At 38.2% G+C, this 51,193-nt stretch carries 43 protein-coding genes, 1 tRNA gene and 1 pseudogene; 23 read left to right on the top strand and 22 right to left on the bottom strand.

Annotated elements, in window-relative coordinates; translation table 11 throughout:
• The first annotated feature begins 85 nt into the window (after positions 1-85).
• The 8 genes and pseudogenes from CL42_RS06865 (at position 86) to CL42_RS06835 (ending at position 10,956) form a co-directional block, all read left to right on the top strand.
• Positions 86-580, top strand: coding sequence for a DUF2938 family protein (locus CL42_RS06865; protein ID WP_035266514.1), 495 nt, complete (start codon positions 86-88; stop codon positions 578-580).
• A gap of 60 nt (positions 581-640) precedes the next feature.
• Positions 641-873: pseudogene (locus tag CL42_RS17505) on the top strand (DUF6500 family protein).
• A gap of 212 nt (positions 874-1,085) precedes the next feature.
• Positions 1,086-2,468 carry an adenosylhomocysteinase gene (gene ahcY, locus CL42_RS06860; RefSeq protein ID WP_004814998.1) on the top strand — a complete coding sequence of 461 codons (1,383 nt, stop codon included), beginning with the start codon at positions 1,086-1,088 and terminating at the stop codon, positions 2,466-2,468.
• Positions 2,469-2,544: 76 nt separating this feature from the next.
• A complete protein-coding gene (metF, locus tag CL42_RS06855) occupies positions 2,545-3,381 on the top strand; it encodes a methylenetetrahydrofolate reductase [NAD(P)H] (protein WP_035266512.1) in 837 nt (278 codons plus the stop codon).
• A gap of 100 nt (positions 3,382-3,481) precedes the next feature.
• Positions 3,482-4,192 carry a 16S rRNA (uracil(1498)-N(3))-methyltransferase gene (locus CL42_RS06850; RefSeq protein WP_035266510.1) on the top strand — a complete coding sequence of 237 codons (711 nt, stop codon included), beginning with the start codon at positions 3,482-3,484 and terminating at the stop codon, positions 4,190-4,192.
• Positions 4,193-4,360: 168 nt separating this feature from the next.
• Positions 4,361-7,225 carry an EAL domain-containing protein gene (locus tag CL42_RS06845; RefSeq protein ID WP_035266508.1) on the top strand — a complete coding sequence of 955 codons (2,865 nt, stop codon included), beginning with the start codon at positions 4,361-4,363 and terminating at the stop codon, positions 7,223-7,225.
• 133 nt (positions 7,226-7,358) lie between these two features.
• The gene (locus CL42_RS06840; RefSeq protein ID WP_035266506.1) at positions 7,359-9,638 is read left to right on the top strand and encodes an NADP-dependent malic enzyme; all 2,280 of its coding nucleotides are present in this window, start codon (positions 7,359-7,361) and stop codon (positions 9,636-9,638) included.
• A 79-nt stretch (positions 9,639-9,717) separates the two neighbouring features.
• Positions 9,718-10,956, top strand: coding sequence for a multifunctional CCA addition/repair protein (locus CL42_RS06835; protein WP_035266499.1), 1,239 nt, complete (start codon positions 9,718-9,720; stop codon positions 10,954-10,956).
• Between the two features lie 35 nt (positions 10,957-10,991).
• On the opposite strand, the gene CL42_RS06830 is transcribed toward CL42_RS06835, so the two are convergent.
• Positions 10,992-11,618, bottom strand: coding sequence for a LysE family translocator (locus CL42_RS06830; protein WP_035266496.1), 627 nt, complete (start codon positions 11,616-11,618; stop codon positions 10,992-10,994).
• A 166-nt stretch (positions 11,619-11,784) separates the two neighbouring features.
• Between CL42_RS06830 and CL42_RS06825 the strand changes: the two genes are divergently transcribed.
• Positions 11,785-12,240: a GNAT family N-acetyltransferase gene (locus CL42_RS06825; RefSeq protein ID WP_051586553.1), complete on the top strand. Its 456-nt coding sequence runs from the start codon at positions 11,785-11,787 to the stop codon at positions 12,238-12,240.
• 11 nt (positions 12,241-12,251) lie between these two features.
• Here the strand turns inward: CL42_RS06825 and epmA are convergent, their stop codons facing one another.
• From epmA to CL42_RS06790, 7 genes are all read right to left on the bottom strand, one after another.
• A complete protein-coding gene (gene epmA / locus CL42_RS06820; protein WP_035266494.1) occupies positions 12,252-13,232 on the bottom strand; it encodes an EF-P lysine aminoacylase EpmA in 981 nt (326 codons plus the stop codon).
• The gene (locus CL42_RS06815; protein WP_035266492.1) at positions 13,229-14,296 is read right to left on the bottom strand and encodes a 4-phosphoerythronate dehydrogenase; all 1,068 of its coding nucleotides are present in this window, start codon (positions 14,294-14,296) and stop codon (positions 13,229-13,231) included. Before CL42_RS06815 ends, epmA begins: the two co-directional genes overlap by 4 nt.
• Before the next feature lie 110 nt (positions 14,297-14,406).
• Positions 14,407-15,573, bottom strand: a complete 1,167-nt coding sequence (locus CL42_RS06810; RefSeq protein ID WP_035266490.1) for a type III PLP-dependent enzyme — start codon at positions 15,571-15,573, stop codon at positions 14,407-14,409.
• 119 nt (positions 15,574-15,692) lie between these two features.
• Positions 15,693-15,926, bottom strand: coding sequence for a phosphopantetheine-binding protein (locus CL42_RS06805; RefSeq protein WP_228133240.1), 234 nt, complete (start codon positions 15,924-15,926; stop codon positions 15,693-15,695).
• Positions 15,927-15,928: 2 nt separating this feature from the next.
• The gene (locus CL42_RS06800) at positions 15,929-16,573 is read right to left on the bottom strand and encodes an isochorismatase family protein (RefSeq protein ID WP_035266486.1); all 645 of its coding nucleotides are present in this window, start codon (positions 16,571-16,573) and stop codon (positions 15,929-15,931) included.
• Between the two features lie 15 nt (positions 16,574-16,588).
• Positions 16,589-18,253: a (2,3-dihydroxybenzoyl)adenylate synthase gene (locus CL42_RS06795; protein WP_035266483.1), complete on the bottom strand. Its 1,665-nt coding sequence runs from the start codon at positions 18,251-18,253 to the stop codon at positions 16,589-16,591.
• Positions 18,250-19,485 (bottom strand): isochorismate synthase, encoded by a 1,236-nt coding sequence (locus CL42_RS06790; RefSeq protein ID WP_035266481.1) that lies wholly within the window; start codon positions 19,483-19,485, stop codon positions 18,250-18,252. The genes CL42_RS06795 and CL42_RS06790 overlap by 4 nt, the downstream gene beginning before the upstream one ends.
• Before the next feature lie 160 nt (positions 19,486-19,645).
• Here CL42_RS06790 and CL42_RS06785 point away from each other — a divergent pair, with 160 nt between their 5' ends.
• Positions 19,646-20,416: an SDR family oxidoreductase gene (locus tag CL42_RS06785; RefSeq protein ID WP_035266478.1), complete on the top strand. Its 771-nt coding sequence runs from the start codon at positions 19,646-19,648 to the stop codon at positions 20,414-20,416.
• Positions 20,417-20,452: 36 nt separating this feature from the next.
• Here CL42_RS06785 and CL42_RS06780 read toward each other — a convergent pair whose 3' ends face one another.
• Positions 20,453-21,775 (bottom strand): condensation domain-containing protein, encoded by a 1,323-nt coding sequence (locus CL42_RS06780; RefSeq protein WP_035266475.1) that lies wholly within the window; start codon positions 21,773-21,775, stop codon positions 20,453-20,455.
• Between the two features lie 232 nt (positions 21,776-22,007).
• On the opposite strand from CL42_RS06780, the gene CL42_RS06775 reads away from it, so the two are divergent.
• Genes CL42_RS06775 through CL42_RS06750 form a run of 6 tightly spaced genes read left to right on the top strand, consistent with a single transcriptional unit; the run spans position 22,008 to position 26,646 of the window.
• On the top strand, positions 22,008-22,817 hold the full coding sequence (locus CL42_RS06775; protein ID WP_035266467.1) for a siderophore-interacting protein: 810 nt from the start codon (positions 22,008-22,010) through the stop codon (positions 22,815-22,817).
• A gap of 37 nt (positions 22,818-22,854) precedes the next feature.
• Entirely contained in the window at positions 22,855-23,805 is a 951-nt protein-coding gene (locus CL42_RS06770; protein WP_051586552.1) for an ABC transporter substrate-binding protein, read from the top strand.
• 1 nt (position 23,806) lies between these two features.
• Positions 23,807-24,844, top strand: a complete 1,038-nt coding sequence (locus tag CL42_RS06765) for a FecCD family ABC transporter permease (RefSeq protein WP_051586551.1) — start codon at positions 23,807-23,809, stop codon at positions 24,842-24,844.
• Between the two features lies 1 nt (position 24,845).
• Entirely contained in the window at positions 24,846-25,262 is a 417-nt protein-coding gene (locus CL42_RS17645; RefSeq protein ID WP_035266464.1) for an iron chelate uptake ABC transporter family permease subunit, read from the top strand.
• Complete coding sequence (locus CL42_RS06755; protein WP_035266460.1) at positions 25,214-25,861, top strand: iron chelate uptake ABC transporter family permease subunit; 648 nt, start codon at positions 25,214-25,216, stop codon at positions 25,859-25,861. The genes CL42_RS17645 and CL42_RS06755 overlap by 49 nt, the downstream gene beginning before the upstream one ends.
• Entirely contained in the window at positions 25,858-26,646 is a 789-nt protein-coding gene (locus tag CL42_RS06750; RefSeq protein WP_051586550.1) for an ABC transporter ATP-binding protein, read from the top strand. The genes CL42_RS06755 and CL42_RS06750 overlap by 4 nt, the downstream gene beginning before the upstream one ends.
• 89 nt (positions 26,647-26,735) lie before the next feature.
• On the opposite strand, the gene CL42_RS06745 is transcribed toward CL42_RS06750, so the two are convergent.
• From CL42_RS06745 to CL42_RS06715, 7 genes are all read right to left on the bottom strand, one after another.
• Positions 26,736-27,008, bottom strand: a complete 273-nt coding sequence (locus CL42_RS06745) for a hypothetical protein (RefSeq protein WP_155756966.1) — start codon at positions 27,006-27,008, stop codon at positions 26,736-26,738.
• Between the two features lie 102 nt (positions 27,009-27,110).
• On the bottom strand, positions 27,111-28,118 hold the full coding sequence (locus CL42_RS06740) for a fimbrial protein (protein WP_035266523.1): 1,008 nt from the start codon (positions 28,116-28,118) through the stop codon (positions 27,111-27,113).
• On the bottom strand, positions 28,115-30,628 hold the full coding sequence (locus CL42_RS06735) for a fimbria/pilus outer membrane usher protein (RefSeq protein ID WP_051586554.1): 2,514 nt from the start codon (positions 30,626-30,628) through the stop codon (positions 28,115-28,117). Before CL42_RS06735 ends, CL42_RS06740 begins: the two co-directional genes overlap by 4 nt.
• Positions 30,629-30,726: 98 nt before the next feature.
• Positions 30,727-31,464, bottom strand: a complete 738-nt coding sequence (locus CL42_RS06730; protein ID WP_051586549.1) for a fimbria/pilus periplasmic chaperone — start codon at positions 31,462-31,464, stop codon at positions 30,727-30,729.
• A 73-nt stretch (positions 31,465-31,537) separates the two neighbouring features.
• Entirely contained in the window at positions 31,538-32,071 is a 534-nt protein-coding gene (locus tag CL42_RS06725) for a fimbrial protein (protein ID WP_035266450.1), read from the bottom strand.
• A gap of 414 nt (positions 32,072-32,485) precedes the next feature.
• Positions 32,486-32,575: transfer RNA gene (locus CL42_RS06720), tRNA-Ser, on the bottom strand.
• 97 nt (positions 32,576-32,672) lie between these two features.
• Positions 32,673-34,706, bottom strand: coding sequence for an NADPH-dependent 2,4-dienoyl-CoA reductase (locus tag CL42_RS06715; RefSeq protein ID WP_035266448.1), 2,034 nt, complete (start codon positions 34,704-34,706; stop codon positions 32,673-32,675).
• 428 nt (positions 34,707-35,134) lie between these two features.
• Between CL42_RS06715 and argG the strand changes: the two genes are divergently transcribed.
• The 6 genes from argG (at position 35,135) to CL42_RS17250 (ending at position 42,380) form a co-directional block, all read left to right on the top strand.
• Complete coding sequence (argG, locus tag CL42_RS06710) at positions 35,135-36,475, top strand: argininosuccinate synthase (protein ID WP_035266447.1); 1,341 nt, start codon at positions 35,135-35,137, stop codon at positions 36,473-36,475.
• A gap of 229 nt (positions 36,476-36,704) precedes the next feature.
• Positions 36,705-37,739 carry a dihydroorotase gene (gene pyrC / locus CL42_RS06705; RefSeq protein WP_035266516.1) on the top strand — a complete coding sequence of 345 codons (1,035 nt, stop codon included), beginning with the start codon at positions 36,705-36,707 and terminating at the stop codon, positions 37,737-37,739.
• Positions 37,724-38,380 (top strand): ribonuclease T, encoded by a 657-nt coding sequence (gene rnt, locus CL42_RS06700; RefSeq protein WP_035266446.1) that lies wholly within the window; start codon positions 37,724-37,726, stop codon positions 38,378-38,380. Before pyrC ends, rnt begins: the two co-directional genes overlap by 16 nt.
• Before the next feature lie 215 nt (positions 38,381-38,595).
• Positions 38,596-41,103, top strand: coding sequence for a TonB-dependent receptor plug domain-containing protein (locus CL42_RS06695; RefSeq protein WP_035266437.1), 2,508 nt, complete (start codon positions 38,596-38,598; stop codon positions 41,101-41,103).
• 152 nt (positions 41,104-41,255) lie between these two features.
• Positions 41,256-42,197 carry a hypothetical protein gene (locus CL42_RS06690; protein WP_035266435.1) on the top strand — a complete coding sequence of 314 codons (942 nt, stop codon included), beginning with the start codon at positions 41,256-41,258 and terminating at the stop codon, positions 42,195-42,197.
• A gap of 33 nt (positions 42,198-42,230) precedes the next feature.
• Positions 42,231-42,380 carry a hypothetical protein gene (locus CL42_RS17250; protein ID WP_171076764.1) on the top strand — a complete coding sequence of 50 codons (150 nt, stop codon included), beginning with the start codon at positions 42,231-42,233 and terminating at the stop codon, positions 42,378-42,380.
• A gap of 84 nt (positions 42,381-42,464) precedes the next feature.
• On the opposite strand, the gene serC is transcribed toward CL42_RS17250, so the two are convergent.
• From serC to CL42_RS06655, 6 genes are all read right to left on the bottom strand, one after another.
• On the bottom strand, positions 42,465-43,547 hold the full coding sequence (gene serC / locus CL42_RS06685; RefSeq protein WP_035266433.1) for a 3-phosphoserine/phosphohydroxythreonine transaminase: 1,083 nt from the start codon (positions 43,545-43,547) through the stop codon (positions 42,465-42,467).
• Between the two features lie 525 nt (positions 43,548-44,072).
• A complete protein-coding gene (gene gyrA / locus CL42_RS06680; protein WP_035266432.1) occupies positions 44,073-47,048 on the bottom strand; it encodes a DNA gyrase subunit A in 2,976 nt (991 codons plus the stop codon).
• A gap of 304 nt (positions 47,049-47,352) precedes the next feature.
• Positions 47,353-47,961, bottom strand: a complete 609-nt coding sequence (locus CL42_RS06675; RefSeq protein WP_035266431.1) for a hypothetical protein — start codon at positions 47,959-47,961, stop codon at positions 47,353-47,355.
• Positions 47,962-48,193: 232 nt separating this feature from the next.
• Positions 48,194-49,126, bottom strand: a complete 933-nt coding sequence (locus CL42_RS06670) for an FAD-binding protein (protein WP_035266428.1) — start codon at positions 49,124-49,126, stop codon at positions 48,194-48,196.
• A gap of 18 nt (positions 49,127-49,144) precedes the next feature.
• Complete coding sequence (locus CL42_RS06665; protein ID WP_035266425.1) at positions 49,145-49,897, bottom strand: electron transfer flavoprotein subunit beta/FixA family protein; 753 nt, start codon at positions 49,895-49,897, stop codon at positions 49,145-49,147.
• Between the two features lie 452 nt (positions 49,898-50,349).
• On the bottom strand, positions 50,350-50,958 hold the full coding sequence (locus CL42_RS06655; RefSeq protein ID WP_035266421.1) for a LysE family translocator: 609 nt from the start codon (positions 50,956-50,958) through the stop codon (positions 50,350-50,352).
• A gap of 112 nt (positions 50,959-51,070) precedes the next feature.
• Here CL42_RS06655 and CL42_RS06650 point away from each other — a divergent pair.
• Positions 51,071-51,193, top strand: a 123-nt coding sequence (locus CL42_RS06650) for an AsnC family transcriptional regulator (RefSeq protein WP_035266415.1), incomplete at its 3' end; no start/stop codon positions are given.

The following is a 51,193-nucleotide window of genomic DNA, read 5'->3' as shown; positions in this document are numbered from 1 at the left end:
ATATCTATTTCCATTAATGCACCTTGACTTCAAGTTAGCTTTAAGTTGCACACTAGCATGACTTAAATTAGAGAGTCATCCTTTCATGAATATTTTAATTTACATTTTAGCCTTAGGCCTAAGCGCTACTTTAATTATGGATTTTTTAGGTTGGGTAAGAGCGATGATTTTTAAAATCCCCTCATTTAACTATGCTTATTTGGGTAGGTTTTTCTTTTTAGTTAAAAATAAAAAATACGTATACAGAAATATTACCGAAGCCCCTGTACACAAATTTGAATACATTACGGGTTGGGTATTTCATTATATAACCGGTATTTTTTTCGCTTTAATTTATACTTATATCGATAATTCACATACTACTTTGGAAGCTTTTATATCTTCTATTTTATTTGGACTTTCAACTGCTATTATCCCATTTTTGGTGATGCAACCTATTCTTGGATTTGGTTTCTTTGCGAGTAAAACGCCCAATCAATGGATCAGCATAAAAAATAGCTTAGTGGCACACTTAAATTTCGGAATCGGTTTATTTATAGCCCAAATTATTCAATCCTACATTTTCTCAACATTACACTAATGAAAGCTTGATAGATTGAATGATAAAAATTTTAAATTAAATTTCTAATACGTTGCCAAAATGAATAAATCAATCAAAGACAAAATTATTCGAATTTGTGATGAAAAAATCGATCGGAAGGGAGAGTCTGTAGGTTTGTCATTTTATGCTTTCTTTTCAAATAAAATAATGACCCCGATGCACTCATGGAAGTAGCTCATTGGTGGATCATGAAACATAAACTTGACCACTTTGAAAAAGCACAGAAAATAAAATCTCTAATATCATCGGAATCTGAAGTTGACGCGATTTAATTGAAATACTTTGAATCACCAATAACCAACTTAACATTGGAAATTCGCAAGTTTAGAAGTACAATACTCCGCTAGTCGAGGGATGCTGCGACGTTTTACAAGTACAAAATGTAAAAGCGCCAGGCTCGACGATCGGTCAATCTGCTCAGATGGACCAACAACGGCATCCGCGAACATAATGATCAATTTTTGTTTTTTATAAGGAGATCGTGATGAACGCGGTTAATGCTTCATTTACAGATTACAAAGTTGCCGATATTTCACTTGCTGACTACGGCCGTAAAGAAATCAAACTTGCAGAAGCTGAAATGCCAGCCCTTATGGGTCTGCGTAAGCGTTACTCTGCGGCTAAACCACTTGCTGGTGCTAAAATTTTGGGTTGTATCCACATGACAATCCAAACAGCTGTTCTTATCGAAACTTTGGTAGAGCTTGGTGCTGAAGTTCGTTGGACATCTTGCAACATTTTCTCAACTCAAGACCACGCTGCGGCAGCTATTGCAGCTTCTGGTGTTCCAGTATTTGCTTGGAAAGGCGAAACTGAAGAAGAATACATGTGGTGTCTTGAACAACAAATTAATGTAAATGGTACGCCTTGGGATGCCAACATGATTCTGGACGACGGCGGTGACTTAACTGCGCTTGTTCATGAAAAATACCCAGAAGTACTCGCAAAAATCCACGGTATTACTGAAGAAACAACAACAGGTGTTCAACGTCTTCTCGAAATGTGGAAAGACGGTTCATTGAAAGTACCTGCGATCAACGTAAATGACTCAGTAACTAAATCTAAAAATGACAATAAATACGGTTGCCGTCACTCTCTAAACGATGCCATCAAACGTGCAACTGACATGCTGTTATCTGGTCGTCGTGCGCTGGTAATTGGTTACGGTGATGTAGGTAAAGGTTCTGCGCAATCGCTTCGTCAAGAAGGCATGATCGTACGTGTTTCTGAAATCGATCCAATCTGTGCAATGCAAGCATGTATGGACGGTTACGAAGTAGTTTCTCCATACAAAAACGGCGTACAAACAGGTAAAAAAGAAGACGTTAACGCTGATCTTCTTTTAAATACTGACTTAATCGTAACAACGACTGGTAACTACCACGTTTGTGACGCTGCAATGCTTGATACATTAAAAGCAGGTGCAGTAGTTTGTAATATCGGTCACTTTGACACTGAAATCGATACCAACTACTTACGTGGTTATAAGTGGGTTGAAGTTAAACCACAAGTTCACCAAGTATATCGTTCAGAAAATGAAAATGATTACCTCATTCTTCTTTCTGAAGGTCGCTTAGTAAATCTTGGTAATGCAACTGGTCACCCATCTCGCGTGATGGACGGTTCTTTTGCAAACCAAGTTTTAGGTCAAATGCACTTGTTCGCTGAGAAATTTGCTGATCTTCCTGAAGACCAAAAACAAGCAGCGATCCGTGTTGAACTTCTTCCTAAGAAATTAGATGAAGAAGTTGCTGCAGCAATGGTTGCAGGTTTCGGTGGTGTTCTGACTCAATTAACTCAAGAACAAGCGGACTACCTTGGGGTTGCTGTTGAAGGTCCATTCAAATCTGACGCTTATAAATACTAATCTTTGAACAAGCAGGCTGAACAGCCTGCTTTTCTTTGAATTCTATTTTGCTGAAATAAGTACAAAGGATTTGAACATGTCTAAACAGATTCCAATTTCTTTTGAGTTTTTCCCAACCAAAACTGATGCAGGTGCGGAAAAACTTAAAGTTGTTCACCAAGAACTGCAGTTGCTTAATCCAGAGTTTTTCTCTGTGACTTATGGTGCAGGTGGTTCTACACGTGAACGTACACTTTCGACTTTAGCTGATTTTAATGGTAAAGGTACGCCTGTTGCTCCTCACCTCTCTTGTATTGGTGATAGTAAAGAACGTATCGCTGAACTTTTAGATTTATATAAATCTCAAGGGATTGACCGTATTGTTGCACTACGTGGTGACTTACCTTCCGGTCAAGTTGGCTTAGGTGAATTACCGTATGCTCAGGATTTAGTACGCTTTATCCGTGAACATTCGGGTGACCACTTCCAAATTGAAGTTGCAGCTTACCCTGAAATGCACCCACAAGCAGATAGCTTTGATTTAGACATCAAACGCTTTTGTGAGAAAGCCAATGCAGGTGCAAATGCAGCCTTAACTCAATTCTTCTTTAATCCAGATGCGTATTTTTACTTTGTAGAGCGCATTCAAAAAGAAGGTGTGAATATTCCTGTGGCACCGGGCATTATGCCAATTACGAATGCAAGCAATCTCATTCGTTTTGCGGATGGTACTGGTGCCGAAATCCCTCGTTGGATTCGTAAGCAACTTGCGGCTTATGGTGATGACACTGCTTCAATTAAAGCCTTTGGTCATGAAGTGATTGTGAAGCTCTGCGAGCGCTTAATTGCAGGTGGTGCACCAAGTCTGCATTTTTATACGATGAATACAACTGATCCAACTCGTCAACTTGTGAAAGACCTCGGTCTGGCATAAGTCTCCTGACTTCTTTTATCGACAGCTTAGGTTCAATTTATTTGATGTAAGGACTGAAGATAAAAGAAGTTTTTATTTTACCGATTTTAGAGTAATGCACATGCCTCGTTTTTTTATTGAAGCAGACTTAAATGTAAATACAACAGTTGAGCTAACTGAAACTGTATTTCATCATTGGGTCAAAGTTTTACGTGCACAAGTCGGTGAAAAAGCGACCTTGTTTAATGGTCAAGGTGGCGAATATCAAGTTGAGTTAACTGAAGCCAATAAAAAAACAGCCTCGGTTCTAGTTCAAGAATTTAACCCAACCAATCGCTCCCCAAACTTTAATGCCTTACTTGGTCAAGTAATGAGTAAAGGTGACCGCATGGATTATGCTATTCAAAAAGCGGTTGAGTTAGGCGTATCTGAAATTCAACTTCTCACCTCTGAACGTTGCGAAATGCGTTTAAAGTACGACCGCGATCAAAAAAAATTAGATCATTGGCAAGGTGTAGCAATTGCTGCTTGCGAGCAGTGTGGATTGAATATTGTTCCTAAAATATTAGCCCCACTCCCTTTAGCACAATGGTTAAATAGCGAACTCCCTGAAACGAAATTAGTCTTGGCACCCAATAAAGATGAGGTCGATGTGTTAAAAGATGCTTCCTCAAATATAGCACTACTCATTGGTCCAGAAGGTGGATTGAGTGAAGCTGAAATCCAATCTGCAAATCAGCATGGATTTATCAATTGGTGTATTGGTGAACGTGTTTTACGTACAGAAACTGCACCAGTGGTTGCTTTATCGATCTTAAATTACAAATTTTAATAAATATTTTCTCAAAATTCCGTGATTTAACTCACAATAGAATTGATTTTCATCCAATTAGACAGTACTTTAATGAGAAAAGAGTTGTCGCGCTAAATTTATATTTTTTAAGTTCGTACTCAAAAATAATTCAAATAAAGTAGAAAGAAAATTAAGGTATTGCCAGTTATGAGTGAAGTTCAGGGAGAGCATGTTTCCAACTCTGTACTCGATAGCCAGATCAAAAGTGCGACTTCTAATTTGCATTTTTTTTTAGCGTGGGTGCTCTTTGCCTGTATCTATAATCAACTTATTTACTTTTTTTACTTCAAAAGCTTTTCGATCCCTTATACCATTTGGCTCATTATATTCAGCGCCATTCTTTTAATCTGTTTTTGCTTTACCCTCTTTTTTAAAAAATCTAATCAAATTAGTATTTTTAACTTAGACATGTGGGCACAATTGGTTTGCTTAATTACTGGAGCTGGTCTAGCTATCGGTATTTATACCGTATTACAGCTTATCCCCGAACATAATCCAGAAGTCAAAGATATACATATGTTGACTTTAGCTGGGTTAATGTTATCTATTGTTTATACTTTTGCTATTGTATTTCTATCACAGCGTTTACGATACTTTCTTTATGTTTTTTTGCCTTCAGCTTCGGCCATAGTCCTTTCCAATTTCCTTTTTTTAGATAATACTCCTGATGTTTTTAGTTTAATCTTTAATATTTGGTTTGGCGTATTACTTATTTGCGCACTCCTTACCCATAAGATGTACCGCCGTCTTGGAATATTAAATAGTCACAATAAATTCTATTTATCTGAATCTAGAAAACATCTTATGGAGTCATCACTTCTCCAAGAAAAGCTAAAAAATGAGATTGAAAAATCCAAAGAAATTGAAAGCCAATTACAAATGCATAATCAATTACTCGAACAAAAAGTAATTGAACGAACCTACGATATTAATAAGATCAACGATCGACTGCAGCACCATCAAGCTAACCTCGATTTTGCGCATGAAACTGCTGGAATTTCATCTTGGCTATGGAATATTGAGAAAAGAACTATTGAAATTTCAGGCATTAAATATGGTAATCAGGTTTTACATTACCAAAGTGCAACTGATCAAATTAACGAGTTTATTCACCCAGAAGATCAAGAAAATTATCGTAAAGAGCTCCGTAAACATTTAAGAGGAAATACTGAACGTTTTGAAGCACATTATAGAACTAAAGTAAAAGATCAGTGGTTTTGGATTAAAGATATTGGTCGAGTTATTACACGTGATCCTGAAAATAATAAACCTCTTAAAATGGTGGGTATTTTCCAAGACATTGAGAGTGAAAAAAAAGCACAAGAAAAATTGAAATTAGCTTCGAATGTATTTAATCAAGTGGCCCAAGGAGTTTTCGTTTTAGACAATAACTTGTGTTTTTTAGAAGTTAATCCTTATTTTAGTGAATTGGTCAACATCCCACCGCAAGATATTATCTCAAAACACATCTTTGATATTACCAAATCTTCCACATCCCAACTCAGCCAACATCACGCCGATATAACTCAGACTGTGTTACACACTGGACAATATGATGCTGAGGTCACAGAAGAATTTATTTCAGGAAAAATATTAACCTTATGGCTGCATATCAATGCAGTTCGTGATGATAAAAATAGAATTTTAAATTATGTAGGCATCATTTCAGATTTGACTGAACGGAAACAAAATCTTGAAAGAATGGCCTACTTAGAGAATTACGATCTACTTACAGACTTACCTAACCGTGTTTATTTTAATTTACAGTTACACCAGTATCTAATTAGTAAATCTAAAATTCTGAGCCATTTTTCTATTATTCGTCTCAACATTGATCGATTTAGACATTTTAATGAGTTTATCAATCATCAAACTGGAGATGAAGTTCTCAAAGAAGTTTCCCGAAGACTGAAATATACCTGTTCTAAAGCCGTTCTGATTTCATATTTAAATAATGATGACTTTGCTATGATTTACAACTTAAATCATAGTCATTACACGATCCAACAAGTCGTCGATCAGATCCTTGAGGCCTTTGAAATACCCTTTATCATCGATGGGCAAGAACACATGATTCATGTCTCACTGGGTATCGCAATTTACCCCAATCATGGTAGACAAATTGGTAGCTTAAATAGTCACGCGGAAAGCGCTTTAACAGAAGCAAAAAAACTAGGGGGCAGCACAGCCTATTATTATGACAATAAGCCTGAATCCATTTTTGGCAGTGACATTGAGCTCGAAAGAGATTTACGACTTGCTATAAAGAATCAGGACTTAGAAATTTACTATCAACCTAAGATAGAAAGTAAAACGATGCAAGTGAGCGGCTTTGAAGCGTTAATCCGCTGGAATCATCCAAAGTACGGCATCATCATGCCAGATCGTTTTATACCCATTGCTGAAATGACTAGTCTGATCTCAGATATCGGAAAATTTGTTATTTTCCAGACATGTAAGCAACTTAAAATATGGCATGAATTAGGATTTGATAAGTTACAAATTTCTATTAATGTCGTGGCGCAACAGATCCATCGTGGGGAATTTCTCAATTTTATTGATCAAGCCGTGCTCAAATACTCACTCAAACCGGAGTTTATAGAGTTTGAACTTACCGAGTCATCATTGTTAGATAAATCATCTCATGTTTTTGATTTGCTAGACCAAATTAAGGATAAAAATTTCTCAATCGCCTTAGATGACTTTGGGACAGGCTATTCATCACTTGCATATCTTGCAGATTATCCTATTGATACACTCAAGATTGATCGCGCCTTTATTTCAAAGATTGGCACTCGTAAAAATAATGCTATTGTCGATGCAATTATTTCAATGGGTAAAACGATGGGGATGAAATTAGTTGCTGAAGGTGTTGAGGATATCGAGCAAATTGAATATTTAAAAAAACAAGGTTGTGATTATTTCCAAGGTTATTATTTTTCGAGACCATTAAATAGCGCTGATAGCACTCAATTTCTGCAAAATGAATATCAATTCTCAAAAATTAAATAAAGGCTAGACCAAAGTCCTAAATATGTATGAAATTTCGACTTTTAACTGTGATCAATGTGCAACTAGTGGTATATTCGAACCGATATAACCAAAAAACCAGCAAGGCTGGAACATTGTAATAACTGGGATTCAGATGGACGATCAATCTTTAAAACAGCAAGCACTCTATTACCACGAATTTCCAACGCCAGGAAAAATCAGCGTTACTCCGAGTAAGCAACTCGTCAACCAACATGATCTAGCATTAGCATATTCCCCAGGTGTTGCAGTGCCATGTTTGGAAATTGAAAAAGACCCTTCTAAAGCAGCGCTTTATACTGCACGTGGTAACTTAGTCGCAGTCGTCAGTAATGGTACTGCAGTACTCGGTTTGGGTAATATTGGTCCCCTCGCCTCTAAACCAGTGATGGAAGGTAAAGGCGTCCTGTTTAAAAAGTTTGCAGGCGTTGATGTTTTCGATATCGAAATTGCAGAAAATGATCCAGATAAAATCGTAGATATTGTTGCTGCTCTTGAACCGACTTTCGGCGGTATTAACCTCGAGGACATTAAAGCTCCAGAATGTTTCTATATTGAACAGAAACTTCGCGAGCGTATGAATATTCCAGTTTTTCATGATGATCAGCATGGAACATCAATTATTGTAGGTTCAGCGCTTTTAAATGCTTTGCAATTGAACGGCAAAAAAATTGAAGATATCAAGATCGTCGCTTCTGGAGCAGGTGCTGCTGCACTGTCATGTCTAGATCTTCTTTGTGCGCTTGGTGCTAAAAAAGAAAATATCATTGTTGCTGACTCTCGTGGACTCTTAACAAAAAAACGTGAAGGTTTAGACGAGTCTAAAAAACGCTATGTTCAAGATATCGAAGGTTCTCAGCTTGGCGACGTAATTGCTGGTGCAGATATGTTCCTTGGTCTATCAGCTGCGGGTATTTTGACTAAAGAAATGGTCAAAGTCATGGCGAAGGATCCAATTATCTTCGCGCTTGCTAACCCAGATCCTGAAATTCTGCCTGAACATGCACATGAAGTTCGTGATGATGTCATCATGGCGACGGGTCGTTCAGACTATCCGAACCAAGTCAATAATGCGCTTTGCTTCCCATATATCTTCCGTGGTGCACTTGATGTAGGTGCAACAACCATTAACGAAGAAATGAAGATTGCATGTGTACACGCAATTGCTCGTATGGCACATGTAGAAGCTGATGCTGCATCTTATGGTGAAAAATCTGCATCATTTGGACGTGATTACCTAATTCCACGCCCACTAGATCAACGCTTGATTCTTGAAATTGCGCCTGCTGTCGCAAAAGCTGCGATGGATTCTGGTGTAGCGACTCGTCCAATCCAAGATTTCTCCGTGTATCATCAGCGTCTTTCTGAGTTCGTTTACAACTCAGCATTTATGATGAAACCAATTTTTGCTCAAGCGAAAACTGATCCTAAACGTATTGCTTATGCGGAAGGTGAAGATCTTCGTGTTCTTCGTGCTGTTCAAATTGCAGTAGACGAAGGCCTGGCAAAACCGATCTTAGTGGGTCGTACTGCTGTGATCGAAGCGAATATTAAGAAATTAGGTTTACGTTTAGAAAATGGTGTGAATATCACTATCGTTGATCAAGAAACAAATCCTGATTACGAAAAGTTTGCTGATGATTACTATAATCTGATGATGCGTAAAGGGGTAACACCTGAGTATGCACAACGTGAATCACGTCGTCGTTCGACCCTGATTGCAGCGATGTTAGTACGCCACGGCTTAGCAGATGGTATGCTATGCGGTACGTATTCTAGCTACGATATTCATTTAGATTTCGTGAGTAATGTCATCGGTTTAAAAGAAGGTCATAACACTTTCTTTACCTTAAATGCGTTGATGCTCGAAGATCGCAACTTGTTCATTGCAGATACATACATCAATCGTAACCCTACGGCTGAACAGCTTGCTGAAATGACTATATTAGCAGCAGATGAAGTCCGTCGTTTCGGTATTACTCCACGTGTCGCATTGTTGTCGCACTCAAGTTTTGGTTCTGATCAGACTGACCCTAGCGCTCAAAAAATGCGTAAAGTGTATGAAATCCTTTCTGAAATCGCACCTGAACTTGAAGTTGAAGGTGAAATGCATGCAGATGCAGCACTTGATGAAAATATCCGTAGCTTTGCATTCCCGAACTCGCGCTTCAAAGGTTCTGCGAATCTATTGATTATGCCGAATTTAGATGCTGCAAATATTTCATTCAACCTGTTGAAGTCAACTTCAGGAAATAATGTAACAATCGGTCCAATCTTATTAGGTGCGGCTAAGCCAGTTCATATCTTAACACCAACAGCTACTACGCGCCGTGTTGTAAATATGACTGCATTAACTGTTGCAGAAATTCAAGAAGAGGAAAAAAACGCGCTCTAATCCTTTATTTAGGGCACGTTTTGTGACTTGAGAAAACCTCTATTCTGATGCATGATGGTGCTAAGAATAGAGGTTTTTTATGCAAGTTTATTTAGTAGGCGGCGCAGTGCGAGATCAGTTGCTCGGACACCCCTATCACGAAAAAGATTATGTCGTTGTCGGTGCAACACCAGAACAACTTTTAAACCAAGGTTTCCAACCTGTTGGTAAAGATTTTCCTGTATTTCTACATCCCGAAACTAAAGATGAATACGCCCTCGCTCGTACTGAGCGTAAATCTGGGCATGGTTATCATGGCTTTGAATTTTTTACCGATCCCTCGGTAACCCTTGAAGATGATTTAATTCGTCGTGATTTGACAATCAATGCAATGGCCATGAATGAAGATGGTGAGTTGTTCGACCCTTATCATGGTCATCAAGATTTGAATCAACGCATTTTACGTCACGTTTCTGATGCCTTTGCAGAGGATCCACTACGAGTATTGCGTGTTGCCCGTTTTGCAGCTCGCTATCATCAGTATGGTTTTAAAGTAGCTGAAGAAACCATAGCCTTAATGAAAAATTTGGCTGATTCTGGTGAATTGCAAGCACTTACGCCTGAACGTGTTTGGAAAGAAACTTCTCGTGCTTTAATGGAACGTGATGCTGATATTTACTTCGAAGTCCTTCGTCAGTGTGATGCTCTCAAAATCCTCTTTCCAGAAATCGAAGCATTATTTGGTGTACCACAACGTCCTGAATACCATCCTGAAATTGACTGTGGTATTCATACCTTGATGTCATTACAACAAGCTTGTAAAGCAGACTACTCGATGGATGTACGCTTCGCAGTATTAGTGCATGATCTGGGTAAAGCACTCACGCCTAAAGATGAGTTACCTCGCCATATCATGCATGAGGAACGTGGTGTTCAGCCCGTGACTGATTTATGTGAACGTCTTAAAGTTCCGACCCAAACCAAACAATTGGCTATTGCGGTGTGCAAAGAACATCTTAAATGCCATCAGGCGTTTACATTAAAACCAGGAACACTTTGGCGTCTATTACAACGTTTAGATGTATTACGCCGTCCTGAACGTGTTGAGGCTTTTGTACAAGCATGTGAATGTGATGCCAAAGGTCGCTTAGGTCTCGAAGACCGTGAATATCCTCAAGCAAAATATGTATTAGATGCAGTACAGATTGTTCGTTCAATTAAAGCATCTGATTTACCGCCTGAGATCAAAGGCCCTGATATTGGTGAAATGCTGATCCAAAAAAGAATTGAAGCTTTGTCAATGCACCGAGAAAAATATCAATCCATTGTAAATACATAATATTTACCTCCTGAAGCTCAGGAGGTAATCGTATTTTAAAAGAATGATTGTTGAAAATATTTAAAAGAATCAATCATTGGTTTAATGATTGAAGCCACTAATAATAGCGCCATACTGTAATTGAAGATCTTTAGATGCTGTGGCGTACGCACCAAAGTTTGTAATTTTTCTCCGAGTATTCCCCAAGCTCCCGTGCATGGAATACAGACTAACCCAAACACAACACCCAAAATGATATACCAATAAAATTCACTGCCTGCAGCTAAATAAGTCGTCACCGCGCCCATTGCCATAATCCAAGCTTTTGGATTGACCCATTGAAATAATGCAGCTTGCAAAAAAGTAATGGGTTTCGCTTGAGTTTTATCTAATTCAACTGAGCCTGATTTAGCAATCTTAATGGCTAAGTAGATTAGATAAGCAATACCGATTAACTTTAGAATTTCGTAAACAAATTGATTTTGACTCAGTAATGTACCAATTCCTAAACCAACCAAAATCACCATGACCCCAAAACCGATTGCTACACCCAAAATGTGTCCATAAGTCGCGCGGAGTCCAAAGTTCACTCCTGAAGTTGCGACCATCAAATTGTTAGGTCCAGGTGTTATGGATGTCACAATTGTATAAATTACAAAAGATAAAAATATAGAAAAAGACATATAGTCGCCTATGATTATTGTTTTAAATCTTCAAATCGGAAAGATGAATTAAATCCAATATTAAAAGATAAAATATTAAATTTATCTAAACAAAATACATGAAAGATTAAATTATTTAAACATACTTCAATTCATACTTATAAACCATGTTTCAAGAGCCACGACAATGCTGACTAGACCTGTAAATTTAAACCATGATGTTGCAGCGATCGCTGAATTGACTACCCAACTCGGCTATCCAACTCGGACAGAACTTATGAAAGAACGTTTAATTAGGTTGCAAGCCCAGGAGCGTTATACAACCCTAGTATTTATCGATCATGGACAAGTTATCGCATATATTGGTTTTGTTGAAGAAATATCATGGGAATGTGCTGATCCGTATTTTCGCATTCTAGTACTCATTGTAGATCAGGCGCATCGCGATAAAGAGATTGGTCAAAAACTGTTGGCTCACGTTGAACATATAGCCACTCAACAAGGTATTCAAAAAATTGTGGTCAGTAGTGGTAATCGTGCTGAACGATTACCTGCACATCAGTTTTATTTAAATCACGGTTTTAAAGCGTATAGCACAACATTTGTCAAAATATTAACTCCTCAAGATCGTCCTTTATCCTGAAGAGAAAAATCTTATGAGCGATCAGCAGGAAATGTAATCACTTGCTCTAGTTTCATTTTCTCTGTTGCCACCATCAGTAAACGATCGATCCCCAATGCGATACCTGAGCATTCTGGCATTTTAGGCAATGCTGCTAAGAGATTTTCATCTATTGGCATAACATCTAAGCCTAATTTTTCACGTTCAGCATTATCGGCTTCAAAACGGGAACGCAATACATCTGCATCAATCAACTCATCATAAGCATTTGCTAACTCCAAGCCCTTAATATATAGCTCAAAACGTGCTGCAACCAATTCCCCATCTTCATCAACTCGAGTTTTTGCAAGAGATGCAAGTTCTGGTGGAAAATCCGTTAAAAATACAGGCGTATCAAAACCTAAGCTCGGTTCCACCATATGCGAAAATAACAAGTCGATATAACCTAGACGATCATCACCCAGATCTAGATTTAACCCAACACGATTACAACAATCCTTTAATTCCTTTAATGTGGATTTAAGTGGGTTGAGATCTAAGCGATCTATAAATGCATGTTTGTAACTTAAAATCGTAGGTCGCACCTCGCCAAAACGATGTGCCAAAGTGACATTGAGTAAATCTGTAACTTCAAACATTAACTCTTTGAGACTTAAATCAGGTCTATACCATTCAAGCATGGTAAATTCACTGTTATGTTTACGTCCATGTTCATCATCGCGAAAAACTTTACAGATTTGATAAATTGGCCCTACTCCTGCTGCCAACAGTCGTTTCATGGCAAATTCTGGTGAAGTTTGAAGATAGTGCTTTTTCAAATGACCATGCACATGACGGCTTGCCTCAACTGATGCCAAGTGGACATCGGTTACTCCAGCATGAGATAAAATTGGAGTTTCCACTTCCAAAACATCACGTTCTAAAAAAAATTGGCGAATCTGTTGATACATCTTCGCTCTGGCCTTCATGGCTGTAAGATCGCAAGTTGGTAGATAGCTCAGAGAGTCAGTCATGCTTGCGGCCCTCCATGAGCAGCCCATTCACGGCGTAATGGATAGGTTTTACGTAATTGATCAAATGAGGCTTGATCTACTTTCCCATCTATGAGGCATGCTCTTAAGTTCTGATCATCTCTAAAGATATCGTAGATATGGTTTAATTGAGTTTTCAGCGTGTGCTTGAGATCACTATTGTTAAAATATTGTTCACATGTAGGCAATTGGGTTTCGAACTGTTTTGAAGGCTGATGGCCGAAATGCTGACAGAAACCATCATAAATCATCTGGGTACCACGCGCTTTACCCTCAAGACTATAACCCGCAATATGAGGTGTCACCAATTGCACAAGATCCAGTAAATCTTCCGTAATGACTGGTTCATGCTCAAAGACATCTAGTACAACTTTACGACCCGTTGCTCGAATATCTGCAATCAAAGCTTGTTCTTCAATGACGGGCCCACGGGCAGAATTAATTAAAATTGTAGATGGTTTAAGCTTTTTTAAGGTCTCAGCATTAAACATATGTCGGGTTGCATGCATCCCTGAAGTGGTTAATGGCACATGGATAGAAATTGCATCTGCTTTTGAAAAAACTTCATCTAAAGTGACTTGCTGAATATTTTCTCTTTGTACAAAAGGATCAACCCCGATGACGTTCCATCCCAATAGTTTCGCCATATGTGCGAGTCGAGAACCGACATTACCCAGTCCAATAATGGCTAAAGTGAAATCTTGTTCTGCATCTAGCAAATGAGGATTTAGAGCTAATAACGCAGTAATAACATATTCAGAAACAGCTTGGGCATTACATCCTGCAGCATTTGTCCATTGGATATTTTGCTGTTCAATTGCTGGAATATCCAAGTGATCTGTGCCGATCGTTGCACTACCCACAAAGGTTAATGCAGTATTTTGAATGAGCGCAGAATTCACTTTCGTCACAGAACGTACTAATAAGGCTTCAGCATCGACCACATCGTCATGCTTTAAGGTACGACCAGCTTTATTATAAATATCGCCAAATTCTGAAAAGAAATAATCTGTGAATGCGAGATTTTCATCTGCAACGATTTTCATGAGCCTACCCATCAAGATTTTAGCATTATGATAACGCTTCTGTGAAGGTTAGGCTATGTGGCTCGCAGCTTGAGCGACTGACTACCAACCACATAGCACCATTCCTAAAATCAATCTAAATAGAACGTTTTTAAAGGTGGATAACCATTGAATTCGACCGAAGCATAAGAGGTTGTATAAGCTCCAGTACTTAACCAATAGAGTCGATCTCCAATGCTCAAGTTTTTTGGTAACTGATAAGGCACTTTTTCATACATGATATCTGTTGAATCACAGGTCGGTCCTGCAAGCACAACACTTGAATGTTCATGTGCTGAATGCATTTTAGGTGTATATATAGGGTATTTGATCATTTCACCTAAAGTTTCAATTAGTCCATTAAAGACGCCCACATCCGTGTACACCCATCGTTTATCATCATGTGCTGATTTATTGGCGATAAGAACAATCTCTGAAACAATCACACCAGCATTACCCACCAGCGATCTGCCTGGCTCCAAAAATAATATCACCTGATCATCAAAGTGTTCATCAAGATAGCGTTGAATCTCGTGCGCATAACTTTGAATACTGTCAACATCAGCTAAGTAATGTGCTGGGAAACCACCACCCAAATTGATTAATTGTAAGCTGATACCGTATTGTTCTTTCAAAGTATCAAATATTTGCTTCACTACCGTTAAAGCTGAACGCCATACAGTGACATCACGTTGCTGACTACCGACATGGAATGACACGCCAAAGGGTATTAAACCCAATTGTCTAGCTTTCACCATTAAATCAACCGCCATATCTGGATGGCATCCAAATTTACGTGATAGTGGCCAATCTGCTGTACCTCCCGACTCTACCATTGCCCTGACAAAGACTTTAGAGTTCGGTGCGAATTCGGCTATTTGGGCGAGATCTGCTTCCGCATCGGTAACAAATAAACGGATTCCTTTTCGGTAAGCGTATTCAACGTCTGAAGCTTTTTTAATAGTATTACCGTATGAAATACGATCTGGATGAATTCCACATTCAAGCGCTTTGTCTAACTCATAAATTGATGCAACATCAAAACATGAGCCAAGTTGATCAAGTTTATGAATAATTTCACGACCTGGATTTGCTTTCACTGCATAATAAATATGGGCTTTTGGAAAGCTATTTTGCAACTCAATAAATTGAGTTTGCACTTGATCTAAATCAACAACTAAAAAAGGGCTTTGCTTTGTTTCGGCAAAATTTTGGATTTTTTTCCATTGTTGATCAGAATAGTATTTTTTTAATTGCATGTAAGATCCACTCACGTTAGCGAATAATTTAACGAAAATGGCCTTTGGCTATAAGTATTTTGGCTAGGGCCGTTGATTGTGCATGTGTTGATTTTCAAGGTATGCACATTAGTCTTACATTAATCTCTATTCAATTTAAGACGATCACTCCATTCATTCAACGTTGGCTCCTCCACCAAATCTTGAAATTCAATTTGAAAGCCTTTTTCACGTAGCAATCCAACCAGCGTCATAAGACTGACTGAATCAAGTCCTAACATAAATAAATTATCTTCCTGCTGAATTTCATCTACAGGTAAATTCAATTGATGAGCGACCATATTTTTTAGCTCAAGCATGCTTAATTCATTCATGATCATTGCCCCTGACCTAAGTCATTAATCACAGTCTGAGTATCCATGACTTTTGCACAGCGCCCAGTCGCATATTTTAGTGCAAGATCATGTTCTTCTCGGCTAAAATCCGCCAAGGCATCACCAACCATAAATGCTTGAATATCCAGCATAAATGCTTCTGCTGCTGTTAATAAGCAACCAATATGGGCATATACTCCACAAATCACTAATTGATCGCGATTGGCTTGTTTGATTTGCTGCTCAAAATCACTTTTTTTAAATGCGCTATAGCGCCATTTTGTCAGCACGGTGTCTTCATTTTTTGGTTGCAGTGGATCAATAATTTTGGTCAATGCTGGATCAGCTGACAAACCTTTACCCCAAAAATCCGTTAATAGTTGACGATGTTCTGGCGTCTGATCACCAGGTTGTGCGGTGTAATACACTGGAATTCCTAGTGCATGTGCCTGATCAATAATGGCTTTACAATTTCGGATTAATGTGGGAATGGGCGCTTGGGTCTGATCATAAAAATCTAAAAAATACTGCTGAACATCATGTACCAATAAAACCGACCGTGATGCATCTAAAGTCCAATCAACTTTGTTAACTGGAAAATCTTGAGCAGATGGCATGGGGTAACTTGCAATACGTGGGATTGCCATATCTTATTTCCTTCGTTAAATCGTGTCTTCGGTGAGGCGTTTTCTGAGTTGTTTCTTGTCGATTTTGCCCAATGCCGTATAAGGCATTTCTTCAATAAATTCGATGCGATCTGGGATCTTATAGGTCGCCAGACCGTATGCTTGAACGAATTGTCTAATTTGCAGTTTGAGCCTTGTTTCTGATGCATCTTGGTTGTTAGGTCGCCATTGAATAAATGCACAACTTTTTTCTCCTAATATTGGATCTGGTTGTGCAACCAAGGCGGACAAGATGATTTGTTGGTGTTGATTTAAAACCTGTTCGACTTCTTCCGTCGCGATTTTTTCTCCGCCACGATTAATTTGTTCCTTACTTCGTCCTTCAACAATAATATTGCCTTCTGGCGTTAATCGTACTAAATCACCAGTGCGATAAAATCCATCTAAGGTAAAAGCATTTCGGTTATGTTCTGAAGCCCGATAATAACCTCTAATGGTATAAGGGCCGCGAGTTAAAAGATGCCCCACCTCACCCAACGGCAGCTCGTGATCATCTTCATCGACGATTTTAATTTCATCATCTGGACTTATACGGGAACCTTGGGTACCTATAATGACTTCTTTAGGATCATCGTAACGCGTGTAATTCACCAAGCCTTCTGCCATACCAAATACTTGTTGTAATCGGCATTGGTATTGATCAATCAATTTTTCAGCTAAAGCATCTGGCAACCTTGCTCCACCGACCTGTAAAGCCGTTAATTTTTTAAAAATATTTGTTGCGCCATTTTGAACAGCTTCAGCCCATGTTGCTGCTAATGCAGGGACAAGAGCAACATGCGTGATATTGTGCGATTCAATGAGTGGAAATGCAGTTTGGGGAGAAGGATCTTTCGATAAAACAAGTGTTCCACCTGTATAAAACAGACCCAATGAACCAGCCGAACTCATACTGAAATTATGTGCTACTGGAAGCACCATAAGCATACGGCTTTCTGTATGAAGTTTACAAATATCTGCACTGGCACGAACACTATACAAATAGTCATCATGTGTTCTTGGTATAAGTTTCGGTGTGCCAGTACTGCCCCCTGAAAGTTGAAAAAAAGCCACATGGCGAGCCGTTATTTTAGGCTTTGAAACCATATGATTTTTAAACGATGGAAGATTCGGCCAAGGATCAAAATCGCCTGCATCACCAACGACAATCACTTGCTGTAAAGTCGGACATCTGCGCTGGCACTCTTGCGCTAAGGATCTGTAATCAAAGCCTAGATGCTTATCTGCACAGATATACAATTTGGCATCTGTTTGCTGAATAAAATGACTTACTTCGGCATGACGGTGTGCTGGTAAACTCATGACTGGTCGCATCCCTATCCGCAAAGCTGCAAAATAAGCAATAAAAAACTCTGCTATATTTGGCATTTGAATCACAACAGCATCTGCCAGCCCATAGCCTTGTTTAGTCAAGAAGACTGCAAATTGTTCAATATTTTGATTCAGCTCTTGATAAGAATACTGGCGATCACCACAAATCAATGCCATTTGATTGACGAATTTCTGGGCTGATTCTTGAAAAAACTCAGAAATGGTTTGTCCTTTCCAATATCCCTTTTGAATGTATCGCTCTACGAATTCTTCTGGATATGGCACGATGCCATCCCAGAGTAAAGACTCGTCATTTACATTTGCATTCATTTTATTCCCCCATGATTTAAGTGCTGAGAATCTAAACCCAATGCATTTAACATCGTTTTAAATTTCACGATGGTTTCAGACAGTTCACTTGTCGGCTGTGAAGCTTCAACAATTCCTGCACCCGCATAAAGACGCGCATAATGCTCAAAGATTCGCCCACAACGTACATTCACTGCCCAAGCACCATTCCCTCTGGCATCACACCACCCCATGGTTCCAGCAAAAAGGTTACGGTTAAATGGCTCTAGTTCCGAAATCAACTGACGAGCCATGGGTGCTGGTTGTCCACAGACTGCTGGTGTTGGATGCAGAATTGAGACCACATCAAAAATGTGTTGCTCTGGATCTTTCAACGTTCCCTGAATTTTGGTCGCCAAGTGCCAAACCGCCTCGGTTTTAATCAGTGAAGGTGATTTTGGGATATTCAGCGTTTTGCACAAGGGAGAGAGTTGATCTGCAATGGCTTCGATGACCACGGCGTGTTCATGCTGATCTTTTTGTGAAGCAAGCAATTTTTCAGCTCGTTGTTGATCCATTGTGGGATCTGTATGGCGTGCTAATGTTCCTGCAACTGGGTGGCTAAACAAATATTCATTTTGCTTCGCAACGAGAAGCTCTGGACTTGCCCCCATAAACCAACCAGATTGTTTTGGGTTTTGGGCCAACGCAAATGTGTAGCCATCAGGATTAGAAGCCAACAACTGGTAAAATAAATCAATAATATTAATTTTGTGTTGGGTTTTAAGATCAATTGCCCGAGCCAATACTGCTTTTTCAAGCGGTGATGACTTCATCAATTCAACCAATTTAACGACACCAGCAATGTATTCCTCTTGTGCTGGGATGAGAGTCGCTTGCACTTGATCATTAAGAGAAGACTGAGCCGATTGATCAATGCGCTCATTTACAAATGTGTTTTTTGCTTCCGCAATCGAGATTTCTGGTAAATCTCGATGATCAAAAGGCAAGCTCCCGACCAAAATAAGATCTTTATTCGCTGTTAATTCGATTTTTTTTTGTAGTGTAGATTTTGCTTGTTCGAGCCACAGAGCTTGCTGCTGATTAAAATTTAGATGAGAAGCTCGATCAAATTCGATATGTTCAACTAACTTTTTACTTGAAATGGTCCCCGTTGGCGTTGCGAACACGAAGCCAGGTTGATCTTCCTCAATTAACTCTTCCTTTTTTATGCCTATCATATTTTGAAAAACTGACGGTTCTATTGGCAACATATTTGTTCTCACGATTATCTGTTCGCACTGCGTGCATCAAACTTTCAACATTCACAAAAGGACAACCTCTAGGAGTTGAACGCAACCAATATAATAATTATTATTCCCAATTGAAAATGATTATCGTTTCAATTTGTTAATAAAATTAAAGGATACTTAAATGGGTTTATATATCGTGACGGGTGCAGCCAGAGGAATTGGTGCTGAAATTTGTCGTCAGCTATTGCAGAAGGATCATCAAGTCATCGCAATTGATCGGATTGATGACATCAATCAATGGGAACTTTTTAAATTAATTCCTGAAGCATCACTCAACCATCTAGACCACATCAGCTGTGACATTCGTAAGACCAATGAGATCATTCAGCACATTGAAAATTCTATACTTTTTAAAGGCACGATCACGGGGTTAGTGAATGCTGTAGGAGTCTTAGAAATGGGATCTTTATTAAATACATCAGTTGAACAATGGCATGAAAATTTGTCGATAAATTTCATTGGCCCTGCCGAACTTAGTCGTTGGGTCGCTCACCAAATGATTCCTCAAAGAGAAGGTGCGATTGTGAGCATCAGTTCAAATGCAGCCCTCATTCCAAGAATGAATATGGGTTTGTATGCAACGACTAAAGCTACAGTGAGTCACTATTTTAAAAATCTTGCGTTGGAACTCGCGCCTCACAATATTCGCTGTAACTTAGTTTTACCTGGCTCAACCCTTACACAAATGCAAAAACAACTATGGACTGAGGATCGCCCCCCTGCAAACATTGTCAACGGAAATCTGGAACAATTCCGAAATGGTATTCCATTGCAAAAGATTGCTGAGGCTGAAGATATTGCCAATGCAGTGATATTCTTACTTTCAGATCAAGCACGCCAAATCACAATGCACGAATTGGTGGTTGATGGTGGAGCAACTTTAGGCGTGTAACAGCCCTATTGCCCATTCAAAGGATAAGCTGCCAGACTATTCTGGCAGTGGTTTGTGAATTTGAAGTTGTTCAAAAACAAGTTCTGGTTGAGCTAACCAAGTTTTCATCATCTCCATAAAATCATACCAATAAGCTTTAAGACTTGGCACATCATAGAGTTCTTTATGTCCGTCAACAGCGAGATACAATCGTTCGATACCATCAACAAACTTATTGGTAATCGCGGTATCAAAGTCTTCAATTGGGCCAGCGGATATAGTTGTTTTTGTTAACTTACACCCTTCAAAATGTTCAGGTAGAGGGTAAGGAATCCAGTTCACAATAGGTCCAAATAAGATATTTTCATAGGGATCAAAATCTTCTAATACAAATCGCATTTGCTCAAAATAGCTTTGCTGATGCGGTCGAATTTCGGCAAATCTTTTCGTTAATAATAAAATGATTTCTTTTAAGTTTTCTTGTCCAGTAATGCCCAACCTTAATGGCAGGATATTCATGACTAAGCACGGTATACGCATAGATGAAGTACCCAACCGAGACATAAAAGGTACCCCAAAGCATTGTTGAGGATCTTTAGACTGTTTTATTAAATAACTCATCATCACTGCCATGACGATAAGAGCACTGGGCAATTTTAATTCAGTTGCTAATGCATTTAATTGTAGCTGTGTAGGCCAATCAATTACCTCTTCATAACGTGGCCCTTGTGAAAATGGTTCTTTTAATTTTCGTTTAAGTCGTTTCTTAGGAGCTTTCTCATACGAAAAATTAGCCTTCCAAAAGTCTAAATCTTTTTCAGCTTTTTCAGAGTGAAGGTAGCGCTGTTCTTCTGCAATAAACTTTTCATAATGATCGAACCCTTTAATTTTTAATTCAGTACCATTTTTGAGAGATTGATAATAATCAATAAATCGGCTAATCATCAGTCCGTAAGCGTAGCCATCTAATGCAACGTGATGCGCTTTAAAAAATAATCCATACTTTTGCTCACCTAAGTGTGCAAACACATAGTCATATAAATGACCCGATTCTAAATTAAATGCTGGTTCTACTTCTTTTTCAGCCCACGCTAAAATTTCCTCCTCATCAAGCTGAGATAAATCAACGAAGCTAGGTTTCCGTATCGTCACATCATCTACTCGATAGACGTGTTCGCCCTGAACTAAAGCTCGCCAATGAAGCGATTTAGCTTCCTTTAATGTGAGATAAACTGCTTTTTGAAAAAGCTCTCGATCTAATGGTCCCTCAATAACCAACCACTCCGCCGTATGAAAAGGATAACTGCCATGATAATGATGGCCTTTCCACATACTGTGTTGTGCACGAGTTAATAGATCATGGGATTCATTGATTTGCATAAGACAACCGCATATATTTAATTTTCATTATAAAATCAAAGCTTTACAAAATATTTTAACCTACATATTTTGTGATTACACTTTGGCACAAAAAGATTATTAAATATAATGATTATCATTTGCAAATTTAATTTGTTTGATTTAGATTAATAACCATTCAAATCTGTCGACTGACGCACGTATTACTGTATCGACGATCTTCACTCCATTGATAAGTACAGAAGATTAAATAATGACGACACAATCTCCTCCTCTAGCTCGACATATTTCTGTCCATTCAACAGAACAAATTTCCACTCATTTACAGCGTATTAAGTTTAAAAGTGAAGATTTCACAGGTTATGCAAAATGTGATGGTGGTGCGCACATCAAATTGTTTTTTCCGAACCCTGATCAACAAGCCCCTGACCTCCCGTTTCGAAATTCTTTAGGCAAAATTACGTGGCCAAATGGAAAGAAACCAATTACACGGACATATACTGTTCGAGATTTCGATGAAGAACAGCAACTTTTAGTCATCGATTTTGTAAGACATGAAGATTTTGGTATAGCGGCTGATTGGGCAAAGCATGCGAGTCCAGGTGATCTGTTAGGTCTAGCCGGTCCAGGAGGACCAGCACGTTTTAAAATCGATGCAGAATATTGGATTTTTGTTGGAGATCTTTCAGCAATTCCGATGATCGCTGCCTCTCTTGAACAATTACCAAAAGACGCTCATGGTGAAGTTTGGATCGAGATCGAAGATGATTCAGACCAAATACATCTGAATAAGCCTGAACACATTAAGGTTCATTGGTGCAAAGGCCCTCATGAATTGAATAATAACATCCGTGATTCTTTGCAAAACTTAGACTGGAAAAATAAAGATATTTCAGTATCACTGGCGGGTGAAAATTCAACGGTGGTTGAACTTCGTAAAATACTAAGACAAAACTTCCAGCTACCCAAAAGTAATTTATATGCTGTGCCTTATTGGAAGCAAGGTCACAACGAAGAGGCTTATCATGAGGAACGCCATCAAGTAATGGATGCCATTGAATAAGTGAATAGAATTATTTTAATGAAATATGTAGAAAGATATGAAATATAAAATTGCAATTATGTTGAGTGCTATCACTCTCTTTACAGCATGCTCTCAGTCGAATGAACCTTCTTCACGAGACAGTAAAGCAACGGCTGAATCTCAAATAAATACGACACGACAAATTGAAGATGCTTTAGGTCGTCAAGTTACGATTCCTGTTCAGCCACAACGTGTTGTGGTTTTAAGTGAACTTGATTTGGATAGTGCTATTGCGCTTGGAATAAAACCTATAGGCAGTAGTTATGTTCGAGGTCAAAGTAATTTTCCAGATTACCTCAAAAATGAAACACAACAGATCGCCTCCGTCGGTAACTTTGGACAACCGAGCATGGAACAAATTCTTACGTTACAACCTGACTTAATTATTGCTGGAAGCATGATTGATACACAAATGATTAATCAATTGCAGCAAATTGCACCCACTGCAGTCAGTTTTGCACGCGGCGAGCCATGGAAAGACAGTTTCAAAAAGGTAGCTCATTTATTAAATAAAGAACAACAAGCCCAAAAAGCTCTAGAAGCGTACGATCAATATGCGCAAGAAGCTCAACAGAAATTACATGCTCAACAAGGTCAATCAGTCAGTGTCATTCGTTGGACAGCCAATGGACCTGTGTATATGTTAAATGATTCATTTGCGAGCCAAGTTTTAAAAGATATTGGCTTAACACGACCTCAACATCAGCAACAACCAGGTGCAAGCCATACCCCTCCAATCAGTCGAGAACGTTTTGATCAAATTGATGCAGACTGGCTCATCATTGGCAGTCATCTAAACGCGGAAAAGCAACTGGCAGAACTAGAAAAATTACCAGAATTCCAACGTCTTAATGCTGCAAAAAACAAGCATTATTTCGTGGTTGATGCATCTATGTGGACTGGCATAGGTGGACCACATGCTGCTCGACATGCCATTGATGATGTATTGAAGCATCTCCATAATTAACATGCTGACGAATGCTACAACTGTACTTGACCGATTCCCGCTGATGGGAATCGTGCTTAGCTTGATTATTTTATGTTGCACTGTTTTATCGATCGCTTACGGCGCTGGTCAGCCCTACTTTACAGACAGTTTGCAACTTATTCTTCAGGCACTCAGTCAATGGTCCTTAGAACCAATTACTCCCCTATTGGAAATTAGAATACCACGCACTATTGCGGCGGTGAGTGTCGGATTAGCTTTAGCGATCTCAGGCGTCATCCTTCAGAACTTGCTTAAAAACCCTTTGGCTGATAGTGGATTAATCGGAATTAATAGTGGTGCATCTCTTGCCATTGTTTTGGCCATTGTTCTTCAAATGGATACCTTCGGACTATTTTTTTGGGCGGTGATTGGGGCTTTAGTGAGTGCATTATTGGTCTTTGCCATCAGCCCTCGTCAAATGACAGATCAAAGCTCACTTACACGTTTAGTCTTAGCTGGACTGGCAATCACCAGTACATTCCAAGGTTTTATGGCTGCCATTCTTCTGAGTTTCCAAAATGGCTTAGACGACTATCGTTTTTGGGTTTTAGGTTCGCTCAATCGCGTTGATATTCAATATCTCAGTCTTGCACTGATTTTAATGGCGATCGGACTCATCATCGCTATATTGGTGATACGCCCTCTAGGTCTTAGCTTAGTTGGTGATCAACTGGCGAATAGCTTAGGCTTAAATACGAAACTACTTGATGCATTCTGCATTTTAGCTGTGGTTTTATTAACTGGAAGTGCCGTTGCATTAACAGGACCAATTGCCTTTTTAGGCTTGATTGCACCTTACTTTGCACGAGCTATTGGTGCTCAGAGTATTCAGAAACAGCTCATCTATAGTGGACTATTTGGCATGTTGTTGTTGCTGATGGCGGATATCATTGCACGTGCAGTCGTGCAACCTTTCGAAGCCCCTGTCAGTATTCTTTTAGCCTTATTAGGTGCACCTATTTTGATATGGATGGTGCGTCAAAATAACTTACAAAATATCATTCAGGCGGAGAAATAATATGTCTTCTCTGTTGAGTCGTTTAAAACAAAAATCAATGATAAAGGCTTGGATAATCATTGCGATTCTACTGATATCACTTAGTTTATTTAGCCTGATGTACGGTGAAATCACATTAAATTTGAATACGCTATGGAATGTATTTACAGGCAATGCGTCAGCTGCACATCAACTTCTCGTTGAAAAGATTAGATTACCACGACTTTTGGCAGCCTTATTGATTGGCGCTGCACTCGCCTTATCTGGTCTCATTCTTCAAATTATCACCAAAAATCCTCTTGCGAGCCCAGATGTTTTTGGTATCAGTGACAGTGCAGTGCTTGCTTTGGCATTCACCATTCTCCTCTCAAGTTCTAGTATGTTAGGTCAATGGTGGCAAGCATTAATGGGTGCGATCTTCTGTGTTTTTTTATTTTAATTGCTTCAGGCGGCGTAGGAACACAGGGGTATCGTATTTTGGTCATCGGGGTCGGAATTGCAACACTCATGAAAGCCAGTTTTGACCTTATCCTTGCGACACTGCCAGTAATGCACACCAGTAATATTTTAATTTTTAGTAGTGGTAGTTTGATTGGTCGAAGCTACAGCATCTTGCTACCAACTTCGATTTTTATCATGCTGCTTGTCAGTATTATTGTGCTGTGGCGGCGACTATTTAGTGCAATGGTTCTCCCTGATTCTGTCATTGATAGTCTAGGAGAACCCTTATCTAAAATTAGACTGATGCTCATTATTATTGCTGCGTTTCTCGCTGGGACCGCTGTCAGTATTGCGGGCCCCATTGGATTCGTGGCTATTGCTGCACCAATCATCGCATTTAAATCATTTCCTCATCATTTATTTCCGATTTTCCCAACCATGTGTATTGGTGCATTAATGGTTTTATGTGCCGATTTACTTGGAAAAAATTTGCTTGCCCCTGTCGAAATTCCCGCAGGCATTATTAGCGGCATGGTTGGTGGTCCACTGTTGTTGTGGTTGTTATATCGTCATTCTAGAAGTATGAGTCGTACATGAGTTTAATCATCAATCAATTAAGTGCTGGATATAATCATCATCAAGTTTTGAAGGGTATCAATGCTGAATTTCAGCAGGGTCAAGTCATCGTCCTCATTGGTCCAAATGGCTGTGGAAAATCGACCTTGTTAAAATGTATTGCTCAAATTCATCCATATGATCAAGGCCAAGTCATTTGGGAAAAAAATCAACTGAATTTACTCAGTAAAAAGTTGCTCGCTAAGCAACTTGCATTACTTCCACAGCATGTAACTGCACCCAACGGCATGACAGTTGAGCAGTTAGTACGCTTCGGTCGTTTTCCACATCAAGGTTGGTTTAAACGACTGAACATCGAAGACCAAAAAGCGATTGATGATGCCTTGTCTGCGACCCATTTAAGCGAATTAAAAAATCAAAATTTAAGCAATCTATCAGGAGGTCAACGTCAACGTGCATGGATCGCAATGGTCCTCGCACAACAGACCCCTTTAATTCTTTTAGATGAACCAATTAGTATGCTCGATATCGGTCATCAAGCCGATATTTTAAATTTAGTCCGCTCTCTAGCTTCACAAGGTAAAACCATAGTGATGGTTCTACATGAATTAGCCACTGCTGCACGCTGTGCCGATTTTCTAGTTGCCATGAAAGATGGTCAAATCATTGCACAAGGTAAATCAGAAGATGTTTTAACAAAGCAATTAGTTCATCAACTTTATAACTTAGATGCCGAAGTCAGAATAGTTGAAGATGATCAATCCAAGAAAAGGTTACTGGTCATCCCAAATAAGTTTGGTGATTAATCCTCAATACCAACTTAATCCATCTTCATTGATGACAACGTAGATTTCTTATGGAAGAGCATTATTCCATTGCAAGCTTTTGAGTTTAATTAGTGGTAATAAACTGAAATCATTTTCTTATCTTGCCCATTTACATTGCTTACTTGAACCACATAATGATCTAAACTTAAACGATCCTCTTGAGTCACTTGATGATCTTTTAACTGCTGAGTGATTTCATGTAATTCAATACAATATTTTTCTAAAGAACTTTCAGAACAGCTATAGTTTTCAATGACTGAACCTTGAAATTCAATATTTTGAGCATGCACGACATGCACCGAAATGACCATATTTAGAATAAGTATAAATAATGATCGCATTGCCTTTCCCCAATAAAGCATACGATCTTTAAATTTACATAAAAATATAGTTAAAACAATATTATAAATTAAATATTTTTTATTAATGTGAACTACATATCATTATTGGTATTGGATTGTGACCGTTGCCTGACCTCTCACACGACCAGGTTCTACTTGGTTTTCAACTTGGATATAGCGTGCTTTCAATGGCAAGTTATATTGAACCGTTTGATTCGAGCTCACGGTGCCAAGTTGTATTTGCTCACCTTGAGTAATAACTTTATTTTGATTTTGATAATTGGAAATTAATTGTGTATTTACACCTTTGGCTCTGACATTTGACGCTGCATCATTTACGATTGAATTATTTCCATTTGAAGTGTAATCAAAGCTTAGGCTAATTCGGTTTGTTTCTGTCACACTCGTCGGATTATCTCCACCATTACATAATATATTCATATCAAATGCCTGCTCACCTGCTGTAGATCCTATACCTTTAAAATCGGATTTATTTACTGTAGGTAAATTCACCGTTTTATTGATATTTCCTTGGATCTCACATGAACTTGAAGCAATCGTAATCGCATTACCATATACTGTGCTGGTTAAAAAAGCTTGCTGAGGATAGCCCTCTACATAATAAGTACTATAACGTCCCGGTGCTATTACACCTGAACCCGAATTTACTGCAGTTTTGATAATTTCGACAACAAAAAAACCATTATCTAAGTTATAAGTTGTATTAGCCGTTAACCTACGAGAGTATGGATAATAACCTGAAAAATTTTGATTATTTGCGGCTTCACGATAAAGCCTAATCCCAATACCTGGAATATTGGTTTCATAAACTGAATCCCCAGCGGGACTCAACTGACCATTTTGAATCAGTCTTGCATTAATATTTACAGGATTTCGATCACACCGAATACTTGAACCATTCGGTGAAATTGGAAACGTTTTTTTGGTTAAAACTCGGCCTACTGGATCAGATGGTCTGACTACGACTCTGCCAACAGCCATGCTAATATCAACTGTTCTAAAGTTAGCTTGAGGTGTACAAGCTGCTTGAACAGAAGTTATGGCAAAACCTGAGAGTACAACAGCACCTATTAAAATCTTAGTTTTCATTGACATAGTGCCTCTGTCGTAATCATATTTTCAGACTGATGCGCAGTGACATCATATTGGATTTGGCAACGATCATCTGGCTCATCACCCCAAACGATGTTTAAAGTATCTTTGAGTGCTGCGGTTCTGACATAAACCAAACCACCTTGAGCAACCAAACCAATGCTTTCTTGATTAGAATTGAATACTTCTGCTGCAAATGGTAAAGATTGTCCATCTTTTAGCGCACTTTTGATATAAATTGCCTTCCCTGATTTAGTCGCAAAATTCACTTTCGTTATCGCGCCTGAATAAGGTGCAATTCTTTGACTTGTTTCCATTAATTCTACATCTGTCGACATCTCTTCAGGGTTCAAGCTAATGTCATTCAGACGATATGGTGTGACATAAGGAATAATCGCATAACCAGATTTATTAATTTCTAAACCTGTCGAATTATTTACTTTTGCACCTGAGGCTTCAGGGGCATAGACTAAGACCATCGTTTGCCCCTGATCTGGTCCAAAATGTACGCCATCACGGTGTACAACCACATTGCCTCGGGCTGTGACTAACATTTGTTGATATTGATCCGCCAAACTATAAGACGCACCAAGAGTTGAATAATTTGTTCGATATTGTACGTTAGTGTTAAAACTTGGATTATTGCCATAATCCGCGGAAGTCGAAAATCCGTAATTGAATTTTTCGCCCACTGTACCACTCGCACCTACATTAATACGATCTTGCGTGGTAATTGAACTTAGATTTAAAGCACTCTTTTTCAATGTGAGCGGCAAAGAAAGCGTCAGCATATACTCCGTATCGCTGCTACGCATATTCGTATTATTATTTTCTAATTCTCGTTTAATGGCAGATAAACCATACGTCAGCAAATTATAAGTATTACTGTAGCCAACTTGATATTGTTTAGACTTTTGGTTGGTGTTCCAATAATCACTCCAAGAACCTGTAGCATAGAAATTGCCTAGATTATTTGGTAATCCTTGGTTTAACGTGATGGTAAACTCACTTCTCTGCTTACCAACATGACCTGAGCTTACCCCCTTTTCATCCAGATCTTGGATTAAAAAGGCATCTCGTAGTTTCAAAAAGTTTTTAGTTGAATAACGATAAGCAGCCAAAGTTAAATTCGTATTCGTCGGGCTAATTAACTTGCTGTAACTCAAACGATAACTTTGTCCAGTTTGATCTTTTCTTCGATCAAACTTAGCTTCAGATTGCGTGATATCAATTGCAATCGCACCAATTGGTGTCGCAAAAGCTGTACCGACTAAATATGCCTGATAATTTTCAGAAAATTGTAGCCCTGTATAGGCTGTAATATAGTTATTGATCCCATGTTGATATTTTGCCTGACCAACCCATGGATCTAAATCAATATCCTTATCTCTAAACTCACCTATCGTAAATGAATAACGATTCATACCAGGTCTTAGCATTTGTACAACTGATGCATAAGGTACAGAAAAGCGCTGAATTTGACCGTCAGATTCAATGACTGAAACTTCTAATTCACCACCAAAGCCAGTGGGATAAAGATCATTAATTTCAAAACTACCCGGTGCAACTGTAGTTTGATAAATAATTTGACCTTGTTGTTTAATTTCGATTTTAGCATTCGTACGAGCATTACCACGAATTCGGGGCGCATAACCCGTCATGCTATTGGGTAACATCCGTTCATCACTTGTGAAATCTAGACCGCGATAACCTACAGAATCAAATAATTCACCATTGGTAAAATAATCACCGAGTGTCAACATACCTCGATATTGGGGAAATGCACGTTGTACATAAGTCGTGACTGCATCGTAACTACTTTTATTACGCCCCTGATCTTCGTGATCAGACCATTTCCATTGACCATTATGACGGAGTTGCCACCCACCTAAATTTGCACCAGTTGCCAAAGACATGAAGGCATTGTTAATTTCAGGATTGGTTTCAGAGTAATTTTTTGTTTTATAACCTGAGGCACTGTATGAAATAAATCCAGCATTAATCCCTCGATCCCAAGCACTTGGGTCGATGTAGCCCTGAGCATTTTGTTGCATCGCAATTTGAGGGATAGAAATATCTAGTCTTAAACGAGCAGAATCAAACTCATAAAATGCATTTTCCACCCAATTTTCAATACGCTGACAAGATGTCGAAGTAGAATTAGATGGCTCAAAGTTTAAAATCTCTTTTTTGACACCAAACTGCATTAATGTTTTTGCATCAAAACACGTATAAGCATTTGCTGATTTATTATTTAATTCATTCTTGAATACAACTCGATGCTTACGATACCAGTTACCATTTACGTAAACATCAACATTATATTCACCTGGCAAAATAGGATTTCCAAATTTAAACCTATCTGTATTAATTGATTGTGCGTTTTCACCAATCAAAAAAGATGAGTCAAATTCCACACCATCCGCTGATGATTCGTTTGAAATCTCTTCACCATGTGCTGGCGTTAAATAAGTAAATCCGAACGTAATAGCCCCCAAAACAATCATAATTGTAGGAAGTTTTTTTTCATCATCTTGTTTTTGGTTACGGATCAGCATATTTTTGCCTACCTATTAATATTTAATAGGAATATTGATTCATTAATTTAGGGATTTAATTTCAAATCTGTCTGAATACGCCCACCAAAATCATTAATCGTTGTAAAACTCAACTTACTATGAGTGATAGCTGACTTTAGATTTATATTTTCACTTGATTTGGGGCTCACCATGATCCCTTCTTTCATCAAATCCACCAATTTCCCATTAGTTTGTTGACTTAATATCGATGTGATTGTGACGTGATAAGCCGTTGGATTAATCACTTGGAGTTGATTACCTACTTGCTTCCATTGTAATTTTGCTGGAGCTTCTGCAACCTTATCTTTCAAATTTGTTGGTCGATAAAATAATTTAATTCTTGAGCGTATTGCCAGTTGTAAAAAGTTATCTGGTTCCGTGCTTTGAGCATTGGCTTTAGGTTTAGGCGGAATATCTAAAACATTCAACCAAAACACAGTTTCTTGTTCACCACTTAATGATTTTGCATTTGGCAAAGCCGTGATTCGAAGCGATTGACTCTTGGTGGGATCAACACGCGAGATTGGCGGTGTAATAATGAATGGAGCTTTAGATTGTTCAGGCTTACTCTTTGGATCACCCTCATCAATCCATGCTTGTACCAATGATGGTTTATCACCATTGTTACTGACCTGTAGTGTGATTTCTCTTGCATCTGCTGGGTATATTGCTCTTGTTCCATGAATAATGATTTCAGCATGAGCAAAACTTGTCGAAGCCAATAGTCCCAACATCATTGTTATATTTTTAAATGAACCTAGCATGCAATTGATCTCTACTTAATACATTTGATTAGAGCCAAGTTAATCAATAACTTAACTCTATTTTCAAAACAAATTATTGATAAATAATCGTGTATTGAACTGAAGTAGTTACAGGACCTGCTGTAGAAGCACCAGTCGCATAGTATTCTGCATAGTAGTCAAGTGCAGCAGTTCCACCATCGACAACATCAACCCACTGAGAGTTAGTTTGCGCACCATTCGCACCAGCCTGCTGAACTAAAATAGGTTGGTTGTTGCTTCCTAACAATTGAACTTGTACGTTTTTAGCACCATTAGCATCTTGGTTATTTAAACGACCAGTGTTGAAATCGACCGTTGCACCAGGTTCGAAATAAGTTGCGACTTTACCTTCTGAACAATCACTTAGATTGATCGTGAACGGTGTACGACCAGCGACTTCACCAGCTGTAGCGAGCGTTTGTTTTGAAACTGTAGGTAGAGTCACAGTAAAGTTTTTGCCTTGTGGCGTTACAATGTCACAAGTCTTATCTGTAACTAAACCGTTGATTGTAATTGTTCCATCAGCTGCATTTGCTTGTGCAATCGTAGCTAATAAAACTGCTGAAAATAATGCGATTTTTTTCATTAGTCTTACTCTAATTCGGGGAATGGTGGGATGTTTAAAAAATGTCGATTGATATGCAAAAAATTGCAAAAGCATGGTATTACATTACAAAATAAGTGTAAATAAAGTCACATTTTGCCATTTTCATTAAAACCATTTCACATTTGTAAATTTATCTTTAACTCTTTATTTATTATTAATTAATTATTCATGTATTTTTTTGTAACTATGAATTTTGAAAAATTTAGCTAAATTACTCTATAAAATTAATAATTTTTAAAATATTTATATATATTAAAGCGATATTATGAAATTTTTGATTTAGACAAATTCTGTCATGATCCCGTCATAATTCTAAATATTCAATATGAGGCAATGAGGCAATATTATTTCGCTCATAAAAAAAGCCCTGACATCTGTCAGGGCTTTTGAATTTGGCGGAAGCGGTGAGATTCGAACTCACGGAGGACTCACACCCTCGTCGGTTTTCAAGACCGGTGCATTAAACCGCTCTGCCACGCTTCCATGTGCGCCATAATACGAAGCTTTTCATATCATGACAAGTAAAAATTACAATCAAACCATTCAAGTGAATATAGTTTCACCAAATGATTCAAATTTATTAAATTTTGGCTGCAATTTCAGCACCTTCACGAATCGCACGCTTAGCGTCAAGCTCAGCAGCAAGCTTTGCACCACCAATAATGTGATATTTCGCTAAAGTTGTTTCAGTCTCTGATGGCATAATCTCTTTAACAGATTCCTGCCCTGCACAAACAACGATAGTATCGACTCGTAATAATTGATCATGCCCACCAACTTCGATCCACAGACCTTCATCACTCACTGATTTATATTGAACGCCACGCAACATTTTCACATGATGTTTTTTTAATTGGGCGCGATGAACCCAACCAGAGGTTTTACCTAATCCTATACCCAAAGGCGTTGTCTTACGTTGCAATAAATATATTTCGCGAACTGGATGATCCACTTCAGCAGGTTGTAAACCACCTTCAGAAACATACTGAACATCAGGATCAACTCCCCACTCACGTTTCCATTCTGCCAAAGGTTGTGGCTGTGGCTGATGTTCAGGTTTTAATAAAAACTCTGACACATCAAATCCAATACCACCAGCACCAATTACTGCTACCTTTTGACCCACAGGCGCACCTCTTAATACTTCTGCATAAGATAAAACTTGTGGTGCATCACTTCCTTCGATCTTCAATGCACGTGGTACAACGCCTGTCGCAACAATCACCTCATCAAAGCCTTCACGCTCAAGCTGTTCACGATTAACTTTAGTATTTAAACGAAGTTCAACCCCAGTGCGCTCAATTTGGACTTTAAAATAGCGAATGGTTTCATGAAACTCTTCTTTCCCAGGAACAACTTTCGCTAAGTTGAATTGTCCCCCTACATCATTAGTGGCTTCAAATAAAGTAACCTGATGACCACGACTGGCAGCAACGGTCGCTGCCGACATTCCAGCTACACCACCACCCACAACAGCTACTTTTTTTGGCTTCTTGGTTTTTAAATAAACCAGTTCAGTTTCATAGGCTGCACGTGGATTCACTAAACATGTTGCACGTTTATTTTTGAAAGTATGATCCAAACAAGCCTGATTACACGCAATACACGTATTGATTTCATCAACACGATTAGTCGCAGTTTTATTCACCCAGAAAGCATCTGCCAATAATGGTCGAGCCATTTGAATCATGTCGGCTTTACCTTCAGCCAAAATAACTTCGGCAGTTTCAGGCATATTGATTCGGTTGGATGCAATCACAGGCACAGACACATGTTTTTTCACCTCTGCGGTATAATCTACAAATGCCGCACGAGGAACAGAGGTTACAATTGTTGGCACACGAGCTTCATGCCAACCAATACCTGTATTCAATAATGTGATACCTGCTTCTTCTAGCGCTTTAGCCACCGTGATCACTTCATTCATTGTATTACCGTCATGAACTAAATCAAGCATAGATAAACGGAAACAAATGATAAATTTTTCGCCAACTTTCGCGCGAATTGCCTTAACAATTTCAACTGCAAAGCGCATACGGTTTTCTATTTCCCCGCCCCATTGGTCTGTACGCTGATTGACATGACGACTCATAAATTGGTTCAGCAAATAGCCTTCTGATCCCATGATTTCAACACCATCATAGCCAGCTTTTTTCGCGATACTTGCTGTAGCCGCATAATCTTGAATCGTATCCAAAATTTGTTTTTCTGACATTTGGCGTGGTTTGAATGGTGAGATCGGCGATTTTATTGGGCTTGCAGAAACCACAAAAGGTTGATAACCATAACGCCCTGAATGCAAAATTTGCATTAAAATTTTTGCACCATGTTTATGAACTGCATGTGTCACTAATCGGTGTGGGGCAACATCACCTAAGGTATTCATTGTGCCACCAGCTGGAAGCAGCCAGCCCTGACGGTTAGGGGAAATACCACCTGTAATGATGAGACCTACGCCCCCTTTAGCACGCTCACCAAAATATGCTGCTAATTTAGGATAGTTATAAAAACGATCTTCTAGACCGGTATGCATCGATCCCATCACGACACGATTTTTGAGGGTAGTGAAACCAAGATCAAGAGGTTTTAATATATTTGCATAGCGAGTTGTCATGGCAATTCCTTATTTTATGGGCTTTGCAACTTGTTGCATAAAACTATACTTCTTTTTTCATAACTGTTTATGGCAATTTTTTGTCTTTTTCTATAATAAATTACCAACCATGAAATTAGATATTAATATTCAATCACTTATAAAAAATATTTTTCACTAAGTTCTCTTTGAAAAATTGCAATAAAATAAATTGATGCATAAAAATCTTCATAAATGCACTGTATTATTTTCAAGAAGAAATCATGAATTAGATTAAGCACTACCTATTACTTCTGAGTTTCGACGAAATATTGCTACTTATTCTAATATTTTTGCACCACGTATCTTTTTTTAAAAAAAATTACCAATGAAAAGTGCTACAATTGAAGAAATATATTTTTCAGGTTACCAATTTTCTAGGTGCCTATATTCTATCGTTAGGATGAACAATGTCTGATAATGTAACTATCTTACAGAATGTACCTGTAGGCAAAAAAGTTGGTATTGCCTTCTCTGGTGGTCTTGATACTTCTGCAGCTCTATTGTGGATGAAACAAAAAGGTGCTGAACCTTATGCGTATACAGCAAACTTAGGTCAGCCAGATGAAGATGATTACGATGCTATTCCAAAGAAAGCTGAAGCTTATGGCGCTGTTAAAGCACGCTTAGTGGATTGCCGTTTACAACTTGCATTAGAAGGTATTGCAGCAATTCAATGTGGCGCATTCCATATCTCTACAGGTGGTGTACCTTACTTCAATACAACACCACTTGGTCGTGCAGTCACAGGTACAATGCTTGTTACCGCGATGAAAGAAGATGACGTCAACATTTGGGGTGACGGATCTACTTATAAAGGTAACGACATTGAGCGTTTCTACCGTTATGGTCTATTAACGAACCCAGCACTTAAAATTTACAAACCTTGGTTAGACCAAACATTTATCGATGAACTTGGTGGCCGTGCAGAAATGTCACAGTTCCTCATCGATAACGGTTTTGACTATAAAATGTCAAAAGAAAAAGCATACTCAACAGACTCAAACATGCTTGGTGCAACTCACGAAGCGAAAGATCTTGAGTATCTTGATGCTGGTATCAAAATCGTTGAACCAATTATGGGTGTTGCTTTCTGGAAAGAAGACGTTGAAATCGCACCTGAAGAAGTTTCAATCACATTTGAAGAAGGCTTCCCTGTTGCACTTAACGGTCAACGTATTGAAGATCCAGTTGAGTTAATTCTTGAAGCGAACCGTATCGGTGGTCGTCATGGTCTAGGTATGTCTGACCAAATCGAAAACCGTATCATCGAAGCGAAATCTCGTGGTATTTATGAAGCTCCAGGTATGGCACTTCTACACATTGCTTACGAACGTCTTGTAACTGGTATTCATAACGAAGATACCATTGAACAGTACCGCATCAACGGTTTACGTTTAGGTCGTTTACTTTACCAAGGTCGTTGGTTCGACTCTCAAGCGCTTATGCTTCGTGAAACTGCTCAACGTTGGGTTGCTAAAGCAATCACAGGTACTGTGACTTTAGAACTTCGTCGTGGTAACGATTACACTATTATGAACACTGAATCTGAGAACCTTACATACGAAGCTGAACGCTTAACCATGGAAAAAGGTGATTCTGTATTCACTCCAATGGATCGTATTGGTCAATTAACCATGCGTAACCTAGACATTACAGATACTCGCGCTAAGTTAGGAATCTATACTGGTGCAGGTTTACTTGCTGTCGGTACAGGTTCTGCTGTTCCACAACTTAAAGACAAAAACTAAGATTTAGTTTAGTCCTAAAAAAAAACCGCGCTTTGAGCGCGGTTTTTTATTTGGTCGTTAAAATCTATCATTGTTCCCTAGATGGATAATGACTCATTCATCTAACGTATGCCTCATTTCCATATTAATCAGCACAAATAGATGTAAAACCCCTTTTATCGGCTTTTGTCGTTATCAATTTCAAGCAATATCGATTATCATCTATGTTATTTTTTCAGTAAGACTTGCCTTGAATACGATCACTTTAATCCAGCCAGATGATTGGCACGCTCATTTAAGAGATGGTTTAGCACTTCAACGTACTGTTCCTGATTTGGCGAAGCAATTTCATCGCGCAATCTGTATGCCGAATACAGTTCCACCTGTAAAAACTGTGGAAGAAGCACATGCTTATCGTGAAAGAATCATGGCGCATGTTCCTGAAAATGTAAAATTCGATCCTCGTATGGTGCTCTACTTTACGGATCATACTTCTCCTGAAGAAGTACAAAAAATTAAAAACTCTCCATATGTAAATGCAATTAAGCTTTACCCTGCTGGAGCAACCACAAATTCTGATAATGGCGTTAGTGATATACGTAAAGTGTATAGCGTCATTGAACAACTTGAAGAACATCAGGTTCCTCTCTTACTCCACGGCGAAGTAACACATCATCATGTTGATATTTTCGATCGTGAAAAACGTTTCTTAGATGAAGTTTTAGCACCGCTGCTTAAACAATTTCCAAAATTGAAATTAGTTTTAGAACATATCACCACAAGCGAAGCTGCACATTTTGTACTTGAGCAAGATCGCAATGTGGCAGCGACGATTACACCACAACATTTGTTATTCAATCGCAATGACATGTTGGTTGGTGGTGTTAAACCGCATTTCTATTGTTTGCCAATTTTAAAACGCCAGACACATCAGCAAACTTTGTTAGAAGTCGCAACAAGTGGCAACCCTAAATTTTTCTTAGGTACTGACAGCGCTCCGCATTCTAAAAATGCGAAAGAAAATGCCTGTGGATGTGCGGGATGCTATAGCGCTCCAACTGCAATTGAATTGTATGCTCAAGCATTCGATCAGGTCGGTAAAATTGAACGTCTTGAAGGTTTCGCTTCATTCTTTGGTGCGGATTTCTATGGTTTACCTCGTAATACTGAAACCATTACATTGATCAAAGAAGATCAAGTGATTCCTGAAAGCCTTGAATATTTAGATGGCGAACAGATCATTCCTCTTTATGCAGGTAAAACAATTCAATGGAGAAAAGTGTGACCACTGAAACATTACCTGTCATCGGTCAACGCTTCCGCGGGTTCCTACCCGTGGTTGTTGACGTGGAAACAGCTGGTTTTAATGCGGATACCGATGCATTGCTTGAAATAGCATGTATTCCAATCATTTACGACGAATCTGGAAAGTTTGTACCTGGTCAAGCGCATCATGCACACATCAATCCATTTGAAGGTGCAAATTTAGATCGTCGCTCACTCGACTTCATTGGAATTGATCCATTTAATCCAATGCGTGTAGCGATGGCAGAAGATGAAAAGTCTGCACTCAAACGTATGTTCAAAGCAATTAACGAGGTACGCAAACAACAACAATGCACACATGCTGTGCTAGTTGGACACAATGCTCATTTTGATCTTGGTTTTTTAAAAGCGGCAATTGCACGTACTGGAACTAAGAATCAAAATCCATTTCATAGTTTCTCGGTTTTTGATACGGTGACTTTGAGTGCTGTGATGTTCGGACAAACTGTTTTGGCTAAATCATGTATTCAAGCTGGCATCGAGTTTGATGGTAAAGAAGCCCACTCTGCTTTGTATGACACACAGAAAACAGCTGAATTATTCTGCTATATTTTAAATAAATTAGCGCCCCATTTACTTGAAACACTCGTTTCAGAGTAAAAATCTTTAAATACCCCAATATTTTAGAAATCTTGATCATCCTGTGGATTGATCTTAATTGAAAAGTATTGGGGCTTTTTGTTCCAATTTTTAACTATCGCTTTTTTATATTATGTTAATCGGAATATAGTATTGATAATTATTCTCATTAATATTGTGAAATAAGTATTATTAAATGATAATCGCTATCGTTTTTATTCTCTCAATGTTAAATCATGTCATTTGTACGCTCAAAATTAAATTTAGCCATTCTTACGATTCTCTCAACTACAGTTTGTGCAAATGAAACAGAAATAAATTCAACAGCTAATGATGATTCAATCAAACTCAATACAATTGTAACGAATGCAACTGAGCAACAAGAAGTTGGGAAAACCCTTTATACGAAGGATGACTTAGACAAGACACCCAATAGTTCTAAGAACATTACTGATTTTTTAAAAGTAAATCCTAATGTGCAATTTGGTAATAATTTTAAAAGTGGCTTACAACAAGGTGAACTTAGCCCAGCCGAAATTAGCATCAATGGCGGTTTACCCTATGAAAATAAATTTCTAATCAATGGGATGAGCATCAACAATAATATTAACCCTGTGGGTGCAACAACATCGAACTCAAATAATGAACTACTCGGCTCTAGTCAAACTGTTGCAGTCAATGCAGACCTGATTTGTAATATTAAACTGCTTGATAGCAATGTGAGCGCTGAATATGGTGAATTTACTGGCGGTGTAGTGAGTGCAGAAACCTGCGCACCAAAAACTGAGGTAGGCAAAATTCACGGTAATATTACCTATGATTATACATCTGATTCTTGGTCTAAAATCAACTTTCCTGATCCAGAAAGCCAACAGGAATTTGAAACCTCCAACAGTGAAAAAAATCAACCTTTCTTTACTAAACAAGGAGTCAGTGCAACACTGTATGGTAATCTCACAGACCAATTAGGCTTCAATGCTTTTGGCTCTTTTCGACATTCCTTAATTCCATTAAAAACGAATTTTATTGAGCCAGCAGAATTAGACCAAACACGTGCTGCGAGCAATTATGGTGTTGAACTCTTCTACACACCTTCAGATAAAACCTCATTAAAAATAGGAACTCAGCTATTTGAAAATAAAGGTGAATACTTCAATGCTACATTTTTAAACTCAGAAAACACGCAAATATCTGATAGCCAAAGTATTTATATCAATTTAAAAAATAAATTAAATGCTGTTCGGTTAGAACAACAACTTAATTATCAAACACAAAAAAGCTCGCGAAAGGCAGAGCAGGATGCGTATGTGTGGGCTCGATCTTCAACAAAAAATTGGAATCCGAATTTAAGTACGCAATCTTATGGAAACTATGGTTCATTATCACAAGAAGAAAAAAAACTCGAATACTCAATCAAAGCCCTATTTGAACCAATAAACTTTGCGAACTCATCACACCAATTCAAAATGGGTGCAGGTTATGGTCATTATGAAGCGTATTGGGAAAGACCTGAAGTTTCTAATAATTATTACACAACTACTTTCGCTTCCAAAAATATTGAAAACTTAAACTGTTACGCTTCTGATGGTCGTCGTTATGATGCTTGTGACGAAGGCAATTCAATTGACGGGCAATATTTAACGCAACGATTTAAATATGATGCAGGACAAATCAATGTACGCCAAGATCGTTGGCATGCATATCTCGAAGATTCAATTTATGTTAATCCATTTATTCAATCTAGTTTAGGCTTACGAGCTGATTATGACTCACTGACTCAAAACACCAATATTGCACCTCGTAGTTCATTTGTTTTGAAGCCATTTGGCAATGATCAATTATTTATCACGGCTGGTTGGAATCGCTATTATGGTTTAAACGCATTCGCCAACGAATTACAAGATCAACGAGGTCGATTACAGACAAAATTTAAGAGAAATAGTCTTTCTGAAGGTTGGGAACTCGACCCGACGTATATGCCATCCTTCAAATCAAGGTCAGAGCTGGATACGCCGTTTTCAGATGAATCTGTATTTGCTTTTAACACCAATATTTGGAACATCAATACTGGTTTAAAATATGTTCAGCGAGAGAACAAAGACCAATTACGCCAGCAGCAAGGTAATAAGTCTTATAACAACTCAGGAAAATCTGAAGCTGAAATATTAACTTTCTCTTTAAAAAATATTAAACCACTTGTATTTAAAAATTCTGTGCATTATTTAAGCCTAAATGCCGATATGACAGATACAAATCGTAATTTTGATAGCTATGAAAGCAACTACTACACAGGTACATCACAAATTTATTATGATGGCAAACTGATTAATGCTGAAGATAAACCCACTGATAATTTCAATACTCCATGGACAGTTAGACTAGATTGGAATATTGGTTTTAATAATATTCCTTTAAATATTAATCATTATCTTAGCTATCGTGCAGGGACACCAGGTATGAAAAAAACCCTGAGTACCAGTAAAACTGAATTTGTCTATGAACTCGATGGTATGAAATATGACACTTACACTGCATACAAAACGAAAAATGCTTTGAATTGGGATATGCGTACTACCTACACAATACCGAGTTCAAAGAATACGCAAACTATTTTTGGTTTAACCATTAATAATGTACTTAACCGTAAAAATAAGTATTTTTCTTCCAATACATCCTCAGTGACACCAACACCAAGTCCTGAAATCGGTCGTCAATTCATTGCAGATGTTACATTTAAGTTCTAACTCATGATTCCCATAGAGCACTTAGGTGCTCTTTTTCATTTATGCCACGTTAAACTTTTGGATTGCATAAAGAAAAAACAATTCAAGACTTGAAAAATATCAATTATCCTCGATATTACATAAAGTAATTCACTCAATCTTAGAATGAGCATATGAACAATCAAAACAAACCTGAAATTATTACGATAGAAGATCAAAGCTTTGGTAGCCATGTAGAACATTGGGCGCTGTTAACTGATGATCCGACTGTTCAGGTTCCAAAATGGTTGAGTGAAGCACTAAATGCACCTGTCATGCCGATGGGGATTTGTGCTGAAGAACAAGATATGGATCCGAATGTTTGGCTAATTCAAGGACCTAAACAACAACCTATCCAATTGGTTCAAGTCATTGCTGTAGAAGACAATAAACCTAAAGCAGTCAAAACAGCCTTCCCTACTTTTGATAGTCCTTATACGTTGAACGCGACGATTGAACGCATCATTACATGTAAGTCCAACACGCAAGCAGTGTTACAATTAAAAGTTAGTGATAATAGTGTGGTTTATGCTTTTGATAGCTTATACAGTGTTAACCAAATTCAATACCAAAAAAATCAATCTTATAAAGTCCAATTAAATGCGTGGGCTTATGAGCTAGAAAAAGTTGCTGATCAAGAACAAATTGTTGTGGATGATCCAGCTTCAATTAAACACCATCGTGCTTTAAATGAAATTTTGAGTGAACACAATGGTGTAGCGCCAGATAATTTACAGCAGCTGATTGATGCTTGGGAACCTAAATCAGATGCCGATAAAGAACCTGTAACGGTCGATTTTTCGAAAATGGTGGCTTACCTGTACGGTGAAACCATGGGTCAGGAAGATGAGGCCTGGTTCCAAGGAAAAGTGGTTGGCAAGACCCAAATGCAGTTCAACGATCAATTTTATCAACTTTATGATGTAACACTTATTTTAGAAGAAAACCAACCTGCTACACTTATTCGTATCGCGACTAAGGATGAGAATTATAAAAATTTCGAAATTGGTCAATATATTCGTGGAAATATATGGATTCAGGCGAATATTTATGCTAAAAATACATCAAATAAATAGGATTTAACTATAAAGTAATATTTAGGCTCCTAGATGAAAATTATACCGGAACAATCAACAGGCTTAATGGAACAAGCACGCCCTCGTATTCGAGTAGACAAGGGTGCTTACTGTTTCTTTTTCTTAGGTGTTTTCCTCGCTGCTTTTATTTTCCACTTTACCAATCTTATTCCAGCATTTTAATAAATTAGTGTTGATTACTTTCATCTGCGTTTTAGTGCATAAAAAAAAGCCTGTCATATGACAGGCTTTTTTACAAACTGATTTTTAAGCATTACGCTTCGCAAAATCATCCATAAATTTCACAAGAGCTTGTACACCCTCAAGTGGCACTGCATTGTAAATACTCGCACGCATACCACCTACTGAACGATGTCCTGCAAGATTTAATAAATTATTTTCCTCTGCTTCTTTCAGGAATTGCTTTTCAAGTTCAGGCTTCGCCAATGTAAATGGTACATTCATAATTGAACGATATTCTTTCGCAATTGGATTTGCATAGAAGTCACTTGAATCAATATAACCATACAACAATTCAGCTTTTTGCTGGTTCACTTGATGAATTGCCTCTACACCACCCTGTTCAAGCAACCATTCAAATACTAAGCCTGATAAATACCAAGCATAAGTAGACGGTGTATTCACCATAGAATCATTCTTCGCTTGCGCTGAATACTTCAAAATGCTCGGAATTTCTTCTTTTGCTTGGTCTAATAAATCATCACGAATGATTACCAAAGTTAAACCAGCAGGACCGATATTTTTTTGCGCACCCGCGTAAATAAGACCGAACTTTGAAACATCAATTGGTGCCGACAAAATACTAGAAGATAAATCTGCAACCAGTGGTTTATCCGTAGTTGGGATATTTTTAAATTGAATACCACCAATCGTTTCGTTATCGGCATAATGAACATAGGCAGCATCAGCAGATAAATTCCATGTACTTTCATCAGAAATTGCAAGATTACCATCTGCATCTTTAATACCAGCTTCGATCACGTTAATTTCGCCATAACGTTTTGCTTCTTTTAAAGCTTTTTCAGACCAAATGCCAGTATGGATATAATCTGCTTTGTTATTTTTCCCTAATAGATTCAATGGAATCGCAGAGAATTGTAGAGAAGCACCACCCTGTAAGAAAAGCACTTTGTAGTTCTCAGGAATATTCATCAACTTGCGTAAGTCTGCTTCTGCTTTTTCAGCAACAGCGACGTAGTCTGCACTACGATGACTCATTTCCATGATTGATAGGCCCTTACCCTGCCAATCAAGCATCTCAGCTTGAGCTTTTTCTAATACAGCAGTAGGTAATGCAGCAGGACCAGCACAGAAGTTGTACGCGCGCATGATTTTTCCTTTCAGAGTGAAACACAATAAAATGATGGCATTTAACCACAGATAACCATAGCTTGCAGTATATTCAACTTAAATAATTTCAATCTTGTTTTCACACTAAAGCTATTTTTTCAATAAGCTCTACATTTATCAGAGATTTATGTTTACTATATTTTGAGAGACACCGTAGTTAGTAAGTTTAAATCGCTCACTACAACAGCTCTCAATCTGACAAAATTTATTATGACTATTTCGTTGTATTGTCTTTCATTTCAAGCGAACACTTAAAACATCTCACCATTATAAAGCGCATCAGTATTTACAGCTGAATGTTTTGTTTATGAACAATATTCCTCAGATTCCCCTCTCTCCTTCATTCAGCTGAAATGAAAGGGTTCACTACATGCTGTTATAAACAGCGCTATTACAATCAGCAAGCTATAATTAAATTTGAGTTTCATTTTTAATTAAAATTCTTTTTTAGACTATTGTTAATTAAAAAAGGACGCTTCAGCGTCCTTTTTTAATTCCTACAAATTATTCATCTGTAGATTTTTCATCGCTATCAGTCGTATCAATTTCTTGAGTATCTACTGATTCATTAGATTCAATTGAAGCCTCTTCACCTTCAACTGATTCTATAAAATCATCTTCCTCAACAGCTTCAATCGCTTCAACACCAACCAATGTCTCGTTTTCACCTAAGCGGATTAAACGTACACCTTGTGCATTACGACCCGTCTGAGCAATTTCAGATGCACGAGTACGTACTAGCGTACCACCATCAGAAATCAGCATGACTTCTTTGCTGACATCGATCGCTACCGCACCAACTAGCTCACCATTACGATCAGATGTCTTGATCGCAATGACGCCTTTACCACCACGTTTCTTGGTCGGGAAGTCATCCACTGGCGTACGCTTACCGTAACCATTTGCTGAAGCACAAAGCACTTCACCTGTTTCCGGAACAACGACTAATGAAACAATACGGCTTAGGAAATTAGAATCCGTATCTTCATCTTCTGAATCTACATCATTATCTTCAATTTCTTCCGCTTGAGCCAATCCAATGGTGACACGCATACCACGTACACCTTTCGCAGATCGACCCATTGCACGTACATCAGTTTCTGCAAATCGAATCGCTTTACCTTCATTCGAGAACAACATAATTTGTTGTTCACCGTCAGTAATCGCAACACCAATTAAACGGTCATCTCCAGCTAACTCGATTGCACGTAAACCATTTGAACGTACATTAGAGAACTGCTCAAGTTCAACTCGCTTGATCGTACCGTATTCAGTTGCCATAAAGACATAGAAGTTTTTACGTAAGTTTTCTGCAAGCTCAGCAAATTCAACTACTACTTCATCATCAAGATCTGTAGTTGATAATTCAACTCCTAACTCTTTCAGATGTGTACGCAATTCGTCCGATAGATCGTCACCATCTGCTAGATCAGCAAATGATTTTTCTAATGCATCATAGTGTGCAGCAATGATTTCGTTTTGCTGTAATTGAACTTGATGAGATTTAACAAACTGACGGAAATCCGCTAGACGTTCTTTAAATTTCTTCGGTGCATCAATCACTGGCAGAATAGCAGTAATTGTCTCATTTTCATCTAATGGCAATAAGTTCACCATAGGACGACCTTTTGCACCACGAGAAGCTTGAGGCACTTCAAAAACTTTTAAGCGATAGACTTTGCCGACATTGGTAAAGCATAAAACTGTTGCATGGTTAGATGTAACAATCAGATGTTGAATGTAATCATCTTCTTTCATAGACGTTGCTGATTTACCACGCCCACCACGACGTTGCGCAGCATAATCAGAAAGTGGCTGTGTTTTCGCATAGCCTGATTGAGAAACCGTTAGAACAACTTGCTCTTCTGGAATTAAATCTTCACGAGAGAAATCTACACGAGATTCTACAATCGCAGTACGACGCTCATCACCATATTGCTGAAGAATAAGTGCTAGCTCTTCACGAATCACGTTCATCAACAATTCAAAATCATTAAGAATTGCTGTCAACTCTGCAATTTGTGCCAATATTTCAGAATATTCTGCATGCAGCTTATCTTGTTCTAAACCAGTTAAACGATGCAAACGTAATTCTAAAATTGCACCCACTTGAGTTGGTGAGAGACGATAAATATTGCCAGATAATCCAAACGGTTTATTAGGATCTTCGCCTTCAATTTCATCTGGGCGAACAGATACTGAACCTGCTTTTTCTAATAAAGCAACTACGCCACCTGCAGACCATTCCCCTGCTTGCAAACGTTCACGTGCTTCTTGCGGATTCGCAGAGGTTTTAATGGTTTCGATGATGGCATCAATATTTGCTAAAGCAACCGTTAAACCTTCCAAGATATGACCACGTTCACGCGCTTTACGTAATTCGAACATCGTACGACGTGTTACAACTTCTTGACGATGGCGAATGAAAGCAGCAATGATGTCTTTTAAATTCATCAGCTTTGGCTGGCCATTATCCAAGCAAACCATATTAATACTGAATGAATTTTGAAGCTGAGTATTTTGGAATAAATTATTAACAATTACTTCAGCGTTTTCGCCACGCTTTAAGTCAATTGCAATACGCATCCCTTCTTTATCAGATTCGTCGCGTAACTCTGAAATACCTTCGAGCTTCTTCTCTTTCACAAGTTCAGCAATACGTTCAATCGTTTTTGCTTTGTTCACTTGATATGGAATTTCAGTGAATACAATCGTCGTACGACCTGTTTTTTGATCTTCTTCTAAATGGTACTTACCACGAATAAATAAACGACCTTTACCAGTACGGTAAGCATCAACAATACCCGATTTACCGTAAATGATACCGCCTGTAGGAAAGTCTGGACCCGAAATATGTTCCATCAATCCTTCAATACTGATATTCGGATTATTGGCATAGGCTAAGCACGCATTGACCACTTCAGTCATATTATGCGGCGCCATATTGGTTGCCATACCTACAGCAATACCCGTGACACCATTAATGAGTAAATTTGGCACACGAGTTGGCATAACTTGTGGGATACGCTCTGAACCGTCGTAGTTATCTTCCCACTCTACTGTATCTTTTTCTAAATCAGCTAACAGTTCATGCGTTAATTTACGCATACGCACTTCGGTATAACGCATCGCTGCTGCACTGTCACCATCAACAGAGCCGAAGTTACCCTGACCATCAACCAACTGATAACGTAAACTGAAATCTTGTGCCATACGAACGATTGTTTCGTATACAGCAGAGTCACCATGAGGGTGGTATTTACCGATTACATCACCAACGACACGCGCTGATTTTTTGTAAGCTTTGTTATAATCATTTCCAAGCTCATGCATCGCATAAAGAACACGGCGATGAACTGGCTTTAAACCATCTCTAACGTCTGGTAGTGCACGAGAGACAATGACACTCATAGCATAGTCGAGATATGAGCTCTTCAGTTCATCCTCAATGGCAATCGGTCGAATTTCCGATACGCTCATGCATACTCCTTATTACAAACAGCTTGAAGAAACTGCTCGATTTATATAATCAATCTTGCAAAAAATTAGCCCAAAATCTATGGAGCTAAATTCTAAAACTCAGCCGAAAATTATAGCACAAATCCGTATTTTTGTCCCTAAATTTTATGGATGATCTGTTTAATTTTATTCATAAAAATGACTAAATTTTCAACACAAAATTCTTAAACAGTATTGCCCTAAAATGAATGATAAAAATCACTTTTTTGCTACTTATACATAAAAAAGATCCTCGTAAGGATCTTTATAAATACATGAATATTCTTCAATGATGAAGTTCGCGCTTGTCCGCTTTCATTAAACTAAAAGAAATTGCAAATAAGCTTAAAATTAACGGAAACTCATACAGCTCTTCGAGTAAGCTTTCATTACTATTTTCTGTGAGCAGGAGCATCCCTATAAAGCGATGATGCTCTATCGCATCAGAAACAACGAGCCCAATCACAGCCAAAACCAAGGCCCAAACTGGGATAATAGCTGTCTTAAACTTGTTCACAATCTCTGTGCGTAATTTTTGGTTCAATAGTGGAAAAACCACAGACCCAATCAATACAATTGAGATACCTCGAAAATAGATTTTGGGGACATCAGGGAAATAATCTCGCCCCCAACTGGTACTACGACCAAACAATAAAACCCACCAGCAAACAGCCCAAAGCCAAAACTCTTTCTTACCTTCTCTAAGCTGTAAAGGCTTTATGTAAAAATAGCTAATAACTGCAAAGGACAACAATAAAAGAGCCTGTAAATTTTCAATCAGACGCACGTCTTCCATACCAAACACATTGAAATGGACTTGATTAAATAATGGAAAAATTAAACATGAGACCGCGATTAGAACAAGCGGTAATGTTATTCGGGTGTCGACCAGCAAAACACAAACTCCCTCATTAATACATTGAAAGTATGAATGAGCTTAAAAAATGATGGCGAATCATATCACAATTACAAAAAACATATAAAACGGTAAATTCTGATCCCTTGATGAGAATAATCTATAATTTTGTTTTATGAGATTTTTTTGATGATTAAATATAAAAATGCCCTGACCAAGTAAAATGAAATGAATCATTACTCGATCAGAGCATTAGTACAGCAATGCTGAATTAGATTTTAGAAACTAATTCTGGAACCACTGTATTTAAGTCACCTACTAACCAGTAGTCAGCTACTGCATTAATTGGAGCTTCTTCATCTTTGTTGATCGCAACGATCACCTTAGAATCTTTCATACCTGCCAAGTGCTGAATCGCACCAGAGATACCTACAGCAATATAAAGGTCTGGCGCAACGATTTTACCCGTTTGACCAACTTGCATATCGTTTGGAACGAAACCAGCATCTACTGCTGCACGAGATGCACCTTGAGCTGCACCAAGCTTATCAGCTAATGGATCAAGTACTTTATGGTAGTTCTCACCAGAACCTACACCACGTCCACCAGATACAACAATGCGAGCTGCTGTTAACTCTGGACGTTCTGATTTTACGATTTCTTCAGATATGAACTTAGAAATACCCGCATCACCAGTAGAAGTTGCAGCTTCAACCGCAGCAGATCCACCTTCAGCAGCAACTGCATCAAACGCTGTACCACGAACTGTACCAACAACAACTGATTCACCAGACTCTACAGTTGCAATCGCGTTACCAGCATAGATTGGACGCTTGAAAGTTTTAGGACCATCAACTGCAATAATGTCAGTAATCATACTAACATCAAGAAGTGCTGCAGCACGTGGAAGTACGTTTTTGCCCGTCGTTGTAGACGCCGCAAGAATGTGTGAATAACCTGCACCAATTGAAGCAACAAGCTTCGCTACATTTTCAGCCAATTGGTTTGCATATGCAGCATCGTCAGCTAAAAGAACTTTGCTTACACCAGCAACTTTAGCAGCTTCATCAGCAACTGCTTGAGCGCCTGAACCAGCAACTAATACAGTGATATCACCACCGATTTTTTGAGCCGCAGCTACAACGTTTAAAGTTGCACCGTTAAGTGCTTTGTTGTCGTGCTCAGCGATTACTAAAATACTCATGATTTTTATCCTTCTGTATTAGATCACTTTCGCTTCATTTTTTAGTTTTTCAACAAGCTCATCAACAGACTTCACTTGAACACCAGCTTTACGTTCAGCAGGCGCTTCAACTTTAACAGTCTTAAGCTTAGTTGCAGGATTAACACCAAAATCTGCAGGAGATTTAGTATCAAGCGGTTTCTTACGTGCTTTCATGATATTTGGTAGAGCAGCATAACGTGGCTCATTCAAACGTAAGTCAGTCGTAATAATCGCTGGAAGTGCTAGTTCAACAGTTTGTAAACCACCGTCGATTTCACGAGTCACTTGTACTTTATCGCCTTCAACTTTAACTTCTGAAGCAAATGTACCTTGACCAGCACCAAGTAATGCACCAAGCATCTGACCAACTTGGTTAGAGTCGTCATCAATTGCTTGTTTACCAAGAAGGATAAGTTGTGGCTGTTCAGCGTCTACAACGCCTTTAAGAATCTTCGCAACTTCTAAAGCACCAAGTTGGCTATCATCAGCTTCAACTAGGATACCGCGGTCTGCACCAAGCGCCATTGCAGAACGGATTTGTTCTTGCGCTTCTTTAGGACCAATAGAAACAACAACGATTTCTGAAACAGTTCCTTTTTCTTTTAAGCGAACCGCTTCTTCCACTGCGATTTCACAGAATGGGTTAATTGACATTTTAACGTTAGTAAGGTCAACCCCACTATTGTCCGGCTTTACGCGAACTTTAACGTTGGCATCAACCACACGTTTTACAGCAACAAGAGCCTTCATGTAATCCTCGGCTGTTTTAACAGAAGTAAATATTCAGAAAAGTTATAATAACTCTTCATTTAAAATTTTTAGGTGTCCTATCTTGCAATGTGTTTGGCATTTCGGTCAAGTCACAATTCACAAAACTGCTGTAAAAAAGCGTAATTTTCGTTGAACGGAGCGTTCACAAAATTATTTTGTTAATAAATTTGTCAGCTTTTCAATATTTTTTGTAAAAAATTAAACTTTGATTTTTAATATTTTTTTAATTTATTAACTACATCAGTTGAATTGATGCTGTAGACTCTTATTTTACGTTGAAAAGCGTTGGCGTGAGTCACCAAATTTGAGGTAAAAAATGTCATAACAGACAGCAAAAATTACAATAACAGCTATTCTTTTTGAGTATAATTTAACCAAAGTTAAATCTATTTGAATAGAAAGCGCAAACATTAGTTTGCGCTTTTTTAATGTTAATTCACAATGAGCCATGTTGCTGCCAATGAAAGCATCACTCCCGAACCACCATCAATCCATTTTTGACGTTTTTCATTTATCCCTGTTTTCTGTGTCAAAAATGCAAATACAAAACTCAATGATGAATAAATAATTAAGCATAATCCAATGAAGATTAGGGATAAGACAATCCCCTGTCCCATAATCGAAGAGGTATGCTGGTTAATAAATTGAGGCAAAATCGCAAAATAAATAAGCATACCTTTAGGATTAAGTAAGGATGTTATAAAACCGCGTCGAATCGGACTAATGACCTGACTTTGTTTAATTTCAATATTTTTGTGATTAAGCGCAGATCGAATCAAATTAAATGCCAAATAAAGCAAATAACAGATTCCTAACCATTTGATCGTTTCAAAAATAATAGGGAAAGAAATAATGATAGCCGCAATACCCACAACGACTAAAAAAGAATGGACGAAATAACCCAAACACACCCCTAAAGTCGCCATAACGCCTGCTTTCGCATTTTTACCCATTACCTGTGACAGAATAAATAACATATCCGGACCAGGCGTAAAAATAAGAGGGATAACTGTCAAAGCAAATAACCAATAGGTAGACATTTTCTTTCTTCCATCATTAATGAAAATGAAAAAAAAGTATCTTCGAATTTACATAAAATAGGATTTCAAATATTCTATTTATTCTTTAATTTTTAGAATTTAATTCTAATATATGAAAATAATATCTAAATCAATTTCAGTTAAATTAGATCGTATCGATAAAAGTATCATTCATGAACTTCAAACCAACGGTCGAATTCAAAATAATGATTTAGCCAAAGAGATTGGCTTATCA

The organism is Acinetobacter sp. Ver3 (assembly GCF_000632455.1).
Taxonomy (GTDB): Bacteria; Pseudomonadota; Gammaproteobacteria; order Pseudomonadales; family Moraxellaceae; genus Acinetobacter.
The sequence above is the reverse complement of the archived record's forward strand: the minus strand, read 5'-3'. Positions and strand labels throughout refer to the sequence as shown.

What these genes read in the sequence shown, in the direction of transcription:
- CL42_RS06865 (WP_035266514.1), top strand. Translation starts at nt 86, where the DNA reads ATGAATATTTTAATTTACATTTTAGCCTTAGGCCTAAGCGCTACTTTA.
- ahcY (WP_004814998.1), top strand. Translation starts at nt 1,086, where the DNA reads ATGAACGCGGTTAATGCTTCATTTACAGATTACAAAGTTGCCGATATT.
- metF (WP_035266512.1), top strand. Translation starts at nt 2,545, where the DNA reads ATGTCTAAACAGATTCCAATTTCTTTTGAGTTTTTCCCAACCAAAACT.
- CL42_RS06850 (WP_035266510.1), top strand. Translation starts at nt 3,482, where the DNA reads ATGCCTCGTTTTTTTATTGAAGCAGACTTAAATGTAAATACAACAGTT.
- CL42_RS06845 (WP_035266508.1), top strand. Translation starts at nt 4,361, where the DNA reads ATGAGTGAAGTTCAGGGAGAGCATGTTTCCAACTCTGTACTCGATAGC.
- CL42_RS06840 (WP_035266506.1), top strand. Translation starts at nt 7,359, where the DNA reads ATGGACGATCAATCTTTAAAACAGCAAGCACTCTATTACCACGAATTT.
- CL42_RS06835 (WP_035266499.1), top strand. Translation starts at nt 9,718, where the DNA reads ATGCAAGTTTATTTAGTAGGCGGCGCAGTGCGAGATCAGTTGCTCGGA.
- CL42_RS06830 (WP_035266496.1), bottom strand. Translation starts at nt 11,618, where the DNA reads ATGTCTTTTTCTATATTTTTATCTTTTGTAATTTATACAATTGTGACA.
- CL42_RS06825 (WP_051586553.1), top strand. Translation starts at nt 11,785, where the DNA reads ATGCTGACTAGACCTGTAAATTTAAACCATGATGTTGCAGCGATCGCT.
- epmA (WP_035266494.1), bottom strand. Translation starts at nt 13,232, where the DNA reads ATGACTGACTCTCTGAGCTATCTACCAACTTGCGATCTTACAGCCATG.
- CL42_RS06815 (WP_035266492.1), bottom strand. Translation starts at nt 14,296, where the DNA reads ATGAAAATCGTTGCAGATGAAAATCTCGCATTCACAGATTATTTCTTT.
- CL42_RS06810 (WP_035266490.1), bottom strand. Translation starts at nt 15,573, where the DNA reads ATGCAATTAAAAAAATACTATTCTGATCAACAATGGAAAAAAATCCAA.
- CL42_RS06805 (WP_228133240.1), bottom strand. Translation starts at nt 15,926, where the DNA reads ATGAATGAATTAAGCATGCTTGAGCTAAAAAATATGGTCGCTCATCAA.
- CL42_RS06800 (WP_035266486.1), bottom strand. Translation starts at nt 16,573, where the DNA reads ATGGCAATCCCACGTATTGCAAGTTACCCCATGCCATCTGCTCAAGAT.
- CL42_RS06795 (WP_035266483.1), bottom strand. Translation starts at nt 18,253, where the DNA reads ATGAATGCAAATGTAAATGACGAGTCTTTACTCTGGGATGGCATCGTG.
- CL42_RS06790 (WP_035266481.1), bottom strand. Translation starts at nt 19,485, where the DNA reads ATGTTGCCAATAGAACCGTCAGTTTTTCAAAATATGATAGGCATAAAA.
- CL42_RS06785 (WP_035266478.1), top strand. Translation starts at nt 19,646, where the DNA reads ATGGGTTTATATATCGTGACGGGTGCAGCCAGAGGAATTGGTGCTGAA.
- CL42_RS06780 (WP_035266475.1), bottom strand. Translation starts at nt 21,775, where the DNA reads ATGCAAATCAATGAATCCCATGATCTATTAACTCGTGCACAACACAGT.
- CL42_RS06775 (WP_035266467.1), top strand. Translation starts at nt 22,008, where the DNA reads ATGACGACACAATCTCCTCCTCTAGCTCGACATATTTCTGTCCATTCA.
- CL42_RS06770 (WP_051586552.1), top strand. Translation starts at nt 22,855, where the DNA reads ATGAAATATAAAATTGCAATTATGTTGAGTGCTATCACTCTCTTTACA.
- CL42_RS06765 (WP_051586551.1), top strand. Translation starts at nt 23,807, where the DNA reads ATGCTGACGAATGCTACAACTGTACTTGACCGATTCCCGCTGATGGGA.
- CL42_RS17645 (WP_035266464.1), top strand. Translation starts at nt 24,846, where the DNA reads ATGTCTTCTCTGTTGAGTCGTTTAAAACAAAAATCAATGATAAAGGCT.
- CL42_RS06755 (WP_035266460.1), top strand. Translation starts at nt 25,214, where the DNA reads ATGGTGGCAAGCATTAATGGGTGCGATCTTCTGTGTTTTTTTATTTTA.
- CL42_RS06750 (WP_051586550.1), top strand. Translation starts at nt 25,858, where the DNA reads ATGAGTTTAATCATCAATCAATTAAGTGCTGGATATAATCATCATCAA.
- CL42_RS06745 (WP_155756966.1), bottom strand. Translation starts at nt 27,008, where the DNA reads ATGCGATCATTATTTATACTTATTCTAAATATGGTCATTTCGGTGCAT.
- CL42_RS06740 (WP_035266523.1), bottom strand. Translation starts at nt 28,118, where the DNA reads ATGAAAACTAAGATTTTAATAGGTGCTGTTGTACTCTCAGGTTTTGCC.
- CL42_RS06735 (WP_051586554.1), bottom strand. Translation starts at nt 30,628, where the DNA reads ATGATTGTTTTGGGGGCTATTACGTTCGGATTTACTTATTTAACGCCA.
- CL42_RS06730 (WP_051586549.1), bottom strand. Translation starts at nt 31,464, where the DNA reads ATGCTAGGTTCATTTAAAAATATAACAATGATGTTGGGACTATTGGCT.
- CL42_RS06725 (WP_035266450.1), bottom strand. Translation starts at nt 32,071, where the DNA reads ATGAAAAAAATCGCATTATTTTCAGCAGTTTTATTAGCTACGATTGCA.
- CL42_RS06715 (WP_035266448.1), bottom strand. Translation starts at nt 34,706, where the DNA reads ATGACAACTCGCTATGCAAATATATTAAAACCTCTTGATCTTGGTTTC.
- argG (WP_035266447.1), top strand. Translation starts at nt 35,135, where the DNA reads ATGTCTGATAATGTAACTATCTTACAGAATGTACCTGTAGGCAAAAAA.
- rnt (WP_035266446.1), top strand. Translation starts at nt 37,724, where the DNA reads ATGGAGAAAAGTGTGACCACTGAAACATTACCTGTCATCGGTCAACGC.
- CL42_RS06695 (WP_035266437.1), top strand. Translation starts at nt 38,596, where the DNA reads ATGTCATTTGTACGCTCAAAATTAAATTTAGCCATTCTTACGATTCTC.
- CL42_RS06690 (WP_035266435.1), top strand. Translation starts at nt 41,256, where the DNA reads ATGAACAATCAAAACAAACCTGAAATTATTACGATAGAAGATCAAAGC.
- CL42_RS17250 (WP_171076764.1), top strand. Translation starts at nt 42,231, where the DNA reads ATGAAAATTATACCGGAACAATCAACAGGCTTAATGGAACAAGCACGC.
- serC (WP_035266433.1), bottom strand. Translation starts at nt 43,547, where the DNA reads ATGCGCGCGTACAACTTCTGTGCTGGTCCTGCTGCATTACCTACTGCT.
- gyrA (WP_035266432.1), bottom strand. Translation starts at nt 47,048, where the DNA reads ATGAGCGTATCGGAAATTCGACCGATTGCCATTGAGGATGAACTGAAG.
- CL42_RS06670 (WP_035266428.1), bottom strand. Translation starts at nt 49,126, where the DNA reads ATGAGTATTTTAGTAATCGCTGAGCACGACAACAAAGCACTTAACGGT.
- CL42_RS06665 (WP_035266425.1), bottom strand. Translation starts at nt 49,897, where the DNA reads ATGAAGGCTCTTGTTGCTGTAAAACGTGTGGTTGATGCCAACGTTAAA.
- CL42_RS06655 (WP_035266421.1), bottom strand. Translation starts at nt 50,958, where the DNA reads ATGTCTACCTATTGGTTATTTGCTTTGACAGTTATCCCTCTTATTTTT.